Source organism: Candidatus Devosia phytovorans, assembly GCA_029202405.1.
GTDB lineage: Bacteria > Pseudomonadota > Alphaproteobacteria > Rhizobiales > Devosiaceae > Devosia > Devosia phytovorans.
Window position 1 is genome coordinate 117839 of sequence record CP119312.1, and the last position, 56822, is coordinate 174660.

The window sequence follows — 56822 nt, forward strand, 5'->3', positions numbered from 1 at the left end:
GCAGCCATGCCGGCGGGACCGCCGCCGACGATGCCGATCGACTTGCCGGTCTTGTTGGCATTGATCTGCGGCTTGACCCAGCCCGAGCGGATAGCGCGGTCGGCAATGGCCTGTTCTACGGTCTTGATGGCGACCGGGGTGTCCTCGAGGTTGAGCGTGCAGGCTTCCTCGCAGGGCGCGGGGCAGATGCGGCCGGTGAACTCGGGGAAGTTGTTGGTGGAATGAAGGTTCAGCGAGGCCTCTTCCCAGCCGCCGTTGTAGACGAGGTCATTCCAGTCCGGGATCTGGTTGTGCACCGGGCAGCCGGTATCGCCATGGCAGAAGGGAATGCCGCAATCCATGCAGCGCGCTGCCTGATCGACAATGCGGCCTTCGGACATGGGAATGGTGAATTCGCCGAAATGGCGAATGCGGTCGGAAGCCGGCTCGTAGCGGGGCTCTTCGCGTTCGATCTCGAGAAAGCCGGTTACCTTACCCATGTGCTTGCTCCCCAAATTCTGCCGTGAAGGCAGGCAGTCCAAGTTCTTGTTCGCAGGCGGCAATCCAGCGCAGAAGCTGTGGCCGCCCATTGAGATCGAAACCGCCCTGTGGCGCCTGGCGCGTATAGGCCAGAAGGGCGATGTCGGCGATGGTCATGGTCTCGCCGACGAGATATTTCTGGCCCTCAAGGGCCAGTTCCATGCGATCGAGCGCCTTGTTGCCACGGGCAACGAGGCTCGGGTCGAGATCGGCAATGGCGACGCCGTCGTAGGCGACCCTGGCGCGGGCGACGGCGACGGTTGGCTCATGGCTATATTGTTCCCAGAACAGCCATTCGTCGACCTTGGCCGCCTGATAGGCATCGGCCGGAATGAAGCGGCTGCCCAATGCCAGATAGCGCAGGATGGCATTGGACTGGGCGAGCGGGCGACCATCCTCCAGCACCACGACAGGCATCTGCCCGGCGGGGTTGAGCTTCAAAAATTCTGCCGTCTGCGTCGCGCCGGAGCGCGAAGCGATGTCGTGCAGGACGAAGGGCAGGCCGATGGCATCGGCGATATACTTCACCTTGAGGACGTTGCCGGACCCAAGGTTGCCATAGAGCTGGAAGCTCATTCCGCTGCCGCCATGCCCATGGTGCCCTGGGCGCGCTTCTTTTCCATCTCCTTGATGGCGCGGCGATATTCGACCGGCATCACCTTGACGAATTTGGGACGCATCTCGACCCAGTTATCCAGGATCATCCTGGCGCGGGCCGAGCCCGTGTAGTGCAGATGGTTGGAGATGAGCTGATGCAGGCGCTCGTCATCATGCTTGGTCATGTCGCCGGAGATATCGACGCGGCCATGCCACTCGAGATCGCCACCATGGTGGTGGAGCTTCTGCATGAGGGCTTCTTCCTCGGCCACCGGTTCGAGATCGACCATGGCGAGGTTGCAGCGGTCGCGGAAGGTCTCGTCCTCGTCGAGGACATAGGCCACGCCACCCGACATGCCGGCGGCAAAGTTGCGGCCGGTCTGGCCGATGACGACGACGACACCGCCGGTCATGTATTCGCAGCCGTGGTCGCCGGTGCCTTCCACCACGGCGATGGCGCCGGAGTTGCGGACGGCGAAGCGTTCCCCGGCAATGCCGTGGAAGTAGCACTCGCCGGCAATGGCGCCGTAAAGCACGGTGTTGCCGACGATGATCGACTTTGAGGGATCAAAGCTGGCCTTTTCCGACGGGCGCACGACGATACGGCCGCCCGAGAGGCCCTTGCCGACATAGTCATTGGCGTCGCCAACCATGTCGATGGAAATGCCCTTGGCGAGGAAGGCGCCAAAGGCCTGACCAGCCGTGCCGTTGAGACGGATCGAGATGGTGTCCTCGGGCAGGCCTTCGTGGCCATACTTCTTGGCGAGGGCGCCGGACAGCATGGCGCCGGCCGAACGGTCGCGCGAGCGGATCGGCAGTTCGATCTGGACGGCTTCGCCACGGGCAAGGGCCGGCTCTGCCAGTTCGACGAGCTTGCGGTCGAGCACGGCTTCCAGATGATGGTTCTGGAACTCGGAGTGATAGAGCGTGTCGCCGCCGATGGGCTCGGCCTTGTGGATGAGCTTGGTGAAATCGATGCCTTCGCTCTTCCAGTATTCGACCATCTTGCGCTGATCGAGCAGGTCGGACCGGCCGGTGAGTTCCTGCATGGTGCGGGCACCCATGCCGGCCATCAGGCCGCGCAGCTCTTCGGCGATGAAGAAGAAGTAGTTGATGACGTGCTCGGGCGTGCCCTTGAAGCGCTTGCGCAGCACCGGATCCTGGGTGGCGACGCCGACGGGACAGGTGTTGAGATGGCATTTGCGCATCATGATGCAGCCGGCCGCGATCAATGGCGCGGTCGAGAAGCCGAATTCGTCGGCGCCGAGCAGGGCGCCGATCAGCACGTCGCGGCCGGTCTTGAGACCACCATCGACCTGCAGGACGACGCGGCTGCGCAGGCGGTTGAGGACCAGGGTCTGGTGGGTTTCGGCAAGGCCGATTTCCCAGGGACCACCGGCATGCTTGAGCGAGGTCAGGGGCGACGCGCCGGTGCCGCCATCATAGCCGGAGACGGTGATGTGATCGGCGCGCGCCTTGGCGACGCCGGCCGCGACGGTGCCGACGCCGACTTCGGAGACGAGCTTGACCGAGATGTCGGCCGCCTCGTTGACGTTCTTGAGGTCGTAGATCAGCTGGGCCAGATCTTCGATGGAATAGATGTCGTGATGCGGCGGCGGGGATATGAGGCCCACGCCGGGCGTCGAATGACGGGTCTTGGCGACAACCCAGTCGACCTTGTGGCCGGGGAGCTGTCCGCCTTCGCCGGGCTTGGCACCCTGGGCGACCTTGATCTGGAGCTGGTCGGCATTGACCAGATATTCGGTGGTGACGCCGAAACGGCCGGACGCGATCTGCTTGATGGCCGAGCGCAAGGGATTGCGCGAGCCGTCAGCCAGGGGCTTGTAGCGATCGGGCTCTTCGCCGCCTTCGCCGGTGTTGGACTTGCCGCCAATGCGGTTCATCGCCTGGGCAAGCGTGGTATGCGCCTCGCGCGAGATCGAGCCGAAGGACATGGCGCCGGTGACGAAGCGCTTGACGATATCGACGGCCGGTTCGACCTCGTCGAGCGGCACGGCAGCGCCGAGCGGCTTGATATCGAGGAGGTTACGGATGGCAAGATAGCCGTTTTCGCCAGAGTTCACGCGGGCGGCAAAGCTGTCGTAGCGCTGCTGGGCCGATTCGGGGCTTTCGTCATGGGTGCGGACGGCGTGCTGGAGATCGGCAACGACGTCCGGGCTCCAGGCATGCTTTTCGCCGCGGATGCGGTACATATATTCGCCGCCGACATCGAGCGCCTTGCGCAGGACTATATCGTCGCCAAAGGCGTCGCGGTGGCGGCGCACGGTTTCCTCGGAGACTTCGGCCAGGCCGACGCCTTCGATGGTGGTGGCGGTGCCGAAGAAGAAGCGCTTGACGAAATCGGAGTGCAGACCCACGGCGTCGAAGATCTGGGCGCCGCAATAGGACTGGTAGGTGGAAATGCCCATCTTGGACATGACCTTGAGCAGGCCCTTACCGACCGACTTGATGTAGCGGTAGACGACTTCGTTGGCATCGACCTCGGGCGGGAATTCGCCTTCGGCATGGAGCGCGGCCAGTGCCTCGAAGGCGAGATAGGGGTTGATCGCCTCGGCGCCATAGCCGGCCAGCATGGCGAAATGGTGCATTTCGCGGGCTTCGCCGGTTTCGATGACAAGACCCGAGGAGGTGCGCAGGCCCTTGCGGATCAGATGGTGATGTACGGCAGCCGTCGCCAGCAGCGCGGGAATGGCGATGCGGTCGGCCGCGACCAGGCGGTCGGAGAGGATGATGATGTTGTATTCGCCAGCGATGGCGGCCTCTGCCTCGACGCTGATCGCCTTGATGGCTGCTTCCATGCCCGCCGCGCCAGAGTCGGCGGGGTAGGTGATGTCGATGGTGCGGGTCTTGAACTGGTTGTCTTCCATGTCACCGATCGCGCGGATCTTTTCGAGATCCTCGTTGGTGAGAATGGGCTGACGCACTTCGAGACGCTTCTCGCGGCTGACGCCTTCGAGGTCGAAGATGTTGGGGCGCGGGCCGATGAAGCTCACCAGCGACATGACCGATTCCTCGCGGATCGGATCGATCGGCGGATTGGTGACCTGGGCGAAGTTCTGCTTGAAATAGGTGTAAAGCAGCTTGGACTTCTGGCTCAGCGCCGAAATGGGCGTATCGGTGCCCATGGAGCCGACGGCTTCCTGGCCGGTGGTGGCCATGGGCGCCATCAGGATCTTGATGTCTTCCTGGGTGTAGCCGAAGGCCTGCATGCGATCGAGCAGCGACTCGGTGGTGACCGGGGCCTTGGGCTCGGTTTCGGGCAGGTCTTCGAGCACGATCTGCGAACGGGCGAGCCATTCGGCATAGGGGTGCTTGGTGGCGAGGGTGCGCTTGATCTCCTCGTCGGAGATGATGCGGCCTTCTTCCAGATCGAGCAGCAGCATGCGGCCCGGCTGCAGGCGCCAGCGCTCCATGATGTCTTCGTCGGGAATGTTGAGCACCCCGGATTCCGACGCCAGCACGACGTGGCCTTCGCGGGTCACGAGGTAGCGGGCGGGGCGCAGGCCGTTGCGGTCGAGCGTCGCCACGACATAGCGGCCGTCCGACAGCGACATGGCGGCGGGGCCATCCCATGGCTCCATCAGGGCCGCGTGATACTGATAGAAAGCGCGGCGCGTCTCATCCATCAGCGGATTGCCGGCCCAGGCTTCGGGGATCAGCATCATGGCGGCGTGAGGCAGGGAATAGCCGCCGCGCACGAGGAATTCGAGCGCGTTGTCAAAGCAGGCGGTGTCGGACTGGCCTTCGTAGGAGATGGGCCAGATCTTGTTGATCTCTTCGCCAAAGAGGGGCGAGGAGACCGAGGCCTGGCGGGCGGCCATCCAGTTGACGTTGCCACGGATGGTGTTGATTTCACCATTGTGGGTGGTCATGCGGTAGGGATGGGCCAGCTTCCAGGAGGGGAAGGTATTGGTCGAGAAGCGCTGGTGGACCAGGGCAATCGCAGACTCGAATCTCTCGTCGTGCAGGTCGGTGTAGAACTTGCCGAGCTGGTCGGCGAGGAACATGCCCTTGTAGACCACTGTGCGGGCCGACATGGAGACGACGTAGAAGCCGTTGTCGCCATCGCTTTCGGGAATGGCGGCGTAGACCGAGTTGGAAATCACCTTGCGGACGATCAGCAGCTTGCGCTCGAACTCGTCGAGGGAAAGGCCATCGGGGCGGGCGATAACCATCTGCTCGATGATCGGCTGGGTGGCGATGACGCCTTCGGAGAGGGGCGAATTGTCGGTGGGGACCACGCGCTCGCCGAGGAGCGTCAAGCCTTCCTTGGCGAGGACGCCGCGCACGGCTTCGGCGCAGCGGTCACGCAGGTCCACAATGTTGGGATAGAACAGCATGGCCACGGCATAGTGGTGCTTTTCCGGCAGGGCGAAGTCCATGACCTTCTTGAAGAAGGCATGGGGGGTCTGCACGAGAATGCCGGCGCCGTCGCCCATCAGCGGATCGGCACCCACGGCGCCGCGATGCTCGAGGTTCTCGAGGATTTCGAGACCCTTCTGCACCACTTCGTGGCTGGGCTTGTTCTTGATATTGGCGATCATGCCGATGCCGCAGGCATCATGCTCGTTGGCCGGATCATAAAGACCCTGGGCCTCGGGGCGGCCAGAGACGACGCGGCGCGAATTTTCGATCAGAGTGGTTTTGCGAGTGGTGGCAATCGCTGTGACCGGAGGGAGAAATCCGTTCTGCTCGTGTGCCATGATAGTGTCCTCGCTGGTTGATCGCGCCCGTTGCCGGGCTTGGTTCGCTATTGGTCAAGCATCCTGATGTTGCCGGTCGCCGGCCCGCTGGATGCAGTCTTGTCCTCTGGGCGCATCCTTGGAGCGGGTCGTACTTCTATAGTACGGCTCGCATTGTCAAATGCATCCATTTTTGGAGAGTGGCGCTGCATCCAAATGGCCACTCGAATTTTCGGTTGTCTCACAACCCCGCCTATCCGTTTCCACTTACCTGAAGTGGGCCAGCCGGACCAGCGTGCGTGCTGGCGGCGGAGAGCCGGGCGACGCGTCAGATAGGACAGTCGTGCTGCCCTAACATCTGCACATTTGCATAATTCCAAACTGGGAGCAAGCGTGTTTGCCATCAATCTGACACGAAAAATAGGACTTCGCCGATTTTTGTGTAGGAGACTGTAGGGTTCTCTCCCGGATTGGCACAGAAAAACGCCGCGACTTGCCTGTTACAGCAAGTCGCGGCCGGGAATCAGCCTGTGATTTCCTATTCGAGATGGGATTTGATGAACCAGAGGTCCTTGTCGAGCTCGCGGGAAAAGGCGGTGAGGATATCGGCGGCATCGGCATCACCGGCTTCGTCGGTGGCGTCGATATCCTCGCGGACCTGATTGGCCAGAGTGGCGAAGCGATCGGCCAGGGCTGCGAGATGATCGGGGACCTTGCGGATATCGGTCGGGTAGGCGTCCAGCTTCGTCGATTTGGCGACGATCTGGGACGTGCCCAAAGCGATGCCGTCGAGCTGGGCAATGCGCTCGGCGATGATATCGACATGGGTATCGATGGCAGCGCGGATCGGGTCGAGCATTTCATGCACGGCGATGAAATTGGGCCCCTTGAGGTTCCAATGCGCCTGCTTGGTGATCAGCGCCAGATCGATGGCATCGGCAAGACGGGCATTGAGGATTTCGATGACGGTGGATTTGCCGTTGCCTTCGATAGCGATGGATGGGGTTTTCATGTTGGAGGAGTCCTTGGACGCTGGAGGGTTCGGGAGAGTCAACTGGTTGGGGCGGGTGGGGTTCCGGACATCTATCAAAACAAAACACCCCCGGCAGAGCCGAGGGTGCGGTGTAGACCTTGCTTGCGGAAAATCCGGGCCACTCGGGCATAGCCCTCGTGGCCTAGCCGCCTAAAATCGCTCCACTGGAGCGATTTTGCGCAATAGCGCCGGCATCTAGTTTACCGAGTTATCCTCGATGGTCGGAGTGGCGCCGTTGATCTGGATGGTGCGTGGCTTCTTGCTTTCGGGCAGTTCGCGCTTCAGTTCCAGATGCAGCAGGCCGTTCTCGAGCGAAGCACCCTGGACCTCGACATAGTCGGCCAGCTGGAAACGCAGCTCGAAGGCGCGTTCGGCAATGCCGCGATGGAGGAATTCACGGGCCTTGTCGGCAGTATCGGCAGACTTGGCGCCTTTGACGACCAGGTTGTTTTCCTTGGTCTCGATGGCGATGTCGCCATTGGCAAAGCCGGCGACGGCGATCGAGATGCGGTAGGCGTCATCGCCGGTGCGCTCGATATTGTAGGGAGGGTAGGTCTTGGCTTCCTGCCCGACGAGCGTGTCGAGACGATTGAAAACGCGGTCGAAACCGACGGTCGAACGATAGAAGGGGGAAAAATCGATGGTCTGCATTTTCACATTCTTTCTTCAAGCAACGTGGATGTCCCGGGGGTCTCGGACAGCGCTCCCAGCATTAGGCGAGCGATGATTTTCGAGGTCGGGGTTCCCGGCTGATCCGGCGAACGATTGAAATGTAGGTGGGGTTTTGGCGGGTTCAAGGGTGAAGAGTCTCTGCTTGGTACCCTCACCTATCCTCCCCCTGAAAAGGGGGAGGGACCGATTGAGCCTGCGGTAGCCTTTGTTCAATTCTGAACGGAATATGAACGACGGAGTCCGGTTGAGTTCAGGGTCGCTGGACTAGAACACGGTCAATGCGGTTCATCACCCGCCCCCCGCATGGGCCGCATCTACAAGATAAACCGGTGTCTCCTGTCAGAGATGCCGGTTTTTCTTTTTCAATCTCTCTGCTCTAACAGCGATGCGTTGCGGAGAGCCTCAAGATGAACGCTGTTGTCGATGCCCAGGGACCCGAGCTGGCCAATGTTGCGTCCAATCCGGTGCCGGAGGGCGGGCGGGTCGGGTATTTCAAGACAATCGACAATGTGCGGCTGCGCTATGCGATCTGGCCGAAGTCGGAGGGCGCGCATCGGGGGACGATCTGCCTCGTTCAAGGGCGGACCGAATATATCGAGAAATATTTCGAGACGATCGCCGATTTCCGGCGACGCGGCTTTGCCGTCGCGACATTCGACTGGCGCGGGCAGGGCGGGTCGGACCGGCTGATCGGCAATCGCAAGCTCGGCTATGTCGATCGCTTCGAGGACTATTGGACCGACCTGCGCAGTTTCCATCAGGAGATATTGCTGCCTGACTGTCCGCCGCCGTTTTACCTGGTCGGGCATTCGATGGGTGGGCTGGTGTCGCTCTATGCCGGCATTCACGATCGAATGATGTTTGAGCGTATCTTCCTGTCCGCGCCGATGGTGGCGCTGGATCGGCAACCGGTCAGCATGACCAATATGGCGCGACTGACTGAAACGCTGAGCTTTTTCGGGCTGGGGCAGATGCCGGTGGCGCGACGGCAGGACCGGGAAGCCAGCGATGGCGGCTTTGCCAATAATCCGCTGACCGGCGACGTGGTGCGCTATATGCGGGCGGTGGATGTGATCCGGGCGCGGCCGGACCTCGAGATCGCGGCGCCGACGGTGCGCTGGGCCGCTTCGGCCTTCGGGGCGATGGCGGAGGCGACATCGGAGACATTTCCGGCGCGGATCAAGATCCCGCTGCTGATGCTGGCGGCGGCGCGGGACGAGGTGGTTTCCACGCGGGCAATCGAAAACCTGGGCCTGCGCATGCGCAACGGGCGGCATGTGGTGATTGCCGGGGCGCGGCATGAGCTGTTCATGGAAACCGATGCCATCCGCGCGCAGGTGTTTGCGGCGTTTGACGCGTTCATCACTCAGCAGAGCGTCTAGCTACCGGTGCCTGCTAGCTGGCGTTGACCAGGGTCAGGGCTTTTTCCAGCAATTCGGGGGTGGCGGCGGCGACGACATTGCCGCCCGGGGTGGGGTCGGAACCGTCCCAGCAGGCGATGGCGCCGCCGGCTTCGCGAATGATCGGGACGAGCGCGGCGATATCATAGGTGTTGAGGAAGGGTTCCACGACCAGATCGGCGTGGCCGGCGGCGAGCAGGGCATAGCCGTAGCAATCCATGCCGAAGCGCTGAAGGCGGGTAGCGGATTCTATCGCGGTCCACTTGCTCATCAGTTCGGGCGTGCGGAAGAGGGCGGGGGTGGTGGTGAAGACGCGCGACGGGGCGAGTTCGGTCTGGCCGCTGGTGCGGTTTGGCGTGGTCTGGCCGTTGCGCAGATAGGTGGAGCGGCCGGGGACGGCGAGGAAGGTTTCGCCGATGAAGGGCTGGCTCATCAGGCCGGAAATGGCGACGCCCTTGTGGGCAAAGCCGATCAGCGTGCCCCAGACGGGAGCCCCGGAGATGAAGGCACGGGTGCCGTCGACCGGGTCGATGATCCAGGTGTAGTCGCTGTCGCCGGAAGAGCCCCATTCCTCGCCGATGATGGCGTGGTCGGGAAAAGCTTCGGCGATGACGGCGCGGATGACGGTCTCGGCGCCGCGATCGGCCTCGGTGACGGGGTCGAAGCCGGAATCGAGCTTGTTGTCGACGCCGAGGGAGGTGCGGAAGAGGGGGAGAGTGTGGGCGGCGGCGGCTTCGGCGGCGCGGAGGAGGGTGGCTTCGACTTTGGCGAGATCGATGGTCATGGGCGGGTCCTGGGCGGCCGGGAGAGTGCAGTGCTTATAACAGGTGCTTCCACGCGCTCAATGTCATCCCGGCCTTGAGCCGGGATCCTGGTGCCACGCCCTCGTGGTTCGAGGGTCGCTGCGCTCCCACCTCACCATGAGGGCTGTTGATGCATCAAGTTCCCAGTAGCCCTCATGGTGAGGTGCGAGTTCTTCACGAGCCTCGAACCACGAGGGCGTGGCAGGGTCTCATCGTCTTACGCCGAGCCTTGTCATCTTCTCGCTCAATGTTCTGCGTGGAACCTGGAGGGCGTCGACGACGGCGGCGATGGAGTCGTTGTGGCGGGCGAGTTCGGCTTCGATGAGGTGGCGCTCGTAGGCGGCGAGGCGGTCGGCGAGGCTGGCGGTGGAGGGAACCGGCGGCGCCTTGCTGCCGAGGATGGTGTCGAGGGAGCGGCCGGTGGTGTCGAGGCCGAGGGCGAAGCGGTCGGCGGCGGCTTTCAACTCGCGGACATTGCCGGGCCAGGTGTGGGTCAGGATGGCGTTGATGTCGGCGGGGTGGAGCGGGGGCGCGGGCCTGTTGAAGCGCTGGGCGGCCTGGCCGAGGAAGTGGTGAAACAGAAGCACTGCGTCATCGCCGCGATCGCGCAGCAGGGCGAGGTGAATGGTCGCCAAGTTCAGGCGATAGTAGAGATCGGAGCGGAAGCGGCCGGCTTCGCTTTCGGCGCCGAGATCGACCTTGGAAGCGGCGATGATGCGGACGTCGAGCGGGATCTGACGATTGGAGCCGACGCGTTCGACCATGCGCTCCTGAATGACGCGCAGGACTTTTGCCTGGGCCAGGAGGGGCATGGATTCCACCTCGTCGAGCAGCAGCGTGCCGCCATCGGCGAATTCGAACTTGCCGATGCGTTTTTCCCGCGCCGAGGTGAAGGCGCCGGCTTCGTGGCCGAAGAGTTCGCTTTCGATCAGCTCGGCGGGAATGGCAGCGCAATTGACGGCGACGAAGGGACCTTTTGCCCTGGGCGAGAAATCGTGCAGGCAGCGGGCGACGACTTCCTTGCCGGTGCCGGTTTCGCCCAGGATGATGACGTCGGTGGGGATGGGTGCGAGTTCGCGCACGGCGTGGCGCAGGTCCTCCATGACGCGGGAGGCGCCGACGAGGCGGGTGGAAAGCTCCATTTCGCCGCCATCGAGCTTGCGGCGGAGTTCGGCGACTTCGCGCTTGAGGCCGGACTGTTCGGCGGCGCGGCGCAGGGTTTTGACCAATTGGTCGGGCACATAGGGCTTTTGCAGGAAATCGAAGGCGCCGCCGCGCATGGCTTCGACGGCCATGGGCACATCGCCATGGCCGGTGATGAGGATGACTTCGGAGCCGAGGCTCTTTTCCCGGACATGGCGCAACAGGTCGAGGCCGGAGAGGCCGGGCATGCGAACGTCGGTGAGGATGACCTGCGGCCTTGTATCGTCAAGCATGGCGAGGGCGTCACTCGCATTGGTAGCGACGTGGGTGACAAAGCCGGAGAGGCGGAGCCATTGTTCGAGGGCGGTGCGGACCATTTCCTCGTCGTCGACGATGAGGACGGTGGGATTGGTCATGGAGAAGTCTCTCTGGTCATTGCCGGCAGCTGGGCCAGCGGTAGTCTTACGGTAAAGGTCGAGCCCTTGCCGGGCGTACTGGCGACGGTGATGGCACCGCCGATGTCGCGGACAAGGCCATAGGAGATCGAGAGGCCGAGACCGAGGCCGCGGCCGGCGTCCTTGGTGGAATAGAAGGGATCGAACAGGCTGGTCAGTTCGGTGGCGGCGATGCCGGAGCCGGTGTCGGTGACCGAGATCTCGACGGCTCTGGCTGCCTTGCGGACGCCGATGGAGAGGACGCGCAGCGACTGGTGCTCCATGGCGTCGGCGGCGTTGGAGATGAGGTTGATGAGGACCTGTTCGATGTGGACGGGATTCCCGGCGACCAGCAGCAACCCGCGGTGGCGGGTATATTCGACGTCCACGCCGAAGGCTTTCAGCTTGTGATCGACCAGGTCGAGGGCATTGGTGATGACCATGGCGAGGTCGGCCTGCATTTCGACGCGGGTTTCCTTGCGGGCGAAAGTCTTGAGATGCCCGGTCAGGGCCGAGAGGCGGTCGACGACCTTGTCCATGGTGGAGAGGATGGTGCCAATGTCTGCGTCCTGGCGCTGGGTGGCGATGAGCTTGGCGCTGGCGATATGGGTGGTCAGCGCCGCGACGGGCTGGCTGACCTCGTGGGCGACGCCAGCCAGGGCCTGGCCGAGGCTGGCGAGCTTTGCGGCCTGAACGAGGCCATGCTGGGCCTCGCGCTCGGCATTTTCCGCGCGGATGCGGTCGGCGATCTCCTCGCGCAGGGCTTCATTGGTGATGTAGAGATCCTCGGTGCGTTCGGCGACGCGCTGCTCGAGGCTTTCGCGATCGGCCAGGCGCTGGGCGATATTGCGCTGGCGCTGGAAGAGCAGGACGACAATGAGGAGGAGGGCAGCGGCCGCGAGGGCGGCGGCTGCGGCGGCGACCCAGGCGTCGCGGAAGAGCGGGTCGGTGGGGGTGAAGGAGACAATGCGCCACTGATGTGTGGGGAGGCGCATTTCATCCATCAGGAAGACGCCGGCGGTTTCGCTGTCGGAGCCGGCGATATAGGCCATGATGGCGCCGCGAGAGGGCCAGATATCGGCGGCGATGGGCTTGTTTTCAAGGCCGCCGGGGCCATAAAGGCGCTGACCATCAATGCGGGAGATTTCGCCGGGAGCGACCAGAGCCAGCGGACGATAGCGCCAGTCGGGTCGGGTGGAGAGAATGGCGACATTGTTGAGATCGACAATGGTGATGAGTTCGCCCGAACGCCACCAATTGGCTTCGATCTCGCCGAGATTGATCTTGGTGACGGCTACGCCAAGCGGGCCATCGGCGCCGTCGATGCGGCGGGCGAGAAAATAGCCGGCGACGCCGGTGACGGTGCCCAGCGCGTAGAATTTGGCATCGCCATCGGCCATGGCTTCGATGAAATAGGGGCGGAAGCCGAGGTCCTCGCCGACGAAGCTATCATAGGCCCACCAGTTGGAGGCGGCGACGACATTGCCGTCAACGGCCATGATGAAGAGTTCGCTGGCACCGGAGGTGTCGTTGATGCGGGAGAGGAAGCCGTTGGCGGCTTCGCGCAGGTCGGGATTGGCGGGATCGGCAAGGATGGCGCGGGTTTCGGCGGCGAGGGAAATGGAAGAGGGGAGGTAGTGGAAGCGCTCGATCATGGCGACGAGCGTGCGATCGAAAAGAGCCAAGCGGCGGTCGGATTGCTGGCCGGCAGCGGCGATGACGCCGGAGAGGGCGATTTCGAAGGCGGCCCAGCCGGTGGCGAGGACAAGGGCCAGAGCGACGCCAGCCAGTGAGAGCTGGCGGCGATGCAGCATGTCGCGGAAGGCGAAGCGGCTGGCCAATGATCCTCCTGTGGCAATTTCTTGCCAAAACCTGCCATGAGCGTCGGCAAGTTCTTGCCCAATGTGCTAACATAGGTTTCTGGAATTGCATATCTGCCTTGCGTTTTTGAGTTGGCATGGGCTTTGCAATGAGGAGGCCATGGGCGTGGCGGGGAGCCAGTGCCCAATACAATCCGGGAGGACAATAATGAAGAAGACTGTTCTTACACTCGCCACGGGTGCGCTGTTTGCGGGCCTCAGCTTTGCCGGTTCTGCCTTCGCGCAGGACTATCCGACCAAGCCGATCACGGTGGTCGTGCCCTTCTCGGCCGGTGGCCCGACTGACACGGTGGCGCGCCTCGTGGCTGAGGTGATGAGCCAGGACCTGGGCCAGCAAGTGGTGATCCAGAATGTGGGTGGGGCCGGTGGTACGCTGGGTGCGGGCCAGGTCGCGACGGCGCCCAACGACGGCTATACGCTGCTGCTGCACCATATCGGCATGTCGACCGCGCCGACGCTTTATCGCAGCCTGCCCTATGATCCGACCACGGATTTCGCACCGATCGGTTTGATCACCTCGGTGCCGATGACACTGGTGGCGCGCAAGGATCTCGAGCCGACGACGCTGGCGGAGCTGATGGAGTTCATCAAGGCCAATGGCGAGAATGTCACCTATGCCCATGCCGGCATCGGTTCGGCGAGCCAGCTTTGCGGCATGCTGCTGATGGATGCGCTGGATACGCAGATGACCACAGTGCCTTATCAGGGCGCCGGCCCGGCCATGACCGACATCATCGGCGGCCAGATCGACATGATCTGCGACCAGACGACCAATACGACGAGCCAGATCCTGGCCGGTGAAGTGAAGGCCTATGGCGTGACGACGGCCGCGCGGCTTGCTGCGCTTCCGGATGTGCCGACCACGGCTGAAGGCGGGCTCGAGCTCGAAATCGGCGTGTGGCACGGGCTCTATGCGCCGGCCGGCACGGATGCCGCTATCATCGAAAAGCTCGAAGCTTCGCTGCAGGCGGCCCTGGCCAATGAGACGGTGATCAGCCGCTTTGCCGAACTGGGCACGACGCCGGTGACGGCGGAAGAAGCCACGCCCGCCGCGCTGACCGAAACGCTGACCAGCCAGATTGAGCTGTGGCGCGGCGTGATCGAAGCCGCAGGCGTCTATGCGGATTGATGCGTGACACAATGCGAGGTCTCGCCGAGAGGCGGCACCTCGCGGCTGTGGCTTGATCTCGAGATGGGCCCCGGCTCAAGGCCGGGGTGACACCGCGGTTGTGGGCCCATCTTTGCAAACAATAAAATGGGGAGGAGGCGGCTGTGGCAGTCTCGAATTTTGCGACCAAGGACCTCGTGTCGGGCGGCATCTTTGTGCTGGCTGGGGGCTATTTCGCCATTGAATCGCTGAACTACGAAGTGGGAACGGCGTTCCGCATGGGGCCGGGGTTCATGCCCCTGTTTCTCGGGGCCGTGCTGGCGGCGCTGGGCATAGCCGTCGCGGCGGCGGGCTGGAACAAGCCAGATGAGGAGGCGCTGCTGGCGCCAAGCTGGCGCGGCATTGCGCTGATCATCGGCGTGGTGATCTTCTTCGGCGCGACGATCCGGGGACTGGGCTTTGTGCCGGTGGTGCTGATTTCGAGCTTTGCTGCTGCCATGTCGAGCCGGCTGAATTCCCCGGTGTTTTCGATCCTCCTCGCCATCACGCTGACCGTGATGTGTACCCTGATTTTCGTCATTGGCCTGGGCATGAGCGTGCCGCTGTTCGGCCTGTGGCTCGGTCCGCTGGGAGCATAAGACATGGACATCATTGCTTCACTGGGCCTGGGCTTTTCGGTCGCGCTGGACCCGGTCAATATCTTCTATTGTTTCATCGGCGTGCTGCTGGGCACGCTGGTTGGCGTGCTGCCAGGCATCGGGCCGACGGCGACCATTGCCATGCTGCTGCCGATCACCTTTTCGCTGTCGCCGGCGACGGCGCTGATCATGCTGGCGGGCATCTATTACGGCGCGCAATATGGCGGCTCGACCACGGCAATCCTGATCAACCTGCCGGGGGAAAGCTCCTCCGCGGTGACGGCGATCGACGGCTATCAGATGGCCAAGAAGGGTCGGGCCGGGCCCGCACTGGCGACGGCGGCGCTGGGCTCGTTCTTTGCGGGCACCGTTGGTACGCTGCTGCTGGCATTCTTCGCGCCGCCCTTGGCGCGAGCTGCGCTCAATTTCGGGGCGCCGGAATATTTCGCACTGATCGTCCTGGGCCTTCTGGTTTCCATCGCGCTGGCGCATGGGTCAATTCTGAAGGCGTTGGCGATGATCGTGCTGGGGCTGCTGCTGGGCATGGTGGGGCAGGACATCTACACCGGCCAGCCGCGCTTCACCTTCGGCATTCGCGAACTCTATTCGGGGCTGAACTTCGTTTCGGTGGCGGTGGGTATTTTCGGCGTGGCCGAAATCCTGCGCAATCTCGAGAACGAGAAGGGCCGCGACATCATGGTCAAGGCCGTCAAGAACCTGTGGCTGACCAAGGACGACTTCAAGCGGATCGCGGCGCCGGTGGTGCGCGGTACGGCGCTGGGTTCGGTGCTCGGCATTCTGCCGGGTGGCGGGCATATTCTGGCGTCGTTTGCTTCGTATTCGGCGGAGAAACGGCTGAGCAAGACGCCCGAAGAATTCGGGCATGGGGCGATCGAGGGCGTGGCGGGGCCGGAATCGGCGAATAATGCCGCGGCGCAGACCTCGTTCATTCCGCTGATGACGCTGGGCATTCCGGCTCATCCGGTGATGGCGCTGATGGTGGGGGCGTTCATTCTCCAGGGCATTACGCCGGGACCGAATGTGATCAACGACCAGCCGGCGCTGTTCTGGGGCATCATCGCCTCGATGTGGATCGGCAATGTGCTGCTGGTGCTGCTCAACCTGCCGCTGATCGGGCTGTGGGTGAAGATGCTGTCCATTCCTTATCGGGCGCTGTTCCCGGCGATCGTGCTGTTTGCCTGCATCGGCTGCTACTCGATCAATCAGAACATCTATGACGTCTATGCGATCGGCTTCTTCGGCGTGGTCGGCTATGTGCTGATGCGGTTCGGCTGCGAACCGGCGCCGCTGTTGTTGGGGTTCGTTTTGGGACCGCTGCTGGAAGAACATTTGCGGCGGGCGATGATCATTTCCCGCGGGGATCCGATGGTGTTTGTGACGCGGCCGATCTCGGCGACGCTGCTGGCGCTGGCTCTGGCGGCGGTGGTGATTGCGGTGCTGCCGAGCATAAGGAAGAAGCGGAAAGAGGTGTTTGTGGAGGACGATTGAGGGTTCCACAAACTCGGTATCACCCCGGCGTTGAGCCGGGGTCCATCCTGAGATTTTTCCACGGCCGCGAGGTGTTTGTGCTCAGCACGACGACCTTGCGGCCGTTCTTGCATATCGAGATGGGTCCCGGCTCAAGGCCGGGATGACATCGAGGCTGTGGCCCTATTCAGCCGCCCCGCGGACATCGACCAAGGCATCCGGACCATTCGGGTCACCGGGCGCGGTTTCGGCGTTCAGGTCCGGGAAGGCGACGACGCGGTTCTGGCGGAAGTCGAGACGGACCACGAGGAGGCCGCGTTCCTCGAACCAGGTGAGCAGGCGCCGGGCGCGGCTCGATGAATGGGTGCCGTAGAGGCGGGCGAGGGTTGCGTCGGAGGGGCAGGGCGCCGAGGTGAGCGCGGCCTGGGCGAGGACGAGGAAGACGCCCTGGACGTCGTCGGTCAGGGTTTCCGACATGGAAAGCGCCTGCTGCCAGCCGTCGGACTGGGCCATTTCGGGCGCGGGGGCGACGCGGGCGACCGCGAGCTTGCGCTTGAAGGCGGGCAGGGCCGGGGGCTCGCCGGGGACGCGGCGAATGCGGCAGCGGACCAGGAAATCCTGATAGAGCACGGCCACGGTGCGGAAGCCGGCGTCGGGATCGCCGAGAAGTTCGGCCATGATGTCGTCGATCTGGCGGCTGCGTTCGGCCTCGTCGATCTCGGGGAAGAGCGTCTGCGGCGCTTCCTCGGCCTGCGGGCGGGCGCGGGTCAGCTGGGCCAGGAGTTCATTGGTCGAGGGCGGCGGTGGCGGAGCAGGCCGGCGCACGACGGGACGCACCAGCTCGTCGGGATCGGCGGTAAAGATCAGGTCGGCGGCGTCGACGGGCGCCTCGAAAGGCGTGAGCTTGGGGCTGGTCGAGCGGGCCGAGGTTTCGACAGCGCCGATGGTGACCGGCAGCGGCCGACGCGAAATGGCGGGGCCGAGGGCGACGAAATGTCCACGCGCGAGATCGCGGAACTGTTCGGCCTGGCGGCGGTCCATGCCAAGGAGATCGGCGGCGCGGGCCATGTCGATATCGAGGAAGGTACGGCCCATGAGGAAGTTGGAGGCTTCGGCCGCGACGTTCTTCGCCAGCTTGGCGAGGCGCTGGGTGGCAATGACACCGGCAAGGCCGCGTTTGCGGCCGCGGCACATGAGGTTGGTCATGGCGGCAAGTGAGAGCTTTCTCGCGTCATCTGCCACTTCGCCGGCGGCGGCGGGGGCAAAGAGCTGGGCCTCATCGACGACCACGAGGACAGGATACCAATAGTCGCGATCGGCATCGAACATGCCGCCAAGGAAGGCGGCGGCGGCGCGCATCTGCTGGTCGACGTCGAGGCCTTCGAGATTGAGCACGACGGAAACGCGGTGCTGGCGGACGCGGGCGGCGATGCGGGTGAGTTCGGCCTCGGTGCGGGTGGCATCGACAACGGTATGGCCGAACTTGTCCGCCAGGGTGGTGAAATCACCCTCGGGATCGATGATGCATTGCTGTACCCAGGGGGCGGACTGTTCGAGCAGGCGTCGCAGCAGGTGCGACTTGCCCGAGCCGGAATTGCCCTGGACCAGCAGGCGCGTGGCGAGAAGCTCTTCGAGATCGAGCGTCGCGGGCGCGGCGCCCGTCGTGGCGCCCATGTCGATTGCTACCTTCATCAGGTCTCCGATTGGCGGGGAACGTCCCGGCAATCGGGAGTCAACGCGTGCCAGTGTCTGGCAGAGGGGACTTTTAACACCTGCAGGAGCGATTCGGGGAAGCCGGGTGTAAGGAAGTCACAAAGTTGATGGGCGGTCAGGCGGATGCAGGCGCATCTCTGATCGCGGGCGAACGATTTGCGTTGCAAAGTCCAGATGCGCAGAATTACTTACCGATCGGGTCCGCTTTGGGCTGGGGGTAATCATGAAAACGCTTTGGGCAGCACTTGTGCTTGCCATTCTTGCCGTGGGTGTGACGAGCGCCGTGGCGCAGGACCGCCGCGTCCGCATCAACAACACATCGAGCTATGACATCTATGAATTCTACGCGTCCAACACGGGCACGTCGTCGTGGCAGGAGGATATCCTAGGCAGCGACATCCTGCCGTCGGGCAGCAGCGTGGTGATCAACATCGACGATGGTTCTGGCTACTGCAAATATGACTTCCTCGCCGTATTCGAGGATGGCGACCAAGTGACGTCGACGGACAATAATGTCTGCGAGCTGGCCGAGTTCAGCTTCACGGACTGAAGCCATTACAGGGCTGATTTCATAAGGCACCGGTCCTGAGGACCGGTGCTTTTGTTGTCTAGAGGTCGCGCAGGAGGCGCGCCGGGCGGGCCGAGGCGGAGCGCAAGATGGTCATGGCGCCGAGCAGGGCGGTGATGACAATGGCGGCGATCAGCACCATGGCGAGGACGCGGGTGTTGAGTACGAAGTCCACGTTGAGCATGACCATGCTGACGAGGAAGCCAAGGCCGATGCCGATGAGGGCAGCGGGAATGGCGGCAAGGGTCGCCAGGATGAAATATTGCAGGAAGGCGGTGCCGAGGAGGCCGCGGCGGGTGCTGCCGAGGACTTTGGTGATGACCGTATCGGCCTCGCGCTGGCGGCGGCCGGTCGAGAGGCTGCCGATAAGGACGAGCAGGCCATTGCCAACGGCAAGGCCACCGACCAGGGCCGAGGCGAAGGAGAGCTGGGCCAGGGCGTCGGTGATCTGTTTCAGCGTATCGCCGATGGCGATGAAGCGGATATCGGGCAGGTCATTGGCGAGCTGGACCTTGACCGCATCTTCCTGGCCGGGGACGGCAGTGACGGCGGCAAAGAGCGTCGTCGGATAATCCTCGATGACGCCGGGCGAGAAGGTGGCGAGGAAGTCGATGCCGCCCTGCCAGGAATAGTCGCGGAAGCTGGCAACGGTGACGGTGACCGGGTCGCCGAAGATGGTGAAGGTCAGGGTGTCGCCGAGATTGACGCCGAGGCCGGAGCGCAGGCTCTGGTGCAGGGAGACAAGGCCGGGGCCGGAATACTCCTCGGGCCACCATTCACCGGCGGTGACGCGGGACGAGGCGGGGAGTTCCTCACGGAAGGTCAGGGGGACCTCGCCGGCAAGGAGGAAAGTGGCTTCGGGGCCGCGGGTTTGCAGGTCTGCCGCAGGCGTGCCGGCGACATCGGTCAGGAGGCCGCGCAGCATGGGGGTCGAGACGAAGCGCGAAATATTGCCGCCGGGGGCGGACATGGTTTCGAGCAGCTCGACCTCGTCGGGGAAGAGGTCGGAGGCGACGAGCGTGGGGGCATCGAAGGCCGAGGCGCCGAGAAATTCCTGGCGCATATTGGCCTGGAGCACGAGCACGACGATGAGCATGGCCAGCGCCATGCCGGCGGAGACGACCACGGAGGCTGCATTCTGGCCGGAACCGGAAATGGCGCGGAGGGCATGGCGCAGAACCATGATGCGCGGCTCGGGCAGGTGGCGCAGGGCCCATTGGATGAGGCGGATGAAGAGCTGGAACACCAGGGCTGCCGCGATGCTGGCCACGCCGAAGGCGGCGACGAGCTGGATATCCTCGGTCATCAGCCAGGCGAGGATGAAGAAGGCGATAGCGGCCAGGATCAGCGGAATGATGCTGGGGGTCAGCAGCAGAGCGCGCCAGTTGACCGGTGGGGCAGAGAGGCCCTTGGAGCGGAAGAGCAGGACCGGGCGAATGGTCTGGGCCTGCTGCAGCGGCAGATAGGCGAAGGCAAAGGCGGTGACGAAACCGGCCGCGGCTGCAACCAGCAGGGGCTGGAGATGGACGGCGGGTGCCAGGGCGATGCCGACGGCGCTGCCGACATAGGGCAGCAGCAGGAAGGCGCCGCCACCACCGATGATGATGCCGATGCCGACGCCGACGGCGGCAAGGGCTGCGACCTGGGCGAAGAAATGCAGGAAGACGCGGGTGCGGCCGGCGCCCATGGAGCGGAGCACGGCAATGACGCTGGCACGCTCGGCGATATAGGCCTGCATGCCGGTCCAGACGGAAACGCCGCCGATCAGCAGCGAGCCGAGGCCGACGATGACGAGGAAGCGCATGAAGAGGTCGTAGTAGCGCACCATGTCACCGAGGCCGTCGCGGGCGGAGCGGATGGTCCAGCCGCTATTGGCGAAGGCGTCGTCGGCGGCGAGGCGGCCAGCGTCCTGGTCCAGATCGGAGAGCAGGATCTTGTAGCGCGACCAGGTGCCGAGGCCGGGCAGGGGCGAGGAACGATCACCGATGCCGGCAAAGCCTTCGGCCGAGATCAGGGCGGTGAGCCCGAGGCGGAAGCCGCGGACGGCGCCATCGGGCAGGCGGGTCAGGGTGCCGCGGGCCTCGAACTCGGTGCCGCCGAGGAAGAAGGTGTCGCCAACTGCGATCTGCAGCTGATCGAGGAGGAGCGGATCGACAAGGGCACCGGGAATATCGTCGCGGATTTCGAGCAGGTCGGCGAGAGTGGTGCCTCCGGTCAGCTGCGGGCTGACCACTTGGCCGAGCAGGGGATAGTTGTCGCCAACGGCGGCGAGATCGACGAAGGCGTCGGCAGCATCGGATTCGGCGCGCACATTGGTGTCGACGGTGTCGGTGACGGCGCCGAAACTGCGCATGATGTCGAGTTCTTCGGCATTGGCGACGCGGTCGGCGCGGGAGAGTTCGAGATCGCCGCCCATCAGTTCGGCGGCGCCCGATTCAATAGCGCGGGAAATGCTGGCGCCGACGGAATTGACGCCGGCAATCAGCGCAGTGCCCACAGCAAGGCAGACCACGAGGAGCAGGAAGCGGCGCAGGTCGCCACGCATGTCGAGCAGCCCGATGCGGACTGCCGCAAGGAACTGATGCATCAGCGCGCCACCGTGGTTTCGACCAGTTCGCCAGCGGTCATGGTGAAGACGCGATCGGCGCGTTCGGCGAGATGGGGGTCGTGGGTGATGAGCACGACAGCGGTGTTCTGCTTGCGGGCGAGGTCGAACATCAGGTCGACGACGACGGCGCCGGTGGTCTGATCGAGATTGCCGGTGGGCTCGTCGGCGAGCAACAGCGGCGGGTTGGCGACCATGGCGCGGGCGAGGCCGACGCGCTGCTGTTCGCCACCGGACAGGGCGGAGGGTCGGTGGTCGAGGCGGTCGCCGAGGCCAACGGCTTTGAGCGCTTCGGCGGCACGCTCGCGCACTTGTGACATGGACAGAGTTGGCTCGGCGATTTCCAGGGCGAGGCCGACATTGTCATGGGCGGTGAGCGAGGGGATGAGATGGAAACTCTGGAAGACGATGCCCATGGTGTGGCGGCGGAAACGCGCCAGATCGTCTTCGCTGAGCTTTTCGAGGATGGAGCCGTTGACCGTGACAGAGCCGGTGGAGCTGCGTTCGAGGCCAGCGAGGAGCATCAGCATGGACGTCTTGCCGCTGCCCGAGGGGCCGACGATGGCGACGACTTCGGCGGGCGCGACCTTGAGCGAGACGCCCTTGAGAATGGTGAGCGGCTTGCCGGCGATTTCGAGAGTGTAGGTTACATCCCGGGCGTCGATGATCGGAGCGTCAGAGGTGTTCACCAGAACCCTTTCCATCCAAATGCGTTCATAGGGCAATGCCGAAGTGAACCAATCGGTTCACTCCATGCTATCGAGCGCTAGCTAAACCGTAACAACTAAACAAGATGTGACAGATTTTGGCTGGCTTCGGAAACGCCTTGCTGGCAGACATTAAACGAACTGACGTCACCGCGTGACAGGGGAATTGTCTTTTGAGTATGCGATCAAAGTTTTTTGCCGGTTTTTGTACCCTGGTCATGGCCCTGCCCATGATGGTCATCACCCCGGTTACCACCCAGGCCGCGGAAGAAGAACTGGCGCTGCTGGGTTCCTATGTCGGTAGCTGGCGCGGTGAAGGCGCGCTGGTGGGCGGCGACAAGCCCGAGCCGTTTCGCTGCCGGTTGAGCGTGGCCAAGGGCAATCAGGGCAAGATCAACTATTCGGGCCGCTGCACGCTGGTGAGCGCGACGCTCTCGATCAGCGGCACGATCGCCTATAATGATCAGGCACGGCAGTATGAGGCTGCGATGAGCTCCAATGCGGGCTTTACAGGTCTTGCCATCGGCCAGCAGAGCAGTGGTCAGATCAGCTTTGACCTGCGCGAACGTCAGAAGGACCGGACCGGCAGCGATGTGCGCATCGGCTCGAAAATCCTGCTTGAGGGCAATGACAGCATCACGGTGAATTTCGAAGTGGAGTTCAACGACTCCGGCGAAGTGCTGACCGCTTCGGTGCCGTTCAGCCAGTAGGCTTCGGTTTCAGACATGCAAAAGGGCCCGCGGATCGCTCCGCGGGCCTTTGTGTTTCTAGAGCCTGACCAGCCCCTTCACATCGACCGGCAGGCCGGTCTGGAAGCTCTTGTTGGCGGCGATGCCGGTGAGGATGGAGAGGGCGCCGTCGCGGTGGTTGGCGCCGTAGCCGGGGCGTGGGGTGGCGCGCCCAAAGATTTCCTCGAGCATGATCTTGTCACCGCCGCCATGGCCGCCTTCGCCATGGATGACCGGGACGACGCGCGGCTCGCCATGCATGGGGAAGTGGTAGAGCTTGATGCCCTTGGCCGATCCTTCGGTGTCAGAGGTCGAGCCGGCATTGATGTAGGAATTTTCGTGCACGGTCAGCTCGAGGCGGCCACCGGTGCCGTTGATGGCGACGTTGAAGCCTTCCCAGGGGGCATAGGCATAGAGCGAATAGGTCATCACCGCCTTGTTGCGGTAACGGACCATGACATTCATCGTATCCTCGATGGAAATGCCATCGCCGAAGACATTCTGGTCGCGCTGGTAGCCGTCTTCCTTTTCGGCATCCCAATAAAGTCCCTTCTGGACGGGATTGCTGGTGAGGTCGATGGCGAATTTATCTTCGCCGGCTGCGGCGACATTGGTGGTGCGACTATAGGGGGTGAAGACACCCCGTTCCTCGGCATTGGCCCGGCCATAGAAGCGCAGGTCGCCCATGGCGAAGACCGTGTCGGGCTGGCTGCCGAGCCAGAAATTGACCAGGTCGAAATGGTGGGTGGACTTGTGCACCATGAGGCCGCCGGAATTGCGCTTGTCGCGGTGCCAGCGGCGGAAATAATCGGCGCCGTGGCGGGTATCGAGCAGCCATTCGAAATGGACGGAAGTGACGGTGCCGATGGCGCCTTCGGCAATGAGTTCGCGCAGGGCCGAATTGTGCGGCGCATAGCGGTAGTTGAAGGTGACGCGGACATCGCGGCCGGTGCGCTCGACGGCGTCGAGGATGGCCTGGCACTTTTCGGGGTCGGTGGTCATCGGCTTTTCGGTGATGACGTCGCAACCGGCCTCGAGCGCGGCGATGATGTAGAGGTGATGGGTGCGGTCGACGGAGGTGACGATGATGGTATCGGGCTTGCACTCGGCGATCATGGTGGCGAAATCGGCCGCCTTGTAGGTCGGTACGGACTGGCCTGAGAGCTCTTCGGCGATGACCTTGTTGGTGAAATCCATGCGGGTCTGGTTGGTGTCGCAAAGCGCGACGAGCCGGGAGTGCTCGCGGTGCGGACCCAGGATCGCTTCGTAGAACATGCGCGCGCGACCGCCCGTGCCAACTATCGCATAGCTCTTGGCCATTCGTTTTCTCCAATTCGAACAGATGCGTGACCGTGGTTTGGCACGCGTGAAATTGCATCTACCATACAAGATGGCAAGAATGTAGTGTTGTTTTCATCGCGGCCGCAAAAGGCAGTTTTCTGTGGAAGCGGGACAAAAACGAGACAGAGCAGCGGGATAAGGGGATCATGGTCCGAAGTGGAGAATCAGCCAAGGTGACGACCAGCGTGCTCGACATTCCAGAAGAAACCATGGCGCTGCGGGTGGTGGGCGCGCTGCGCGACGATATCGTCACTATGGCGCTCAAGCCAGGCGACGTGATTTCGGAGAGCGATATCGCGGGGCGCTATGGCGTGTCGCGGCAACCGGTGCGCGAGGCCTTTATCCGGTTGGCGCAGCAGGGCCTGCTGCTGATCCGGCCCAAGCGCGCCACAGTGGTCAAGAAAATTTCGCCCGAGGGCGTTCGGCAAAGCCGGTTCATTCGCGAAAGCATCGAGGTCGAGATCGTGCGTCGACTGGCGAGCAATCCGGGTGATGCGGGCGCGGTGCTGAGCGAGCTGATTGCGGACCAGGAAGTGGCCTCCAATGCCAATGATAGCCGGCGCTTCCACACGCTGGACGAGCTGTTTCATCGCAGCCTCGCCCGACTGGCGGGCGTCGAATATGCCTGGCAGCTGATCGATGATCACAAGATGCAGCTCGACCGCGTGCGCTATCTGACGCTGGGCGTATCGCAGTCGCAGACGGCGATCGGCGAGCACAAGGTGATAGTGGCGGCCGTGGCCAAGGGTGATGTGGCGGCTGCGGAAGCGGCGATGCGGGCGCATCTGGGGCGCGCAGAAGTGCTGCTGACGCAAACCATCGCCGAGCATTCGGACTATTTCGAATAGGCCGGCAACCCGTTGCCAGTCTGGCGACTTTCCTCTCAAGCAAGTTTGAGGACGCAGACGCATGAAGACGAGACGGCTGGGCAAGACGGGATATGAGGTCAGCGAGATCGGGCTGGGCTGCTGGCAGCTGGGTGGCGATTTCGGGCCGGTGGGCGATGAGACGGCCAGCGCCATTCTCGATGCCGCCAACGCGGCTGGCATTACATTCTGGGACACGGCCGACGTCTATGGATCGGGCCTCAGCGAAAGCCGGATCGGCGCGCATAACAAGCCGGAAGGTCTTCATGTTGCGACCAAGCTCGGGCGTGGCGGCGGGCTTTATCCGAACAATTATTCAAAGGATGGCGTGCGGGCGAGCCTTGTGGCTTCAGCGGAACGGCTGGGTGTGACGAGCCTCGACCTGGCGCAATTGCACTGCGTGCCGACGGATGTGCTGCGCGACGGGGCGATCTTTTCCTGGATGGATGAGTTCAGGGCCGAGGGGATCGTCAGGCATTGGGGCGCCAGCGTCGAGACCATCGAGGAGGGGCTGATCTGCCTGGAGCAGCCGGGCTGCGCCACGCTGCAGATCATCTTCAACCTGTTTCGCCAGGACGCCGCGAAGGAATTGCTGCCCAAGGCGGCGGAGAAGGATGTCGGCATCATCGTGCGGCTGCCGCTGGCGAGCGGATTGCTGAGCGGCAAGTATGACAAGGCAACGCGCTTCGATCCGAGCGATCACCGGAGCTATAATGCAGAGGGGCAAGCTTTTTCGGTGGGCGAAACCTTTTCGGGCCTGCCCTTCGAGAAGGGTGTGGAGCTGGTGGCCGAGCTGCGGGGTCTGGCGCCCGAGGCGCTGCCAATGAGCCAGTTTGCGCTGCGTTGGATCCTCGATCATCCGCAGGTTTCGACCGTCATCGCCGGCGTCAGCAAGCCGGAACAGATTGCGGACAATGTTGCGGCTAGTGAACAGAAGAGCCTGTTCCCGGCGCTGATGGGCCAATTGGGCGAATGGTATGAGAAATCGGTGAAGCCGGAGATACGCGGCGGGGTTTGAAGGCGGCTCGGTTGGTGGAGTAGCAAGCTCCACCTCACCCAGCGGCGGTCTTCTCAGCGAAGAGGAGAAGACTTCAGCCGGCGCGGCGAGTGTTTTTTTTATCTGCGGTGCCGGCCTGTTGTTCCCCCACGGCTTCGTGCGCCCTTACATAGGCCTTGAGCACATCCTGCATACGGGTGATATGGCCTTTGCCCTGACGTTTGAAGAAGAAGAAAACGTCGGAATCGAGCTTGAGATGAACCGAGGTTTTGCCCTGGGGATCGACCCAGACGGCGTTTTCCCAAAAGCTGTCTGGAAGGTCGGGGCCCTCGGGTGCATCGGGATTGTGATAGACTTCCCCCCTATCTTTCATCGCCCGTATTTCTGCGAGCGTCGCCCGCTTGATATTTTTGTCGGTCACGTTGGCCACCTTTCCAGGCAGAAATTATTCGTATGATCCCATTCCGATTGGTGTGGATGACGACGTAGCACTCCCTATCGACGAAGCTGGTCGACCTGTACCGGGCCTCACCATAATCGAACCGGTCGTCTGGCTCGGTGAGTACCCATTGCTCGAAGATAAGCATGGCGTCGAGGACATCCACGTCGTGCTTCTCGATATTGGTTCGTCGCTTGTTCTCGTCCCACTCGTAGTCCATGTGCCCCCACACACAGCCATGAGAATTTTAGTGTACACCAAAGTGTACACTTCGTCAAACCAACGGCGTGCCCCTAGCTTATCTCGCCGTTGATCCCTACCTTGTTGGACAACAACAAGAACCCACCTGAGTATACCCCATGTCTCATCCTGCTTTCGAACTCATCCGCGACGAACAGATCGCGGAGGTGAACAGTCGGGCGCTGCTGTATCGGCACAGGAAGACGGGGGCGGAGGTCTTGAGCCTCGTCAATGACGACGAGAACAAGGTGTTTGGGATTACCTTCAAGACGCCGCCGGAGGATTCGACGGGCGTGGCGCATATCCTCGAGCATTCCGTGCTGTGCGGGAGCCGGAAATATCCGGTCAAGAAGCCTTTCGTCGAGCTGATCAAAGGAAGCCTCAACACCTTCCTCAACGCGATGACCTTTCCGGACAAGACGGCCTATCCAGTCGCCAGCCAGAATCTCAAGGATTTCTATAATCTGGTCGATGTCTATCTGGACGCAGTGTTCTTCCCGCTGATCAGCGAGGACACATTCCGCCAGGAAGGCTGGCATTACGAGCTGGAAGATAGTGGTTCGCCGTTGGTCTATAAGGGCGTGGTGTTCAACGAGATGAAAGGCGTGTTTTCATCGCCCGACGCGGTGATGCGCGACCTGTCGCAGCGCTCGCTTTATCCCGATGTGACCTATGGCAAGAGTTCGGGCGGTGATCCGAAAGCCATTCCGGAGCTGAGCTACAAGCAGTTCAAGGCGTTTCACGAGACGTTCTATCATCCGTCCAATACGCGGGCCTTCTTTTCGGGCGATGACGATGCCGGGCAGCGGCTGGCCATTCTCGATGAGTACTTTTCGCAGTTCGACAGGATTGCGGTGGATGCAGAGGTCAAGCTGCAGCCGCGGTTCAATGCGCCGCGCAATGTGGTGGCGACCTATGCCGGCACGAAGGACGAGGGCAAGGCGCGCGACGGCATGGTATCGGTCAACTGGATGGTGGATGCGCCGGCTGACCGGGTGGAAGTGCTGTCGCATGGCATGCTGAGCTATTTGCTGGCGGGCAATTCGGCGGCGCCGCTGCGCAAGGCGCTGACCGAAAGCGGGCTGGGCGAGGGCATGACGGGCGGCGGGATCGGCAGCGGGTTGCGCCAGCCGATGGCCAGCTTTGGCATGAAGGGGATCGATGCGGGTGACGCCGGCAAGGTCGAGACGCTGATCCTTTCGACGCTGGAAGAGATTGCCGACAAGGGCTTTGCCGCCGAGCAGATCGAGGCGACGATCAATACGTTTGAGTTCAGCCTGCGCGAGAACAATTCGGGCGGCTATCCGCGCGGCATGGTCTATATGTTTGCGGCGCTGAGTACCTGGTTGCATGAGGGCGACCCGCTGTCGCAGCTCAAGTTCGAGGATGCGCTGGCGGCGCTCAAGGACCTTGCCGGCAAGGGCCATTTCGAGAAGGAAATCCGCCGGCTGTTTCTCGATAACACGCATCGCACAACGGTAACGCTGAGCGCTGACCCGGAACAGGGGGCGCGCGAGGCGGCGACGGAAGCTGAAATCCTTGCCGAGGTGCGAACGGGGCTGGACGACAAGGCGCTGGCCGAAACCGTGGCCGAGACCGAGCGGCTCAAGGCGCTGCAGGAAGAGGTCGACGATCCGGCGCTGCTGGCGAAGATCCCGACGCTGACCCTGGCGGATCTGCCGCGGGAGACGCGGACCACGCCGATCGATATCGGTACGCTGGGCGATGCGCGGCTGTTCTATCACGACCTGCCAACCGTGGGCATCGTCTATCTCGATCTCGGCTTTGACCTGCATGTGCTGGACAAGGACCTGCTGCCCTATCTGCCGCTGTTCGGGCGGGCGCTGCTGCAGACCGGGACGAGCAAGGAAGATTTCGTGTCGCTGACGCAGCGCATTGGCCGCTCGACCGGCGGGATTGCGCAGCATCGCGGGTTGTCGGCGCGGCAGGGCAGCGATGGCAGCGCGGCGTGGTTTTTCCTGTCGGGCAAGGCTGTGCCGGATAGAATCGAGGAAATGCTCGCCATCATGGGCGATGTGCTGCTCGATGCGCGGCTGGATAATCGCGCGCGATTCAAGCAGATGGCGCTCGAGGAGAAGGCAGGTTTCGAGGCGCGGCTGGTGCCGAGCGGCAATGCCATTGTCGATACGCGGCTGAAGTCCGGCCTGACGGAAGCGAGCTGGATTGCCGAGCAGATCGGTGGCATCAGCTATCTGCAGTTCCTGCGCGAGCTGGTGAAGCGGGTGGAGAACGACTGGGACAGTGTTGAGGCGGCGCTGGTGCGCATTCGCGATACGCTGTTCAACCGCGGGCGCATGGTGGTCAATGTGACGGCCGAAGGCGCGTTGTGGGACCACGCGCGCGGGCAGGTCGGGGCATTCCTCGAGCGCTTGCCGAACCAGGATTTTGCTTTTGCCGACTGGTCGATCAACTATCGACCCAAGTCGGAAGGGCTGATCATTCCGGCGCAGGTCAACTATGTGGGCAAGGGCGCCAACCTGCGCGAGCTCGGCTTCGAAATGACGGGCGCGTCGTCGGTGGTGCTCAAATTCCTCAACACGACCTATCTCTGGGACAAGGTGCGCGTGCAGGGTGGTGCCTATGGCGGCTCGAGCCGGTTCGACCTGACCTCTGGCAATTTTTCCTTCCTCAGCTATCGCGACCCGAACCTGCTGAAGACGCTGGATGCCTATGACGGGGCGAGCAAGGCACTCAAGAGCGAGATTGGCGAGAACGACCTGACACGGTCCATCATCGGCGTGATCGGGGATGTGGATGGCTATGAATTCCCCGATGCGAAGGGCTATTCGTCGATGTGGCGGCAATTGACCGGTACGACGGATGCCATCCGCCAGCAGCGGCGCGACGAAATCCTGGGGGCTACGGTGTCCGATTTCCGCCGGATGGCGGAGGCGGTGGACGCGGTGGCGCGACAGGGTCACGTCGTGGTGCTGGGCGGCGAGGCGGCGATCAATCTCGCCAACGAAAAGCGGCCGGGGCTGTTCGAGGTCAGCAAGGTGATGTGAGGCCTGCTGACACGGGCTGACGCGCCATGATGTGAGACCATGCCGTGAACCTGCACCGCATGGCCGCGTTAGGAGTGCCATGGCCAGTCCGATCCTCGACCGCAACCTCCATATCAAGGCGATCGACGCCTATATCGACCCCAATGTCCCGCGCGAGCGGGCCATCATCACGCATGGCCATGCCGATCATGCGCGGAGCGGGCATGGCTCTGTGCTGGCGACACCGGATACGATCGCCATCATGAAGGTGCGCTATGGCGAGGATTGCGCGAGAAAATTCGAGCCGCTGGATTTCGGCGTGCCGCTGCAGGTTGATGATGTCACGATAACGCTTTATCCGGCCGGGCATGTGCTGGGGTCGGCGCAGGTGCTGCTGGAGCATCGGGGCCAGCGGGTGGTGGTGACCGGCGACTACAAGCGCCTGCCGGACCGGACTTCTCAACCCTATGAATTGGTGGAGTGTGATCTGCTGGTGACCGAGGCGACGTTCGGCCTGCCGGTGTTCCAGCATCCGCACCCGAAGCTGGAGATTGCGAGACTGTTGAAATCGGTGGCGGACCAGCCGGAGCGCAGCCATCTGGTCGGGAGCTACGCGCTGGGCAAGGCGCAGCGGGTGATCGGGCTGTTGCGCGATGCGGGTTGGGATGCGCCGATTTATCTGCACGGTGCGATGATCCGGCTATGCGAGCTTTATCAGGAACTGGGTGTCGAGCTCGGGGATTTGCGGCCGGCGACGGGGACGGTGAAGGCCGAGATGGCGGGGCAGATCGTGATTGCGCCGCCTTCGGCCATTCGCGACCGGTGGAGCCGGCGCTTTCCCGATCCGGTGGTGTGCCAGGCTTCAGGCTGGATGAGCGTCAAGCAGCGGGCACGGCAGGCACTGGTGGAATTGCCGCTGGTGATTTCGGACCATTGCGACTGGGGTGAGTTGCAGCAAACGATCACCGAGACCAAGGCGAAGACCGTGTGGGTGACGCATGGGCGCGAGGATGCCTTGGTCTATTGGTGCCGACAGCAGGGGCTCGAGGCCGAGCCGCTCAATATCCAGGGCTTTGAAGATGATGGCGGCGAGGGGGAAGCGGCATGAAGCGCTTTGCCCAATTGCTGGAGCTTTTGGCCCTGACGCCGTCGCGGACGCGCAAGCTCGCCGCGCTGACGCAGTATTTTCGCGAGACGCCGGACCCCGATCGTGGCTTTGCGCTGGCGGTGCTGACCGGGGCGCTGACGTTTCGCAATGTGAAGCCGGCGTTGCTGAAAGAAATCGTGCTGCGCGAGGTCGATCCGACGCTTTTCGCCATGAGCTATGACTATGTGGGGGATCTCGGCGAGACGATTGCGCTGATCTGGCCGCATCATGGCGAGGTGGGCGACCTGCCGTCGCTGACGGACCTGATCGAGTTGTTCAATACAACGAGCAAGTCGGAATTGCCGAAACTGATCGCGAGCCTGCTCACACGGGCCGAGATCAACGAGCGCTGGGCGTTGGTGAAGCTGGCGACGGGGGCCCTGCGCATCGGGGTTTCGGCGCGACTGGCCAAGACGGCGCTGAGCGAAATGAGCGGGGTGGACCTGCAGGCGATCGAGGAAGTGTGGCATGGGCTCGAGGTGCCCTATCCTGATCTGTTTGCCTGGCTGGATGGCAAGGCTGGACGGCCGGACATTGATCAGACGTCGCGGTTTCATCCGCTGATGCTGAGCAATCCGATCGACGAGGAGAAGGATCTCGGCAAGCTCGCCCCGGCGGATTTTTCGGCGGAGTGGAAGTGGGACGGGATCCGGGTTCAGCTGGTGCTGGGCGGGGATACGGTGTCGCTGTTTTCGCGCACGGGCGACGATATCGCCAATGCGTTTCCCGATGTTGTCGAGAATGTCTCGGGCCGCGCAGTGCTGGATGGCGAATTGCTGGTGGGCAAGGATTTCGAGCCCGGGTCATTCAATGAGTTGCAGCAGAGGCTCAACAAGAAGGTGGCGAGTGCCAAGCATCTCAAGGACAGCCCGGCCTTTATCCGCGTTTACGACATGCTGTTTGATGGGCGCGAGGATGTTCGGACGCTGAGCTGGACGGAAAGACGGGCGCGGCTCGAGGCGTGGTTTGCTGCCAATCCGCAGACCCGGCTGGACATTTCCGAAATCCTGCCCTTTGCCGATTGGGACGATCTGGCGCAGCAAAGACGTCAGGGAGCCGACGAGCACGGCCATGAAGGGGTGATGATCAAGCTGCGATCAAGCCCCTATGTGCCGGGGCGGCCCAAGGGATACTGGTTCAAGTGGAAACGCGATCCCAATGTGGTGGACGCGGTGCTGATGTATGCGCAGCGCGGGCATGGCAAGCGCAGTTCGTTCTATTCGGACTATACGTTCGGCGTCTGGAAGGGCAATGAGATCGTGCCGATCGGCAAGGCCTATTTCGGCTTCACTGACGAAGAGCTGAAACTGCTCGACAAGTGGATCCGCGCCAATACGACGGCGGCTTTCGGACCGGTTCGCGAAGTGCGCAAGGAACTGGTGTTCGAGGTGGCCTTTGACTCGGCGCAGGAAAGTACGCGGCACAAGTCCGGCGTGGCCCTGCGGTTTCCACGGATCAGCCGGATCCGCTGGGACAAGCCGGCGACGGAGGCGGCAACGTTAGAGGATATGGCCGTGTTTATCGGGGCGACGTAGGAGGGCAGGGTGTCATCGCGATCAATCAACGAGAAGCTTGTGGCGCTGGGCAAGGAAATGGCCGAAGCCGCGGAGGCTATGGATTTCGAAAAGGCGACGGCCCTGCGCAACGAGATGGCGCGGATCAGGGGCGAGGGACCGATCGGTCCTGGCGACGCGGATACGGTAACCGTGGGCCAGCCGCCGCCGGGGGCGATGGGGCTCGGCACGCAAGTTCCGGTACGGCAACCGCCCAAAGGGTGGGTCAAGCCGAAGAAGCCGGATCTGATGACGAATGTGAAGGGGCGGAAGTAGTCAGTAATGACTGCGACATTGCGCGATTTCGAGGCGATCTTCGACAATTCGATAGACCAGCCGGTGCTCCTCATCTATCCGCCGCGACCACCAACCCGCCAGCTGATGCTTTAACGCTTCGGGTTTACCCGAACCTGAAAAAGGGCTCCGCTGGCATTCCTTGATCAGCGTGTTGATCTTCTTCAGCAGGCGCTTATCGTTTGCCAACCAATGCTGATAATCCTCCCAACCGTCTGGCAGGAAGAGGAGGTTCATTCCTCAATCAACTGGCGTTCAACGGCTTTACCTTCATTGGCTTGTCGGATTGATCGCAGGAGCCGCTCAGCGTTGGCAGGATTGCTCATCAAGTAGGTGGTTTCATCCCATTCCATGGGAATGACAAGAACTGGCTTTTTTCCACCAGTGCGGGTCACAATCAGCGGTATACCGGTCTGCGACACAGCCTCGATGTCGGACGCAATATCCTTGCGAAAGGCAGAAATGGACTTAGCAGGCATAGTATCTCTCCATGAAATTTACGTACAATATTCTGTACATAAATTCAAGAGCTCTCAGCGTGCCGGCTCTACCCGTTCGTCGGCTAGCTTCTTGATCTCGCGAAGTTCGGCAATTGTTGTCTGGAGGTCTTGAAGTTGCGCTTCCAGCGAGGCCAGGCGTTCGTCGACTTTGGCAGTGAGCAGGTGGACCTGCTGGCTGCGGTCGGCGTCGTAGAGGCTGAGGTAGTCGGAGATGTCGCGCAGCGAGAAGCCCAGGCGCTTGCCGCGGAGGATGAGGATCAGTCGCGCGCGGTCGCGGCGGCGGAAGATGCGGGTGGCGCCGACGCGTTCGGGAGCGAGCAGGCCCTTGGCTTCGTAGAAGCGGATGGCGCGGGTGGAAATGCCGAACTCCCTGGAGAGGTCGGCTATAGCGAAGAGATCGCGGTTTTCCGGGACAGTGCGGTTCACTTTCTGGCTCGCGCCTGCGCGTATTCCTCGCGCAGTTCCTTCTTGGACAGCTTGCCGATCAAAGTCTTGGGCAGTGTGTCCTTGAAGATGATTTCCTTGGGCATTTCGATCTTGTTGAGGCGCTCGGTGAGGAATTTCTTGAGGTCTTCCTCGGTGACAGTCCGACCGTCGCGCAGCTTGACGAAGGCGATGGGCGCCTCGCCACGATACTCGTCCTGAACGCCGATGACATTGGTTTCCTCGACCGCATCATGGGCCATCAGCGCTTCCTCGATGGTGCGCGGATAGACATTGAAGCCAGAGCAGATGATCAGGTCCTTGATGCGGTCGACGAGGAAGACATAGCCGTCTTCGTCCATGTGGCCGACGTCGCCGGTGCGCAGCCAGCCGTGCGAGAAGGCCTCGGCAGTGGCGGCGTCATCGTTGAAATAGCCGGGCATGACCTGAGGGCCCTTGACCTGCAATTCGCCGTCTTCGCCGGTGCCAACCACCTTGCCGCTGTCGACGCCAACAAAGCGGATATCGGTGGCGGGGAGGGGCAGGCCGATGGACTTGGGTTTGCTTGGCTTGCGCAGGGCAGCGCAGCAGACCACGGGAGAGGCCTCGGTCAGGCCATAGCCTTCGGCCAAGAGAGCCTTGGATTTCTTGCTGAAGGCATGGCGCACTTCGTCGGGCAGCGCAGCGCCGCCAGATATGCAAACTTCGAGACTCGAAAGCTGGTCGGCGGTCACGGTGTCGGACCGGGCAATGGCATTGAGCAGGGTGGGAACGGCGGGCAGGACATTGGCGCGGGTGCGGGTCAACAGGTCGAGCAGGGCCTTGAGCTCGAAGCGGGGCAGCATGACGACCTGGGCGCCGCTCGAGAGCGGGGTGTTCATGCAGACGGTCATGGCGAAGATGTGGAAGAAGGGCAGCACGGCCACGATCTTGGAGGGCGGCAGGAAGAGGCCATCCCCCCAGAGGTTGATCTGGCTCATATTGGCCGAGATATTGGCGTGGGTCAGCAGGGCGCCCTTGGGGATGCCGGTGGTGCCGCCGGTATATTGTTGGACGGCGATATCCTTGTCCGGGTCGATGACGACGGCGCTCGGCGTGTCGCCGCGCGCGATCATGTCGTCGAAATGGGTGACGTTGCTGCGGATGGCGGACCTGCCGAGCCTGGCCAGATCCTTGCGCTTGACCACGGAGAAGAGGATTTTCTTGACCAGGGGAAGGGCGTTGGGGAAGTGGCAGACAATCAGCGACTTCACATGGCCCGCCTCGACCAGCTTTTCGGCCTTGTCGTAGATCTGGGCCAGATCGAGGGTGATCATGACATCCGCGCCGGCATTGGCAGCGATGTGGCTGAGCTCGTGGACGGTGTAGAGCGGATTGCAATTGACCACGGTGCCGCCGGCGCGGAGCACGCCGTAGTAGACGATGGGATAGAAGGGCGTATTGGGCAGCATGATCGCGACGCGGCTGCCCTTCTTGATGCCGAATTGACTTTGCAGGGCGCCGGCGAAGGCAGTGATCTTCCTGGCCAGCTCGCCAAAGCTGGTGGTGCCGCCGAGGAAATCCAGCGCCGTGGCGGAGGGATCCTTGGCGCAGGCTGCGAGTACCTGTTCATGGACGGGACGGGTATCGACCCTGGCATCCCATTTGATGCCTTCCGGGTAGCTGGCAATCCAGGGGCGCGATCGGGCGGCGGTCTCTAGCGTCGTCATGTGGTCCTCCTCCGGGTGCCGGATTTCCGGCTGGCGACATCGCCATTCAGCTGATGCAAGTCTGCAAATGCCAGTCTTCTGCGCTTCCGGTGCTCACGTATCCAAACATACGCTTCGCTCCGGTTCTCAAAGACCGCCACTTTCGACTCTGACTGAGCTGAATGGCGATGTCGCCAGGGCTTAACGCCCTTTCGGGCGCAAATATTCCACGGCTTTACGTTAGCGTCAAATGGCTGCCCGAACCTTTGAACGCGTTCTGCGTTGACGGACCGGGGCGGCGCGCATTTCGGGCCGTAAACGACGTTAACGACGCTTGGTTGACGTAAACGTAAAGCTTGCTAGACTGACCCAACAAGCCCGCATGTGCTCTGATCCTGGCGCAAAGAACTGAAAACAGCCGATTAACCGGCGATCGGGCGGACAAGAGGATCGAAAACCCGCGCATGGCAGCGCGGGCCAAGGGAGGCACATTGTGACATTACTTCTGATCATCCTCAGCCTTGTCGTCTTTGCCGCTCTGGCAATGCGGGAAAGCCCGCTGTGGCAGTGGGGAGTGGCGACTGTGGCCATCGCACTGGTGTCCGGGCTGTATTTTCCCGAGAGCGGGATTGGCTATGGTCTGGGTGCGGGTAGCTGGCTGCTGCTGGTGATCGGCCTAGTGATGCTGGTGCTGAGCATTGCGGCGATCCGCAAGGCTGTGTTGATGGTGCCGATCTATGGCGCGGTCAAATCCATTCTGCCCAGGGTTAGCCGCACCGAGCAGGAAGCGCTCGATGCCGGCACCGTTGGATGGGACGCGGAGCTGTTTTCGGGTCGACCGGACTGGAGCAAGCTCAATGATATCCGTCCGCTGACGCTGACGCCGGAGGAGCAGGCGTTCCTGGACAACCAGACCAATGTCGCCTGTTCGATGATCGACGACTGGGACATTCGCAACAATCGCGCGGATCTCTCGCCCGAGCTCTGGCAATATTTCAAGGACGAAGGGTTCCTGGGCATGCTGATTGCCAAGGAGCATGGGGGCCTGGGCTTTTCGGCGCAGGCGCAGTCGATGATCGTCTCCAAGATCGCCAGCCGTTCGGTGGCGGCGGGGATTACGGTCATGGTGCCCAATTCGCTCGGGCCGGGCGAGCTTTTGGAAAAATACGGCACGCCGGAGCAGAAGCAGAAATATCTGCATCGTCTGGCGCGAGGGCAGGAGGTGCCGTGCTTTGCGCTGACCGGCGTGCATTCGGGTTCCGATGCCGGCGGCATGCGCGATATCGGCGTGGTGACCAAGGGTCAGTGGAATGGCGAAGAGGTGCTGGGCGTCAAGCTGAGCTTTGACAAGCGTTATATCACCCTAGCACCGATCGCGACGCTGGTGGGGCTGGCCTTCATTCTCAAGGATCCGGATAATTTGCTGGGCCGTGGCAATGATATCGGCATCACGCTGGCGCTGGTGCCGCATGACCATAAGGGCATGGAGATCGGGCGACGGCATTTCCCGGCGCGGCAGGCCTTCATGAATGGGCCCGTGCGGGGCAAGGACGTGTTCATTCCGATGGATTTCCTGATCGGCGGCACGAGCTATGCCGGACAGGGCTGGCGGATGCTGATGGAATGTCTCTCGACCGGGCGCGCGATTTCGTTGCCGGCGATCGGCACGACTTCGATCAAGCAGACGCTGCGGGCGACGTCGGCCTATGCGCGCGTGCGGCGGCAATTCGGCATTCCGGTCGGCATTATGGAAGGCGTAGCCGAACCGCTGGGCGAGATGATCAAGCGGGCCTATACGTTCGAGGCGGCGCGGCGGCTGACAGCATCGATGGTAGACGAAGGACAGCGGCCGGCGGTGATCGCGGGCCTGCTCAAATATATTGCCACCGAGGCCATGCGCGACAGCATGGACGATGCCTTCGACATTCACGGTGGCCGCGCCATCCAGGACGGGCCGGGCAATTACCTGTTTGGCGCCTATCAGGCGCTGCCGGTGGCGATCACGGTGGAAGGCGCCAATATCCTGACGCGCACGCTGATGACCTTTGCGCAGGGCGTGCTGCGGGCGCATCCCTTCCTGCTCAAGGAAGTGCAGGCGGCGCAGAACAAAGACCGCAAGGAAGGGCTCGATCAGTTCGACCTGGCTTTTGGCGGGCATGCGAAGTTCATGCTGCGCAATATTGCGGCGAGCTTCCTGCATGGCGTGTCGAACGGCGCTTTTGCCTCGACGCCAAACCAGGGGCCGATGGCGCAATGGTATCGCAAGCTGCATCGCTACTCGCAGGCCTTTGCGCTGACAGCAGACTGGACCACGGTGTTCCTGGGCGGAGCGCTCAAGCGCAAGCAGAAGATCTCGGGCCGCATGGCCGATATCCTGGGCGATCTCTACATGATGTCGGCAACGCTGCGGCGTTTCGAGGACGAGGGGCGGCTGGCCGAGGATCGCGAGCTGGTCGATGCCATCATGGCGGACCGGATCGCCATTATGGAGCGGACCTTTGGCGAGGTGTTCGCCAATTTCCCCAATCCCTTGTTTGCCTGGGCGATGCGCGTGTTGTGCTTCCCGCTGGGGCGGCATGCGAAGCCGGCCAGCGACCGGGTGAACTATCGTTTCGTGCGCTCGGTTCTGCGGCCCGGGGCTTTCCGCGACCGGCTGACGACGGGGACCTATGTGTCATTCGATCCCAACGACATCACCGGCGTGCTGGAAGATGCCTTCATCAAGGTGACGGAGGCGGAGGAAATCGAGGCGCGCTTCGTCAAGGCGGCGCGCAAGGGCGTGATCGAGCGGCGGCTGGACCGCGATCCGTTTGCCGATGCGGTGGCGGCGGGCGTGCTCAACGACAATGAAGCGGGCATCATGCGGGCGGCGGACGAGGCAACCGAGCGCGTGGTGAAGGTGGATGACTTCGCCAGCGACGAGCTGACGGCGCCCGCGAAACATCGCATCGCGGCGGAGTGAGGAGCGAGATGATGATCCAGCCAAGCATGCCGGAGACCAAGAACTGGCGCTTTCACCGCGACGTCGAGAACCTGGGCTGGCTGACGATCAATACGCCGGGTCCGGTCAATACGCTGAGCCGGGAGGCGATTGCGGAGCTAGAGGTGCTGGTCGCACGATTCGAGGAATTGGGGCAAAGCGGCGAGCTGGTCGGGGTGATCCTGCTGTCGGGCAAGGACAGCGGGTTTATCGCCGGCGCCGATATTTCCGAATTCGACGCGATGAGTGATTTTTCGGTGCTGCCGGATGCGCTCAAGCGGACACATGCGCTGCTCGCCCGGATCGAAGGCCTGAAGATTCCCTTCGTCGCGGGCATCCATGGCTTCTGCCTTGGCGGTGGGCTGGAACTGGCGCTGGCCTGTCACTACCGCGTGGCGGTGAACGACGACAAGACGCGGATCGGCTTTCCAGAAGTTGGGTTGGGGATTTTCCCGGGCTTTGGTGGAACGGGGCGGTCGATCCGCCAGGCCGGGCCCGTGGATGCCATGCAGATCATGCTGACGGGCAAGATGCTGCGGGCTGGGGCCGCGCGGGGATTGAACCTCGTCGACAAGCTGGTGCGCCATCGCGACATGCTGCGATGGGAAGCGCGCAAGGCGGTGTTGCAGAAGCGGAAGTCCGGCGAGGCCGGGTTTGCCAAGAAGGTGATGGCGCTGGGGCCTATCCGCGCCTATGTCGCCAAGAAAATGCGGGAGGGGGCGGGCAAGAAGGCGCGGCCAGAGCATTATCCGGCGCCTTACGCGCTGATCGACCTGTTCGAAAAGCATGGCGACGACTGGAAGGCGATGATCGCCGGTGAGGTGGACGCGTTCGTCCCGCTGATGGGGAGCGACACGGCGACCAATCTGCGGCGGGTGTTCTTTGCCTCGGAGGGCCTCAAGAAGCAGGGCGCCAAGGGCGTCAAATTTGCCCGGGTGCATGTGATCGGCGCAGGTGTAATGGGCGGTGATATTGCCGCCTGGTGCGCGCTGCGCGGCATGAGCGTGACCCTGCAGGATCTCGACATGGCGCGGATCCAGCCAGCGCTCGATCGCGGCAAGAAGCTATTCAAGAAACGGCTCAAGAAAAAGCGCGAGGTGGATGCAGCGGTGATGCGGCTGGAAGCCGATCCCGAGGGCAAGGGTGTTTCGCGGGCCGATGTGATCATCGAGGCCGTGGTGGAAAAGCTCGAGGTCAAGCAGAGCATTTTTGGCGGGCTGGAAGACAGGCTCAAGCCGGGTGCGATCCTTGCGACCAATACCTCGTCGATCGAGTTGGAGCGCATTGCCGAAAAGCTGAAGGCGCCCGAGCGGTTGATCGGGCTGCATTTCTTCAATCCGGTGGCGCAGCTGCCGCTGGTGGAGGTGATCCGCTCGACGTTCAATACTGATGCCGAAATCGGCAAGGGTGCGGCTTTTGCGCTGGCAATCGGCAAGAGCCCGGTTGTGGTCAAGTCGGCGCCTGGGTTCCTCGTGAACCGTGTGCTGATGCCCTATATGCTGGGTGCGGTGGAGCGGGTGGAGCGCGGTGAGAGCCGCGAGTTGCTCGACGCAGCGGCGGTGGCTTTTGGCATGCCGATGGGGCCGATCGAGCTGATGGATACGGTGGGGCTCGATGTCGGCAAGTCGGTCGCGACCGAACTTGGGCATGCTGTGCCCGAGGGTAGTCAATTCGACCAGCTGGTGAAGGCAGGAAAGCTTGGCCGCAAGACGGGCGAAGGCTTCTACAAATGGGTAGACGGCAAGGCGCAAAAGGGCGAGACCCCCGCGCATGCCGATCTGGCCGGGCTGGGTCGTGAGCTGGTCAAGCCGCTGGTCGACATGACCGAAGTGGTCGTGGCCGAAGGCGTGGTCGCCAATGCGGGCCTTGCCGATATCGGCGTGATCATGGGAACGGGCTTCGCGCCGTTCCTGGGTGGACCGCTCAAGGCACGCATGGATGGGAGAGCATAATGGCCGAACTTCGCAAGGTCGCCATCGTGGGTTCGGCGCGCATTCCCTTTGCGCGCGGCAATACGGCTTATGCCGACGAGACCAATCTTTCCATGCTGGGCACGGTGCTGACCGGGCTGGCGGACAAGTTTGGGCTCAAGGGCCAGAAGGTGGATGAGGTCATTGCCGGGGCGGTGATCGGGCATTCGCGCGATTTCAACCTGGCGCGTGAGGCAACCCTTGATGCGGGGCTGTCGCCGCGCACGCCGGGCACGACGATGCAGATCGCTTGTGGCACAAGCCTGCAGGCGGCGCTGGTGCTGGCCGGCAAGATTGCCTCGGGCGAGATCGATAGCGGCATTGCCGCCGGGTCGGACACGGTCAGTGACAGTCCGATCGTTTTCGGCAACAAGTTCCAGCACCGGCTGCTGGACGTGAACAAGGCGCGCTCGACCGGCGAGAAGTTCAAGGCGTTCAAGGGCTTTTCCTTCGGCGAGCTGACGCCGGTGGCGCCTTCAGTCAACGAACCACGCACAGGGCTTTCAATGGGCCAGCATTGCGAGCTGATGGCGCGCGAATGGGGCATTACCCGCCAGGCGCAGGATGAGCTGGCGGTGGCCAGTCATCGCAATGCGGCCAAGGCCTATGACGAAGGGTTTCACGACGATCTGCTGGTGTCATGCGCCGGGCTGGTGCGGGACAATAATGTCAGGGCGGACGCCAATCTGGACAAGATGAGCACGCTCAAGCCTGCTTTCGACAAGTCGAGCGGGCAGGGAACGCTGACGGCGGGTAATTCCACGCCACTGACCGATGGCGCCTCGGCCGTGCTGCTGGCGAGCGAAGAGTGGGCCAAAGAACGTGGACTGCCGGTGCTCGCCTATCTGACGGCAGGGCGCGTGGCCGGCAATGACTTCGCCCATGGCGAGGGCCTGCTGATGGCACCGACCATTGCGGTCAGCGAGATGCTGGCGCGCAAGGGGCTGAGCTTTGACGACATCGACTATTTCGAGCTGCACGAGGCGTTTGCGGCGCAGGTGCTGTGCACGCTGAAGGCCTGGAACGATGCGGACTATTGCCGGGATGTGCTTGGGCGAGAGACGGTGATGGGCGCGGTCGATCCGCAGAGGATCAATGTTAAGGGATCGAGCCTGGCCTATGGGCACCCCTTTGCTGCGACCGGTGCGCGCATCCTGGGCCTCACCGCCAAACTACTGTCGACTAGCCCCGGCAGCAGGGCTTTGCTAAGCGTGTGCACGGCGGGCGGCATGGGTGTCGCGGCCCTGGTTGAAAGCGCGCAATGAACGAAAATGTCCTCAAATTCCGCCGGCCCGAGAAGAAGCCCGAGCCGCCGGTGAAAAAGCCGCGCGGACCGATGCCCGGCTGGGTGCCGTGGGTGATTTTGGTGGCGGTTGCAGTAGCGATCTACGCGGCACAACAGGCCGGCATGCTGGGGCGTTGACAGCGTCCACGGTTGTGCCAAGCTGAGGTTAGCAGGAGGTCAGCATGACCAAAAAGCTCGACCCGATCATCTCCGAATTCGCGACGCAGGAAGAGGCGGATAGTTACGACCGCTGGTTCCACCAGAAAGTGCAGCAGGCACTGGACGATCCGCGACCGGGTATTCCGCATGATGAAGTGATGGCACAGGTCAGGGCGGTGATCGACGCCGCCGTCGAGCGCAAGAAGGTGTCAGGGCTGGAGGAGCCCAGTGCAGCCTTTGACCAGTTGGATCCCCTCGTTTCGGAGTTCGAGACGCAAGAGCAGGCGGATAGCTATGATCGCTGGCTGATGGCCAAGGTTGAAAGATCCCTGTCTGACCCGAGGCCGAGCATTCCGCATGATGAGGCTATGCGACGCGTCAAAGAAGCTATCAAAGCTGCAGCGAGACGGTCTGAATAGAAATGCTGCTTGTCCGCTGGCGATCCGAAGCGCTGGATGACCTGCTTGGTATCACGACCTATATAGCGCAATTTGACGAGATGGCCGCGCTGAAGGTGCAGGCCCGGATTGAGGCTTCTGTGATGTCGCTCGTCGAGCACCCATTTCTGGGCCGGCCTGGCCGGCGCGCGGGGACACGTGAACTATTGGCGCACCCCAATTATCTGGTGATCTACGCCGTCGGTCCTGACACCATTGAGGTCACTTCGGTGGTGCATACGCGCCGCGAATACCCCTGAGGCCGCCTGGTTGGACAGGCGGCGCGGGCGTATACGGCATGTTAATAATTCGAGACGGCTTGACGCATAGGTCAATGTTTTGCTTGTCAGTGGACGGAATGGCGTAATACCGTCCAGCCATCTTGACCGGGTGGTTAAAGCCCTGGCCACAAGACATTGCAATCCGCGGCGCCATGATCGCGGGACAAAGACGATTTAGAAAAATACCCACAAGGAGACGGGACGAGAATGAAACTCACGCAAACCTTGACCGCGGTCGCGACCGCCGGCGCAATGGCGCTGATGATGAGCACAGCGGCTTCTGCCGTGACGCTGCAGCTGCACAATGGCGGTGATCCCGGTACGCTCGATCCGCACAAGGCTTCCGGCGACTGGGAAAACCGTGTCATCGGCGACTATATCGAAGGTCTGGTGACTGAAGACGCTGCCGCCCAGCCGATCGCTGGTCAGGCCGAGAGCTGGGAAATCTCCGAAGACGGCAAGGTCTATACCTTCCATCTGCGTGACGGCATCCAGTGGACCGATGGCGAGCCGGTTACGGCCGAAGATTTCGTCTACGCCTTCCAGCGCCTGTTCAACCCGGCGACCGCTGCCGACTATGCCTATCTGCAGTTCCCGATCCTGAATGCTGAAGCCATCAACTCGGGCGAAATCACCGATTTCGACGAACTCGGCGTCAAGGCGATCGACGACAAGACGCTCGAAATCACGCTCAGTGCCTCGACCCCCTATTTCCTCGATGCGCTGACCCATTACACGGCCTATCCCGTGCCAAAGCACCTGGTCGAAGAGATCGGTGACGACTGGACCAAGGTCGAGAACATCGTTGCCAACGGCCCCTACAAGATCGTGGAATGGCTGCCGGGCTCCTATGTCCGTTCGGAAAAGAACGAAGACTATTACGATGCTGCCAATGTGCAGATCGATGAAGTCTACTACCATGTGCTGGAAGACCAGGCGGCAGCGCTGAACCGCTACCGTGCGGGCGAGTTCGATATCCTGACCGACTTCCCGGCCGATCAGTATCAGTGGCTGCAGGACAATCTGCCGGGCGAAGCCCATGTGGTGCCGTTCCTGGGTGTCTATTACTACGTGATGAACCAGGAAGAGGGCGAAGTGCTCTCGGACGTCCGCATTCGCGAAGCGCTGTCGATCACCGTGCTGCGTGACGTGATCGGGCCCGATATCCTGGGCACCGGCGAACTGCCGGCCTATGGCTGGGTCCCGCCGGGCACCAACAACTATGTCGAAGACGCCTATGCGCCGGAATGGGCCAGCGAGCCCTATGAAGAGCGCGTCGCCCGCGCCGTCGAGCTGATGACGGAAGCCGGTTACGGCCCGGACAAGCCGCTGACGCTGCAGCTGCGCTACAACACCAATGACAACCACCAGCGTATCGCAGTGGCGCTTGCCGCCATGTGGGAGCCGCTGGGCGTCAAGATCGAGCTGTTCAACGCCGAAACCGCGGTTCACTACGACGCCCTGCGTTCGGGTGATTTCCAGGTCGGCCGCGCCGGCTGGCTGCTGGACTATAACGATCCGTCCAACACGCTCGACCTGCTCAAGACTGGTACCAACCAGGCTGGCACCATGAACTGGGGCAATAACTACGGCCGCTATTCGAACGAAGAGTTCGACGGTCTGCTGGAGCAGGCTGCCAACGAGCTCGACCTGACCGCTCGCGGCCAGCTGCTCGCCGATGCCGAAAAGATCGCCATGGACGAATTCGCTGCCATCCCGATCTACTGGTATGTGTCCAAGGACGTCGTGTCGCCCAAGATCTCGGGCTTCCAGGAAAACGCCAAGAACATCTTCCGCACCCGCTGGCTCTCGAAGTCGGAATAAGCGGCAGACACACCTGACCGTGGGGGCCAAGCGCCCCCACGGTTCTTTTGTCCGGCAGGCGCAACTATCGTGTTCCAGCGCACCGGCAAGGAGAATTAAACCAACATGCTGGCCTATGCCTTTAGGCGCGTGCTTTCGGCCATTCCGATTGCATTGATCGCCGTTACCATCTGCTTTTTCATCCTGCGCCTGGCGCCCGGTGGCCCCTTCGATGGCGAGCGTGCGCTCCCCCCGACCGTGCTGGCGAACCTGCGTGCGCATTACAATCTCGATCAGCCGCTGGTCGTGCAGTATTTCATCTATGTCTGGCGGCTCATCCAGGGCGACCTCGGTCCCTCGATGGTGATCGACGGGTTCCGCGTCAGCGACCTGATCCGCATCGGCTTCCCCTTCACCCTCACCATGGCGCTGTCGGCTTTCGTCATCGCGACGCTGGTGGGTATCGTGGCCGGCATGGTCGCGGCGGTGAACCAGAACAAATGGCCTGACTATGTGCTTGTGCTGATCGTGATGATCGGTGTCGTGGTGCCCAACTTCCTCAATGCGGCGCTGCTGCAATTGTGGTTCGGCGTGCATCTGGGATGGCTGCCTGCGGGTGGCTGGGTCAGTGGCTCGATCGCCCATCTGGTATTGCCGGTGACCGTGCTGGCTTGGCCACACGCGGCGCGTATCAGCCGGCTGATGCGTGGCTCGATGATCGAAGTGCTGGGCACCAACTACGTGCGCACGGCGCGCGCCAAGGGCCTGCGCGAGCGGCTGGTGCTGGTGCGCCATGCGATCAAGCCGGCGCTGCTGCCGGTGGTCTCCTATCTCGGGCCAGGCCTCTCCTATCTGCTGACCGGCTCGCTGGCCGTTGAACAGATTTTCGGCCTGCCGGGGATCGGCAAGTATTTCGTCACCGCGGCGCTCAACCGCGACTATGGCATCGTGCTGGGCACGACCATTCTCTACATGTTCATCATCCTGGCACTGAATCTCATCGTTGACCTCGTCTATGCCTGGCTCGACCCGAAGGTGAGGTACCACTGATGGCTGGAATTACCGGCAAGGACGAAGTCCTCACCCAATATGCGCGCAAGCTGGAAACGCTTGATGCGCCCAAGGGCCGCTCGCTGACCGAAGACGCAATGCGGCGCTTGGTGCGCAACAAGGCGGCTGTGGTTTCCATCGCCATTGTCGTGCTGATTATCCTGGCGGCGTTCATTGGACCCTATTTCGTCACCTGGGGCTATTCGCAGGTGGACTGGGCCTCGATCCGCAAGCCGCCCAATTTCGATACCGGGCACTATCTCGGTACCGACCAGAACGGCCGCGACATGCTGGCCCGCGTGCTGCAGGGCACGCAGATGAGCCTGATCGTTGCCTTTGTGGCGACGGTGGTGTCGGTTTCGATCGGCGTGGTCTATGGCGCAGTGGCCGGCTATTTCGGTGGCCGGGTCGATGCGATCATGATGCGTATCGTCGACGTGATGTATGCGCTGCCCTATATCCTCTTCGTCATCATCCTGATGGTGATGTTCGGGCGCAATCCGGTGCTGCTGTTTGTTGGTATCGGCGCGATCGAATGGCTGACCATGGCGCGCATCGTGCGCGGGCAGACGCTGTCGCTGAAGGAAAAGGAATTCGTCGAGGCTGCACGGGCTTCGGGTGCGAAACCCTTCGCCATCATTATGCGGCATATCGTGCCCAACCTGACGGGGCCGGTGGTGATCTATGCAACGCTCACCATTCCCGAAATCATCATCGCGGAGAGCTTCCTCTCCTATCTCGGCCTGGGCGTGCAGGAGCCGCAGACATCGCTGGGTACGCTGATCTCCGCCGGTGCGCCGGTTGCGGAAGTGTTGCCCTGGATGCTGCTGGCACCCGCCGCCGTGCTGGTCACGCTGCTGCTCTGCCTCACCTATATCGGTGACGGGTTGCGCGACGCGCTCGACCCCAAGGACCGGTGAGGACAATCGACATGACATTGCTTGAAGTCAAAAACCTCAAGGTCGAATTCCAGACCCAGGATGGGGTGGTGAGCGCCGTTCGCGACCTCAACTACACGCTGGAAAAGGGCAAGACGCTGGCCATCGTCGGCGAGAGCGGATCGGGCAAGACGCAGGGCGCCTTTGCGATTCTGGGGCTCTTGCCCAAGAACGGCAAGGCTTCGGGTTCGGTGCTGTTCAACGGCACGGAAATCCTCAACCTGTCGCCGCGCAAGATCAATGAATATCGCGCTGCCAAGATCGGGATCATCTTCCAGGACCCGATGACATCGCTCAATCCCTATTTGCGCATTTCGCGGCAGCTGACGGAAGTGCTGGAACGGCACAAGGGCATGAGCCGCAGTCAGGCCCTGGCAGAGAGTATCCGTATGCTCGATGCGGTGCGCATTCCCGACGCCAAAAACCGCATCCACATGTATCCGCACGAGTTCTCGGGCGGCATGCGGCAGCGCGTGATGATCGCCATGTCGCTGCTATGCGGACCGGAGCTGCTGATCGCTGACGAGCCGACCACGGCGCTGGACGTGACTGTGCAGGCCGGGATCATCGACCTGTTGGTCGACCTGCAGGAGGATTTCGGCACGTCGATCATCCTGATCACCCATGACCTGGGCATTGTCGCGGGCAGCTGCGAGGATACGCTGGTCATGTTTGACGGTCGCGTGATGGAATATCGCAAGACAGAAGAGCTCTTCGCCAACCCCCAGCATGCCTATACCAAGGGCCTGCTGGCCGCCGTGCCGCGGCTCGACAAGAAGGTCGAGCGGCTGTCGACGGTTTCCTATGATTTCCTGGCGCAAGGACGCGAATTGTGATGACGGACAAGAAACCGATCCTGCAGGTCCGCAACCTCTCCGTGGACTTCCAGATTCCGACCGGCGGCATGTTCGGCGGCAAGAAGATTCTCAAGGCGGTCAAGGAAGTGTCCTTCGACCTGCACCAGGGCGAAACGCTCGGCATCGTGGGCGAAAGCGGCTGTGGCAAGTCGACATTGTCGCGTGCCGCGATCCGGCTGATCGAGCCGACCTCGGGCGAGTCGTTGTGGATGGGCAAGGACATCATCAAGATGAGCCCACGCGAGATCATCGCGCTGCGCAAGGACATCCAGATGATCTTCCAGGATCCGCTGGCCTCGCTCGATCCGCGCATGACGGCTGGCGCCATCATCGCCGAGCCGCTGCTGATCCACTATCCGGAAGTCAGCAAGAAGGAACGCGCCGCCCGCGTCATCGCCATGATGGCCAAGGTGGGGCTCGCGCCCGAGCTGGTGAACCGCTATCCGCACGAATTCTCGGGCGGGCAGTGCCAGCGCATCGGCATCGCACGGGCGCTGATAACCAACCCCAAGCTGGTGGTCTGCGACGAAGCCGTGTCGGCGCTCGACGTGTCGGTCCAGGCGCAGGTGATCAACCTCTTGATGGACCTGCAGAAGGAACTGGGGATTTCGCTGCTGTTCATCGCGCATGACATCGCCGTGGTCCGCCACATCGCGCAGCGCGTCATGGTGCTGTATTTCGGCGAGGTGGTGGAGATCGGCGAGTCCGAGCAGGTGGTGACCGATCCGCAGCACGACTATACCAAGAAACTCATCGCTTCGGTGCCGGTGCCCGATCCAAAGGCGGAGATGGCGCGGCGCGAATTGCGCCGCAAGCTGCGCCGCGAGGCTGCCGAGGAGGCAAAGGCTACGGCCTGACCTTCTGCGTCAGAAACGAAAAGGCCCGCTCCGGCGGGCCTTTTGCCGAGTGGGTGATGCCTTGCTGCTCAGCCAGCCTTGGCGGTCGGTCCGCGGCGATCTTCGGAGACGTCGACGGTCTTGCGGCGACGGTCGGGGCCCTTGTATTCGCCGCCCTCGATGAAGCCGCGCGGGTTGATGACGAGGCTGCTGAGGCGGGTCTGCAGGTGATTGGCGGCAAAGGGCTTGCGTAGGAATTCGGTGGCGCCGGCGTCGCGGGCCTCGGCGATGCGTTTGGCGTCGGGCGCCGAGCTCATCATGATGATGGGGACCGAACGGTTCTGGCATTCCGTGCTGGCGCGCAGCTTGCGGGTCAGTGCCACGCCGTCGAAGCCCTGGCCGTCGTCGATAATGACGACGTTGAAGTTCCGACGCTGCAGCTCGGCCATGGCCTTTTCGGCATCATAGGCCTCGCGGATGTCCTTGCGTCCCAGGCTGCGCAGCATGATGCTGACCAGACCTGCCATATGGGTGGATGGATCGACGACGAGAACGCCGTGCTTGGTAATTTCCTCGTTTGCCATGCCAGTTTGCCGTTAGTGACTGCCGGGACTGTAGAATAACCCCGGTTTGCCAAGAGGCCGTTAATCGGCATATTGCAATCTTGTCACAAGAAACGCCCGGGGCAGTGAAAAACGGGTCCGTCACGCGTTGACAGGCCTAGCCCTTTTCCCTATGTATGCCGCCAGTTTCCGGGCGGCGCTTAGAGAAATCTGGAGCGCCCCTTTTGTTTGACCAAGGATTGACCGATGAAAGTCCGTAACTCGCTGAAGGCGCTGATGACTCGCCACCGCGCGAACAAGCTCGTCCGCCGTCGCGGCCGGGTCTATATCATCAACAAGGTGGATAAGCGCTTCAAGGCCCGTCAGGGTTGAGCGTCACGCCAGTCTGATTTCAAAGCCCGCGAAAGCGGGCTTTGTTGTTTTTGTGCCTGTTGCGATCAATTGGAGGACAGTATGCGGCGCTCCCATACGATCACCATCTCGATCGACCGCCCCTTTGACGAAGTTTATGCCTACCTCTCCAAACCCAGCAATTACCAGGACTGGGCTACAGTTGAGCAGGGCAGTTTCAAGCCGCTGGAGAATGGCGATTGGGTCGGCATGACGCCTGCCGGATTGCGCCATCATCGTTTTACCGCGCCCAACAATTTCGGCGTGCTGGACCATGCCATCTTCGTGCCAGGCAAGGAGATGCTGTATAATCCGATGCGGGTGACGCCCAACCAGGACGGCACCGAGCTGACCTTTACCTACTATGTCCGCGAGGGCATGAGCGACGAGCGCTTCGAATCCAGCATCGAATGGATCCGGACCGACTTTCTGGCGCTCAAGAGCTATCTCGAGGCTGGCAATCGCCGGCGCGTTTGACCGGGCGGCTGGCGCATAACTGTCTAGACACAGACCTGCCTACGTATATGTACCTATCCTATTGATGTATCTGAATTAATTCTCAGACATCAGCGTATTGTTAACCATAGTGGGTCACACTTCCTTCACCACGTTTCTGGAGGTTGTTGTGAAGCGTCTTTGTGCTGGCCTGGCTGTGCTGGGTTGTTTTATTGCGCCAGTCAGCGCTGCCGATCTGATGCTCGGCGAGACCATTGTGTCGATGGACCGCAGCGAACTGCCTGCCAGCGGTTTTGACTGGAGCGGTTTCTATGCGGGTCTTAATGGCGGCTATCTGACGGGCGATGTCGATTCCACCAGCGTTGCCACCGGTGTCACAACGGAAGTGCCGCTCGATGGTGCCATGCTGGGCGTTACCCTGGGCGGCAATGCGCAGTTCGGCATGTTCGTGCTGGGCGCGGAAGGCGACCTCGCCTGGTCGGGTGCTGATGGCAGCGCCACCTGCGAGCTGTTGCCGGGTTCCGATTGCAATGCCGAGATCGACTGGCTGGGTACCGTCACTGCGCGCGGTGGCGTGGCCTTCGACAGTATCCTGGTCTTTGCCAAGGGCGGCGTGGCCGTCGCCCGAGGGCGCGGCACGGTAACGCCAGCCTTTGCGGGCATCAGCAATGAGTTCGAAGATACATTCGTCGGCTGGACGGCGGGCGCGGGCGTCGAGCTGGCCGTAACCGATGCCATCTCGGTCAAGGCGGAATACAATTATATCGACCTGGGCAGTCAGGACGCGCCGGCCGGTACGATCGGCACCGGTGTGCAGGAGGTTTCGCCCGTCGCGCATGCGGTGAAGCTGGGCTTCAACTACCACTTCTAGGCGTCACAGACGCCAAAGGGAAAGGGCCCGGCAGGTGACTGCCGGGCCCTTTGTTCATTCAGCCGTGTGGCGTGGCTCAGCTGCTGCCGGCGCCGTCCTGGCGGACGAAGGCGATGCGCAGCATATTGGTGGCGCCGGGCGTGCCCAGCGGAATGCCGGCAGTGATGGCGATGCGGTCACCAGGGCGGGCAAAGCCTTCCTGGTAGGCGATGACGCAGGCGCGGTCGACCATGTCCTCGAGGCTGACGGCGTCTTCGGTCTGCACGCAATGGACGCCCCAGACAACCGACATGCGGCGGATGGTGCGCATGTTGGGGGAGAGCACGATGATGGGCTTGGAAGGCCGCTCGCGGGCGGCACGGATGCCGGTGGAGCCGGAAGCCGTGTAGGTGACGATGGCAGCCAGATCGAGCGTTTCGGCAACCTGGCGCGTCGCCGCCGAGATGGCGTCGGCTGCGGTGGCTTCCGGTTCGGTCTGGGCGGCGCGAATGATGTTGCGATAGTTGGCGTCGGTTTCAACGGCCACGGCCACCTTGTTCATGGTGGCGACGGCTTCGACCGGGTACTGGCCGGAGGCCGATTCGGCCGAGAGCATGACGGCGTCGGCGCCTTCGAAGACCGCGATGGAAACGTCGGACACTTCGGCGCGGGTCGGGACCGGCGAGGTGATCATTGATTCCAGCATCTGGGTGGCAACGACGACCGGCTTGCCATAGCGACGGCACATGCGGATCATGCGCTTCTGCAGGCCAGGAACGGTTTCAAGCGGCAGCTCGACGCCAAGATCGCCGCGCGCCACCATGATAGCGTCGCAGAGCTTGACGATTTCCTCGAGGCGGTCGATGGCCTGGGGCTTTTCGATCTTGGCCATGACGCCGGCGCGACCCTGGACAATCTTGCGGACATCGATGATGTCCTCCGGACGCTGCACGAAGGAAAGCGCGATCCAGTCGGCGTCGGCCTTGAGGCCCTCGAGCAGATCGGCGTGGTCCTTTTCGGTCAGGGCGCCGGTGGGCAGCAGCGTGTCGGGCAGCGAAACGCCCTTCTTGTCGGAAAGTTTGCCGCCGTAGATGACTTCGGTCTCGATGGCACCATTACCGACTTTAGTAGCCTTGAGGGCCAGCTTGCCATCGTCTAGCAAGAGCCGGTCACCGACGGAGACGCTCTCGATGATTTCGGGATGGGGCAGGTAGACACGGTCGATATTGCCGTTGTCGTTCTTGTCGCTGTCGAGCGTGAACTTCTGGCCGGCGACGAGGTTGATCGAGCCTTCGGCGAATTTCCAGACGCGGAGCTTGGGACCCTGAAGGTCAACCAGGATGCCGAGCGGATGGTTGAGGCGCTTCTCGACCGCGCGGATGCGCGCCACGGTCTGGTGCAGCACTTCGTGGCTGGCATGGCTCATGTTGATGCGGAACACGTCCGCGCCGGCCTTGGCCAGTTCCTCGATCATCTTTTCGTCGTGGCTGGCTGGCCCGAGGGTGGCGAGGATCTTGGCGCGTCTCATGCGTCTCATTGCGTGTCCGTTCCTGGCGTTTCTGTGCCGGTCTCCGGAGCGTCGATAGTGACGTCATCGGGATCGACGAGGAATGTAGGGTCTTCTAGGTCTTCGCTGCCGTCAGGACCCACGATGGCAGGCCCTCCGGCACCGTCGGTCAACTGGAGGGTCCAGTCCGTGCGGCTCTGGGTATCGATTTCAAAGAAACCGGTGCGCTCATAGCCCCGGGCGAGGCAATCCTCAACCCCGAATATTGTGAAGGTTTCGTCACGCGTGCACATGAAGACCGACCCGTCCCATGCGCCGCCGCCGATATCGTCCACGGCAAACAGGTAATAGAACCGGCGTTCGAGTGTGCCCTGATAGAGCACGCGGCAATCGCCGGGCGGGGCCTGCCACCAGCCTTCGCTCATCCAGCCGCGCTCGGCGCGATAGCCCAGGGCCACCGAAACCAGATTGCCGGTTTCATTGCAGACGCGCAGATCGGCGTGGGCCGGGGTGATGAAAAAGGCAAGATTGGCGGCCAATGCGCCGATCAGGGGCAGGGCTAGACGCTTGTTGCCGAGATGTTTTTTGCCGAGACGGGAAGTGAGCAATCTGGTGCCAGCAATCATCGGGAAAAGGTGCCTTCTTTGAGCCCATGGTAGGCGATAGGTCAATGGCTAAAGCCGCGATTTGACCGAATTGCGGGCAAGTGATCGGCTGGTCATGTGGATTGGTTTCAAAAGGACTTGAACCCTAACGCCCAGTACGATTGAACACCGGCAGCGAATGAAAAGGAATGTGCCAATGGCCGTCGAAGACAGCGTTGCCCAGGATCAGTTGCGGGCGTTCATCGAACGCATCGAGCGCATGGAAGAAGAAAAGGCCGCTATCGCTGCCGATATCAAGGAAATCTATGCTGAAGCCAAGGGCAATGGCTTCGATACCAAGATCCTGCGCAAGATCGTGAGCATCCGTAAGCAGGATGCCAATGAGCGCGCCGAGCAGGAAGCGATCCTGGAATTGTACATGGCCGCTCTCGGCATGGTGGAAGCACCACCCGAAGATTGATCGGCTTTGGCCTGACCGCGAAAATATGAAAATGCCGGCTGCGAGGCCGGCATTTTTGTTGTTGTATGGTCGCGCTATCGAACCGCAAAAGTGGTGGCCACTTTTGCTGAAAGCGCTCTAAGCCAGAATGTCGATGGTGGACCTGGCCATCTCGTCGGCCATTTTCATGATCTTGGCCGAGGCCTTGAAGTCGATTTCGGCGGACATCATGTCGACCACGTCGGTGGCGAGGTCGGAGGTTTCCTGGCCGGTGCCGGTGCGGGCGATGCGGGTGGCGCTGGCTTCGAAACGATCGCTGGCGCGTAACATGCCGGCCGCGCCAATGCTGGAAATGTTCATGCGTTACACCTGTTGGGAGTTACCCAAACCCTAACGGGAACTGCTTGAGATTGTCTTAGCGGGGACCCGCCAAACTTGTGTCAAATCGCGGCGGGCGACAGGGACGCGGCGCTGAGCTTGATGGCGCGCCAATGGGTATTGGACGTGCGGCCATTAGGATTGATCGCGTCAGGATAGTCGAAGATGATTTCGAGAAAGCCCAGATCGTCGATGGCGCTGGCCGGGATGGGCAGCATGAAGCGATCGACCTGGTCGGGGAGGACGGTCAGGGTCTGCAGTTCAGTGCCGCCGGCGGAAACCACAACGCGCTGTTCTGGCGGGCCGGGCATGGTCACAGCGCTCAGGTCCAGCGTCAGGGTCAGGTCTTGTGGTTCGGCAATGGCAAATTTCAGGCGGGACGAGGTGCCGATGGAATGGGCGCCGTCGCCGGCCGGACCATCCCAGCCGCAGGGGCGCAGTTCGCGTGTGTCGTCGCCGCCGGCCGTGAAGTCGAGTTCGGTGCCGAGGGTATAGACGCCGGTGACCGGCTGCGTCAGGCAGGTGGTCGACTTGTCGAGGTAATAGGCGTGGTAGTTTTCGGGCACATTGGGATGCAGCGCCTGCCAGAAGACGGCGAGTTCAAAGAGGGCAAGGATGGCGGCAAGGGCATAAAGGCCGAGCGCGGCCGGGGAGCGTTCAGACAAGCGCAACATTGCCTCCCAGCCAAGCGAGGGTGGTGAACCAGGCGCCTATAAGGATGGTGAGCAGGCTCACGACGAAGAGCCAGCGCCAACGACCGAGCAGGGTCATCAGCGTGATCGTCAGTGGCGCCATGGCGGTCATGAAACGCAGCATGGAGGCGAGGCCTGCGGCCAGCGGAATGATGATGGCGAGGAGGGCGAAGAGTACTGCGGGCCATTGGCGGCGCCAGGCGAGGACGCCGGTGAGGATGAGACCAGCGACAGCGGCGAGGGCCAGCACCTGCGAAGGCGTCAACCATTGACCTTGGGTGACGGACCAGTTGGTCAGGCCGCGCCAGAGATAAAAGACCGGATTGCCGACGACGCGGGCCCAGGCACGCTGCACATGACTGAAGGCCAGGCCATCGCCGATCCAGTAATTGAGGAAGGCCATGTAGACGAAGAGGCCGAGCGGCGAGATGAAGATTGCCAGCACCAGCTTGGGCTGGGCGAGCAGGCCAGGCAGCCAGCCTTTCCACGAGCCGGTATTGCGCCGCCAGTCGAGCAGGGCCTGCAGGCCGATCGACAGCGAAATGAAGACACCCACGATGCGGGTGGAAGAAAGCAGGGCGGTAAAGCCTGCGGCGCCGAGGTAGTTGCTGCGGCTGAGAGACCGGAAGGCGAGCGTCGTCAGCAGCAGAAACATGACCTCGGTCATGAAGGTGGTGAAATAGATGGAGACCGGGCCGCTGAGCACGAAGGCGGCGTAAAGCGTATAGGCGCGCAGGTTGCGGCCCAGCAGAGGCCAGGCGACCACGACAGCGGCATAGGCGGTAACGATCGAGGCAATGCTTGCCAGGAAGATCATCGGCAGCGGGATCAGCTTGCCGATCAGGCCGACCAGCATGGGATAGAAGGGGAAGAAGGCCCAGTTGCCGGCGTTGATGCGGGAAGGGACGGGGAAGGGGTCATAGCCTGTCTGGGCCATTTTGACGTACCAGCCACAATCCCAGCGGCAAAGCGCCCGGAAATAGCGGGTCCAGTCGACATCGGGCTGGGCGTAGCGGAAGGCGATGAAGCGGATAGCGGTGCCGGTCAGCACGAAAAGCAGGGGTAGAAACAGGACCAGCCGTGTCGGACGATCCTGCGCCGGGTCGTTGCTGGCCTGAAACACGGCGCCTCCGCAAATAGTGCCAAGATGCTCTGGCACAAATCAGAATCTTCCACACCTGCGCGCTTTGCAAGGCAGACATCCAAACTTGTCGCGCAACCTTTTGACGCGGACGTGGTTTCTATCGGCTGGTTCAGCAAGAGTTAACCACAGATGTCGATCGACCAAAGCTCCAGTCTTCTCGTCGAGCAGACCAGCAGTTTCCACCCCCCGCAGCTTGCAGTGATTGTGCCCAGCTATAACGAGCGGGACAATATCGAGCTGCTGTATGAAAAGGTGGCTATCGCGCTGGGCAGCACGCCCTGGGAGATGATCGTCGTTGACGACGACAGCCCGGATGGCACGGCAGACCTGGTCAATGAATTGAGCCGCGTCTACGCCAATATCCGCTGCCTGCGCCGATTTGGCCGGCGCGGGCTTGCCTCGGCCTGTGTCGAGGGCATGGCGGTGACAGGTGCGCCCTATGTGGCGGTGATCGACGGTGACCTGCAGCATGACGAAGCCATTCTGCCCACCATGCTGGCCAAGGCACAGGCCGGGGCGGATCTGGTTGTCGGTTCGCGCTTTGCCGAGGGCGGTTCGGCCGGCGACGGGCTCAGCGCGACGCGCCTGTCAGGCAGTAATTTTGCCAATCGACTGGCAGGGATGATTGCGGGCCAGGCGGTGAGCGACCCCATGAGCGGGTTTTTCCTGATGCGCCGCGAGGCAGCGCTCAAGGCAGCACCGAAGCTTTCGAGCGACGGCTTCAAGATCCTGATCGACATGATCGTCACCTCGGCCAAGATCGGCATGCCGCTCAAGATCGCGGAAGTGGGCTACACGTTCCGCCAGCGCCATGCCGGCGAGAGCAAGATGAGCCCGCTGGTGGTGATCCAGTATCTGGGCCTGTGGCTGTCGAAGATGACCGGTGGTGCGCTGCCGCCGAGTTTTCTGATGTTCGGTCTCGTTGGCGGCACGGGCGTCGTGGTGCATCTGGCCATGCTGGCGCTGATGACTTCAGTTCTGGCACAGGGCTTCGTGGTCAGCCAGATCGTGGCGACGCTGACGGCCATGGCGTGGAATTTCGTCCTCAACAACAACCTGACCTATGCCGATCGCAAGCTGCGCGGCCCCAAGCTGATCACGGGCTTCATCAGCTTCTGTGCCATCTGCGCCTTGGGCGGCATTGCCAATATTTCTGTGGCCAATGCGATCTACCAGTTCGATCACCAGACCTTCGTGGCAGGCCTCTCGGGCGCGATCATGAGCTCGGTGTTCAACTATGCGGTAACGCGGGCGTTTACGTGGAAATAGGCGTCCATTGACGCAAAAAAACGGTCCGCAGCGATGCGGGCCGTTTTGTTTGTAACTGGCGAAGTCGCTAGCTGATCTTGCCGAGCGCAGCGGCCATGGCCGCTTCGTCATAGCCCAAGGTCGTCAGCGCGGTGGCGACAATCCCGGCGCGGTCGAGGCCGGCGGCGGCATACATGTCGGACTGGCTGGCGTGTTCGTCGAAGCGATCAGGGATCATCAGCGGACGGAAGCGCAGCTTGCCGTCAAGCAGGCCATTGGAGGCGAGGAAGGTCGCCACATGGCTGCCGAAGCCGCCGATAGAGCCTTCTTCCACGGTTAGCAGCACATCATGGGTGGACGCCAGCTTTGCCGTCAGCTCTTCGTCGAGGGGCTTCAAAAAGCGGGCGTCGGCGACGGTCGGATTGAGGCCCAGTGCAGCCAGTCGGTCGGCGGCAGCGAGGACTTCGCCGAGGCGCGTTCCATAGCTCAGGATGGCGATGGTGGCGCCCTGGCGGACGATGCGGCCCTTGCCGATGACAAGCTTTTCGCCGCGTGCCGGCAGGTCGACGCCCAGACCCTCGCCGCGCGGGTAGCGGAAGGCGATGGGGCCGTTGTCATAGGCTGCGGCGGTTGCCACCATGTGGCGGAGCTCGGCCTCGTCGGCGGCCGCCATCTGCACGATGCCCGGAATGGCGCCAAGATAGGCGGCGTCGTAATTGCCG

At 62.3% G+C, this 56822-nt stretch carries 53 protein-coding genes (2 of these 53 running past the window's edge); 28 read left to right on the plus strand and 25 right to left on the minus strand.

Annotation, left to right across the window (positions count from 1 at the left end):
* From P0Y65_00590 to P0Y65_00610, 5 genes are all read right to left on the minus strand, one after another.
* Positions 1 to 479: the beginning of a glutamate synthase subunit beta gene (locus P0Y65_00590; GenBank protein ID WEK04786.1), read on the minus strand. The gene continues 949 nt to the left of window position 1, outside the view; 479 of the gene's 1428 nt are visible here — the first part of the coding sequence; the start codon lies at positions 477 to 479; its stop codon lies beyond the left edge, outside the window.
* Complete coding sequence (locus tag P0Y65_00595; protein ID WEK04787.1) at positions 472 to 1095, minus strand: glutathione S-transferase family protein; 624 nt, start codon at positions 1093 to 1095, stop codon at positions 472 to 474. The genes P0Y65_00590 and P0Y65_00595 overlap by 8 nt, the downstream gene beginning before the upstream one ends.
* A complete protein-coding gene (gene gltB, locus P0Y65_00600) occupies positions 1092 to 5840 on the minus strand; it encodes a glutamate synthase large subunit (protein WEK04788.1) in 4749 nt (1582 codons plus the stop codon). The genes P0Y65_00595 and gltB overlap by 4 nt, the downstream gene beginning before the upstream one ends.
* Positions 5841 to 6357: 517 nt before the next feature.
* Entirely contained in the window at positions 6358 to 6831 is a 474-nt protein-coding gene (gene dps / locus P0Y65_00605) for a DNA starvation/stationary phase protection protein Dps (protein ID WEK04789.1), read from the minus strand.
* Between the two features lie 216 nt (positions 6832 to 7047).
* On the minus strand, positions 7048 to 7503 hold the full coding sequence (locus P0Y65_00610) for an Hsp20 family protein (protein ID WEK04790.1): 456 nt from the start codon (positions 7501 to 7503) through the stop codon (positions 7048 to 7050).
* 428 nt (positions 7504 to 7931) lie between these two features.
* Here P0Y65_00610 and P0Y65_00615 point away from each other — a divergent pair, with 428 nt between their 5' ends.
* Positions 7932 to 8906, plus strand: coding sequence for an alpha/beta hydrolase (locus P0Y65_00615; GenBank protein WEK04791.1), 975 nt, complete (start codon positions 7932 to 7934; stop codon positions 8904 to 8906).
* A 13-nt stretch (positions 8907 to 8919) separates the two neighbouring features.
* Here the strand turns inward: P0Y65_00615 and hisN are convergent, their stop codons facing one another.
* From hisN to P0Y65_00630, 3 genes are all read right to left on the minus strand, one after another.
* Positions 8920 to 9708, minus strand: coding sequence for a histidinol-phosphatase (gene hisN / locus P0Y65_00620; protein WEK04792.1), 789 nt, complete (start codon positions 9706 to 9708; stop codon positions 8920 to 8922).
* Between the two features lie 228 nt (positions 9709 to 9936).
* Positions 9937 to 11286, minus strand: coding sequence for a sigma-54 dependent transcriptional regulator (locus tag P0Y65_00625; protein WEK04793.1), 1350 nt, complete (start codon positions 11284 to 11286; stop codon positions 9937 to 9939).
* Complete coding sequence (locus P0Y65_00630; protein ID WEK04794.1) at positions 11283 to 13145, minus strand: ATP-binding protein; 1863 nt, start codon at positions 13143 to 13145, stop codon at positions 11283 to 11285. Before P0Y65_00630 ends, P0Y65_00625 begins: the two co-directional genes overlap by 4 nt.
* 187 nt (positions 13146 to 13332) lie before the next feature.
* Here P0Y65_00630 and P0Y65_00635 point away from each other — a divergent pair, with 187 nt between their 5' ends.
* The 3 genes from P0Y65_00635 (at position 13333) to P0Y65_00645 (ending at position 16439) form a co-directional block, all read left to right on the plus strand.
* Positions 13333 to 14313 (plus strand): tripartite tricarboxylate transporter substrate-binding protein, encoded by a 981-nt coding sequence (locus P0Y65_00635; protein WEK04795.1) that lies wholly within the window; start codon positions 13333 to 13335, stop codon positions 14311 to 14313.
* Positions 14314 to 14456: 143 nt separating this feature from the next.
* Positions 14457 to 14930, plus strand: a complete 474-nt coding sequence (locus P0Y65_00640) for a tripartite tricarboxylate transporter TctB family protein (protein ID WEK04796.1) — start codon at positions 14457 to 14459, stop codon at positions 14928 to 14930.
* A gap of 3 nt (positions 14931 to 14933) precedes the next feature.
* A complete protein-coding gene (locus tag P0Y65_00645) occupies positions 14934 to 16439 on the plus strand; it encodes a tripartite tricarboxylate transporter permease (protein ID WEK04797.1) in 1506 nt (501 codons plus the stop codon).
* A gap of 162 nt (positions 16440 to 16601) precedes the next feature.
* Here the strand turns inward: P0Y65_00645 and P0Y65_00650 are convergent, their stop codons facing one another.
* Positions 16602 to 18110 (minus strand): ATP-binding protein, encoded by a 1509-nt coding sequence (locus P0Y65_00650; GenBank protein WEK04798.1) that lies wholly within the window; start codon positions 18108 to 18110, stop codon positions 16602 to 16604.
* A gap of 244 nt (positions 18111 to 18354) precedes the next feature.
* Here P0Y65_00650 and P0Y65_00655 point away from each other — a divergent pair, with 244 nt between their 5' ends.
* Positions 18355 to 18681, plus strand: coding sequence for a hypothetical protein (locus P0Y65_00655; GenBank protein WEK04799.1), 327 nt, complete (start codon positions 18355 to 18357; stop codon positions 18679 to 18681).
* Positions 18682 to 18739: 58 nt separating this feature from the next.
* Here the strand turns inward: P0Y65_00655 and P0Y65_00660 are convergent, their stop codons facing one another.
* On the minus strand, positions 18740 to 21286 hold the full coding sequence (locus tag P0Y65_00660) for a hypothetical protein (GenBank protein WEK04800.1): 2547 nt from the start codon (positions 21284 to 21286) through the stop codon (positions 18740 to 18742).
* Entirely contained in the window at positions 21286 to 21993 is a 708-nt protein-coding gene (locus P0Y65_00665) for an ABC transporter ATP-binding protein (GenBank protein ID WEK04801.1), read from the minus strand. Before P0Y65_00665 ends, P0Y65_00660 begins: the two co-directional genes overlap by 1 nt.
* A gap of 197 nt (positions 21994 to 22190) precedes the next feature.
* Between P0Y65_00665 and P0Y65_00670 the strand changes: the two genes are divergently transcribed.
* Positions 22191 to 22721 (plus strand): heme-binding beta-barrel domain-containing protein, encoded by a 531-nt coding sequence (locus P0Y65_00670; GenBank protein ID WEK04802.1) that lies wholly within the window; start codon positions 22191 to 22193, stop codon positions 22719 to 22721.
* 57 nt (positions 22722 to 22778) lie between these two features.
* Here P0Y65_00670 and P0Y65_00675 read toward each other — a convergent pair whose 3' ends face one another.
* Complete coding sequence (locus P0Y65_00675; protein WEK04803.1) at positions 22779 to 24059, minus strand: Gfo/Idh/MocA family oxidoreductase; 1281 nt, start codon at positions 24057 to 24059, stop codon at positions 22779 to 22781.
* A gap of 194 nt (positions 24060 to 24253) precedes the next feature.
* Between P0Y65_00675 and P0Y65_00680 the strand changes: the two genes are divergently transcribed.
* Positions 24254 to 24928 carry a GntR family transcriptional regulator gene (locus P0Y65_00680; GenBank protein ID WEK04804.1) on the plus strand — a complete coding sequence of 225 codons (675 nt, stop codon included), beginning with the start codon at positions 24254 to 24256 and terminating at the stop codon, positions 24926 to 24928.
* Positions 24929 to 24989: 61 nt separating this feature from the next.
* Positions 24990 to 25964: an aldo/keto reductase gene (locus P0Y65_00685; protein WEK04805.1), complete on the plus strand. Its 975-nt coding sequence runs from the start codon at positions 24990 to 24992 to the stop codon at positions 25962 to 25964.
* Between the two features lie 73 nt (positions 25965 to 26037).
* Here P0Y65_00685 and P0Y65_00690 read toward each other — a convergent pair whose 3' ends face one another.
* On the minus strand, positions 26038 to 26364 hold the full coding sequence (locus P0Y65_00690) for a BrnA antitoxin family protein (protein ID WEK04806.1): 327 nt from the start codon (positions 26362 to 26364) through the stop codon (positions 26038 to 26040).
* Complete coding sequence (locus tag P0Y65_00695) at positions 26306 to 26602, minus strand: BrnT family toxin (protein WEK04807.1); 297 nt, start codon at positions 26600 to 26602, stop codon at positions 26306 to 26308. The genes P0Y65_00690 and P0Y65_00695 overlap by 59 nt, the downstream gene beginning before the upstream one ends.
* A 139-nt stretch (positions 26603 to 26741) precedes the next feature.
* On the opposite strand from P0Y65_00695, the gene P0Y65_00700 reads away from it, so the two are divergent.
* The 4 genes from P0Y65_00700 (at position 26742) to P0Y65_00715 (ending at position 32603) form a co-directional block, all read left to right on the plus strand.
* Positions 26742 to 29648 carry an insulinase family protein gene (locus P0Y65_00700; GenBank protein WEK04808.1) on the plus strand — a complete coding sequence of 969 codons (2907 nt, stop codon included), beginning with the start codon at positions 26742 to 26744 and terminating at the stop codon, positions 29646 to 29648.
* A 79-nt stretch (positions 29649 to 29727) separates the two neighbouring features.
* Positions 29728 to 30735, plus strand: coding sequence for a ligase-associated DNA damage response exonuclease (locus P0Y65_00705; GenBank protein WEK04809.1), 1008 nt, complete (start codon positions 29728 to 29730; stop codon positions 30733 to 30735).
* Complete coding sequence (locus tag P0Y65_00710; GenBank protein ID WEK04810.1) at positions 30732 to 32309, plus strand: cisplatin damage response ATP-dependent DNA ligase; 1578 nt, start codon at positions 30732 to 30734, stop codon at positions 32307 to 32309. The genes P0Y65_00705 and P0Y65_00710 overlap by 4 nt, the downstream gene beginning before the upstream one ends.
* A 9-nt stretch (positions 32310 to 32318) precedes the next feature.
* On the plus strand, positions 32319 to 32603 hold the full coding sequence (locus P0Y65_00715) for a UvrB/UvrC motif-containing protein (protein ID WEK04811.1): 285 nt from the start codon (positions 32319 to 32321) through the stop codon (positions 32601 to 32603).
* Here P0Y65_00715 and P0Y65_00720 read toward each other — a convergent pair whose 3' ends face one another.
* The 4 genes from P0Y65_00720 to P0Y65_00735 are packed head-to-tail and all read right to left on the minus strand — an operon-like array spanning position 32604 to position 35253.
* Complete coding sequence (locus tag P0Y65_00720; GenBank protein WEK04812.1) at positions 32604 to 32858, minus strand: Txe/YoeB family addiction module toxin; 255 nt, start codon at positions 32856 to 32858, stop codon at positions 32604 to 32606.
* A complete protein-coding gene (locus P0Y65_00725; GenBank protein WEK04813.1) occupies positions 32855 to 33100 on the minus strand; it encodes a type II toxin-antitoxin system Phd/YefM family antitoxin in 246 nt (81 codons plus the stop codon). The genes P0Y65_00720 and P0Y65_00725 overlap by 4 nt, the downstream gene beginning before the upstream one ends.
* Positions 33101 to 33154: 54 nt before the next feature.
* Positions 33155 to 33547, minus strand: coding sequence for a MerR family DNA-binding protein (locus P0Y65_00730; protein WEK04814.1), 393 nt, complete (start codon positions 33545 to 33547; stop codon positions 33155 to 33157).
* Positions 33544 to 35253 (minus strand): long-chain fatty acid--CoA ligase, encoded by a 1710-nt coding sequence (locus P0Y65_00735; protein WEK04815.1) that lies wholly within the window; start codon positions 35251 to 35253, stop codon positions 33544 to 33546. Before P0Y65_00735 ends, P0Y65_00730 begins: the two co-directional genes overlap by 4 nt.
* Positions 35254 to 35725: 472 nt before the next feature.
* Between P0Y65_00735 and P0Y65_00740 the strand changes: the two genes are divergently transcribed.
* The 11 genes from P0Y65_00740 to P0Y65_00790 all read left to right on the plus strand — a co-directional run bounded on the left by P0Y65_00740 (position 35726) and on the right by P0Y65_00790 (position 47849).
* Positions 35726 to 38194 (plus strand): acyl-CoA dehydrogenase, encoded by a 2469-nt coding sequence (locus P0Y65_00740; GenBank protein WEK04816.1) that lies wholly within the window; start codon positions 35726 to 35728, stop codon positions 38192 to 38194.
* Between the two features lie 11 nt (positions 38195 to 38205).
* Positions 38206 to 40164 carry a 3-hydroxyacyl-CoA dehydrogenase NAD-binding domain-containing protein gene (locus tag P0Y65_00745; protein ID WEK04817.1) on the plus strand — a complete coding sequence of 653 codons (1959 nt, stop codon included), beginning with the start codon at positions 38206 to 38208 and terminating at the stop codon, positions 40162 to 40164.
* Positions 40164 to 41447, plus strand: a complete 1284-nt coding sequence (locus P0Y65_00750; GenBank protein ID WEK04818.1) for an acetyl-CoA C-acetyltransferase — start codon at positions 40164 to 40166, stop codon at positions 41445 to 41447. The genes P0Y65_00745 and P0Y65_00750 overlap by 1 nt, the downstream gene beginning before the upstream one ends.
* Positions 41444 to 41605 (plus strand): hypothetical protein, encoded by a 162-nt coding sequence (locus P0Y65_00755; protein WEK04819.1) that lies wholly within the window; start codon positions 41444 to 41446, stop codon positions 41603 to 41605. Before P0Y65_00750 ends, P0Y65_00755 begins: the two co-directional genes overlap by 4 nt.
* A 44-nt stretch (positions 41606 to 41649) precedes the next feature.
* The gene (locus P0Y65_00760) at positions 41650 to 42045 is read left to right on the plus strand and encodes a hypothetical protein (protein ID WEK04820.1); all 396 of its coding nucleotides are present in this window, start codon (positions 41650 to 41652) and stop codon (positions 42043 to 42045) included.
* Between the two features lie 2 nt (positions 42046 to 42047).
* On the plus strand, positions 42048 to 42323 hold the full coding sequence (locus P0Y65_00765; protein WEK04821.1) for a type II toxin-antitoxin system RelE/ParE family toxin: 276 nt from the start codon (positions 42048 to 42050) through the stop codon (positions 42321 to 42323).
* A 228-nt stretch (positions 42324 to 42551) separates the two neighbouring features.
* A complete protein-coding gene (locus tag P0Y65_00770) occupies positions 42552 to 44168 on the plus strand; it encodes a peptide ABC transporter substrate-binding protein (protein ID WEK04822.1) in 1617 nt (538 codons plus the stop codon).
* A gap of 105 nt (positions 44169 to 44273) precedes the next feature.
* A complete protein-coding gene (locus P0Y65_00775; GenBank protein WEK04823.1) occupies positions 44274 to 45197 on the plus strand; it encodes an ABC transporter permease subunit in 924 nt (307 codons plus the stop codon).
* Positions 45197 to 46117: an ABC transporter permease subunit gene (locus tag P0Y65_00780; GenBank protein WEK04824.1), complete on the plus strand. Its 921-nt coding sequence runs from the start codon at positions 45197 to 45199 to the stop codon at positions 46115 to 46117. The genes P0Y65_00775 and P0Y65_00780 overlap by 1 nt, the downstream gene beginning before the upstream one ends.
* An 11-nt stretch (positions 46118 to 46128) precedes the next feature.
* Positions 46129 to 46971 (plus strand): ATP-binding cassette domain-containing protein, encoded by an 843-nt coding sequence (locus tag P0Y65_00785; protein ID WEK04825.1) that lies wholly within the window; start codon positions 46129 to 46131, stop codon positions 46969 to 46971.
* The gene (locus P0Y65_00790; GenBank protein ID WEK04826.1) at positions 46971 to 47849 is read left to right on the plus strand and encodes an ATP-binding cassette domain-containing protein; all 879 of its coding nucleotides are present in this window, start codon (positions 46971 to 46973) and stop codon (positions 47847 to 47849) included. Before P0Y65_00785 ends, P0Y65_00790 begins: the two co-directional genes overlap by 1 nt.
* Positions 47850 to 47917: 68 nt before the next feature.
* Here the strand turns inward: P0Y65_00790 and P0Y65_00795 are convergent, their stop codons facing one another.
* Positions 47918 to 48412, minus strand: a complete 495-nt coding sequence (locus P0Y65_00795) for a response regulator (protein ID WEK04827.1) — start codon at positions 48410 to 48412, stop codon at positions 47918 to 47920.
* A 225-nt stretch (positions 48413 to 48637) separates the two neighbouring features.
* On the opposite strand from P0Y65_00795, the gene ykgO reads away from it, so the two are divergent.
* The 3 genes from ykgO to P0Y65_00810 all read left to right on the plus strand — a co-directional run bounded on the left by ykgO (position 48638) and on the right by P0Y65_00810 (position 50108).
* Positions 48638 to 48763, plus strand: coding sequence for a type B 50S ribosomal protein L36 (gene ykgO, locus P0Y65_00800; protein ID WEK04828.1), 126 nt, complete (start codon positions 48638 to 48640; stop codon positions 48761 to 48763).
* Between the two features lie 81 nt (positions 48764 to 48844).
* On the plus strand, positions 48845 to 49258 hold the full coding sequence (locus tag P0Y65_00805; protein WEK04829.1) for a hypothetical protein: 414 nt from the start codon (positions 48845 to 48847) through the stop codon (positions 49256 to 49258).
* Between the two features lie 148 nt (positions 49259 to 49406).
* A complete protein-coding gene (locus P0Y65_00810) occupies positions 49407 to 50108 on the plus strand; it encodes a porin family protein (GenBank protein ID WEK04830.1) in 702 nt (233 codons plus the stop codon).
* Positions 50109 to 50184: 76 nt separating this feature from the next.
* Here the strand turns inward: P0Y65_00810 and pyk are convergent, their stop codons facing one another.
* Together pyk and P0Y65_00820 are read right to left on the minus strand one after the other, a co-directional pair.
* Positions 50185 to 51624 (minus strand): pyruvate kinase, encoded by a 1440-nt coding sequence (gene pyk, locus P0Y65_00815; protein WEK04831.1) that lies wholly within the window; start codon positions 51622 to 51624, stop codon positions 50185 to 50187.
* Positions 51621 to 52202, minus strand: coding sequence for a DUF1036 domain-containing protein (locus tag P0Y65_00820; GenBank protein ID WEK04832.1), 582 nt, complete (start codon positions 52200 to 52202; stop codon positions 51621 to 51623). Before P0Y65_00820 ends, pyk begins: the two co-directional genes overlap by 4 nt.
* Before the next feature lie 193 nt (positions 52203 to 52395).
* Between P0Y65_00820 and P0Y65_00825 the strand changes: the two genes are divergently transcribed.
* Positions 52396 to 52659 carry a DUF2312 domain-containing protein gene (locus tag P0Y65_00825; GenBank protein WEK04833.1) on the plus strand — a complete coding sequence of 88 codons (264 nt, stop codon included), beginning with the start codon at positions 52396 to 52398 and terminating at the stop codon, positions 52657 to 52659.
* A 117-nt stretch (positions 52660 to 52776) separates the two neighbouring features.
* On the opposite strand, the gene P0Y65_00830 is transcribed toward P0Y65_00825, so the two are convergent.
* From P0Y65_00830 to P0Y65_00840, 3 genes are all read right to left on the minus strand, one after another.
* The gene (locus P0Y65_00830; protein ID WEK04834.1) at positions 52777 to 52998 is read right to left on the minus strand and encodes a flagellar basal body rod C-terminal domain-containing protein; all 222 of its coding nucleotides are present in this window, start codon (positions 52996 to 52998) and stop codon (positions 52777 to 52779) included.
* Positions 52999 to 53078: 80 nt separating this feature from the next.
* Complete coding sequence (locus P0Y65_00835) at positions 53079 to 53681, minus strand: hypothetical protein (GenBank protein WEK04835.1); 603 nt, start codon at positions 53679 to 53681, stop codon at positions 53079 to 53081.
* Complete coding sequence (locus tag P0Y65_00840; GenBank protein ID WEK04836.1) at positions 53674 to 54831, minus strand: hypothetical protein; 1158 nt, start codon at positions 54829 to 54831, stop codon at positions 53674 to 53676. Before P0Y65_00840 ends, P0Y65_00835 begins: the two co-directional genes overlap by 8 nt.
* Positions 54832 to 54981: 150 nt before the next feature.
* Here P0Y65_00840 and P0Y65_00845 point away from each other — a divergent pair, with 150 nt between their 5' ends.
* Positions 54982 to 56121 carry a glycosyltransferase family 2 protein gene (locus P0Y65_00845; GenBank protein WEK04837.1) on the plus strand — a complete coding sequence of 380 codons (1140 nt, stop codon included), beginning with the start codon at positions 54982 to 54984 and terminating at the stop codon, positions 56119 to 56121.
* 67 nt (positions 56122 to 56188) lie between these two features.
* Here P0Y65_00845 and dxs read toward each other — a convergent pair whose 3' ends face one another.
* Positions 56189 to 56822 carry the 3' end of a 1-deoxy-D-xylulose-5-phosphate synthase gene (gene dxs, locus P0Y65_00850; protein ID WEK04838.1) on the minus strand. The gene runs 1298 nt beyond the window's last position, so only the last 634 of its 1932 coding nucleotides appear in the window; its start codon lies beyond the right edge, outside the window — the gene reads right to left on this strand; the stop codon is at positions 56189 to 56191.

What these genes read in the sequence shown, in the direction of transcription:
- P0Y65_00595 (WEK04787.1), bottom strand. Translation starts at nt 1,095, where the DNA reads ATGAGCTTCCAGCTCTATGGCAACCTTGGGTCCGGCAACGTCCTCAAG.
- gltB (WEK04788.1), bottom strand. Translation starts at nt 5,840, where the DNA reads ATGGCACACGAGCAGAACGGATTTCTCCCTCCGGTCACAGCGATTGCC.
- dps (WEK04789.1), bottom strand. Translation starts at nt 6,831, where the DNA reads ATGAAAACCCCATCCATCGCTATCGAAGGCAACGGCAAATCCACCGTC.
- P0Y65_00610 (WEK04790.1), bottom strand. Translation starts at nt 7,503, where the DNA reads ATGCAGACCATCGATTTTTCCCCCTTCTATCGTTCGACCGTCGGTTTC.
- P0Y65_00615 (WEK04791.1), top strand. Translation starts at nt 7,932, where the DNA reads ATGAACGCTGTTGTCGATGCCCAGGGACCCGAGCTGGCCAATGTTGCG.
- hisN (WEK04792.1), bottom strand. Translation starts at nt 9,708, where the DNA reads ATGACCATCGATCTCGCCAAAGTCGAAGCCACCCTCCTCCGCGCCGCC.
- P0Y65_00625 (WEK04793.1), bottom strand. Translation starts at nt 11,286, where the DNA reads ATGACCAATCCCACCGTCCTCATCGTCGACGACGAGGAAATGGTCCGC.
- P0Y65_00635 (WEK04795.1), top strand. Translation starts at nt 13,333, where the DNA reads ATGAAGAAGACTGTTCTTACACTCGCCACGGGTGCGCTGTTTGCGGGC.
- P0Y65_00645 (WEK04797.1), top strand. Translation starts at nt 14,934, where the DNA reads ATGGACATCATTGCTTCACTGGGCCTGGGCTTTTCGGTCGCGCTGGAC.
- P0Y65_00650 (WEK04798.1), bottom strand. Translation starts at nt 18,110, where the DNA reads ATGAAGGTAGCAATCGACATGGGCGCCACGACGGGCGCCGCGCCCGCG.
- P0Y65_00655 (WEK04799.1), top strand. Translation starts at nt 18,355, where the DNA reads ATGAAAACGCTTTGGGCAGCACTTGTGCTTGCCATTCTTGCCGTGGGT.
- P0Y65_00660 (WEK04800.1), bottom strand. Translation starts at nt 21,286, where the DNA reads ATGCATCAGTTCCTTGCGGCAGTCCGCATCGGGCTGCTCGACATGCGT.
- P0Y65_00670 (WEK04802.1), top strand. Translation starts at nt 22,191, where the DNA reads ATGCGATCAAAGTTTTTTGCCGGTTTTTGTACCCTGGTCATGGCCCTG.
- P0Y65_00675 (WEK04803.1), bottom strand. Translation starts at nt 24,059, where the DNA reads ATGGCCAAGAGCTATGCGATAGTTGGCACGGGCGGTCGCGCGCGCATG.
- P0Y65_00685 (WEK04805.1), top strand. Translation starts at nt 24,990, where the DNA reads ATGAAGACGAGACGGCTGGGCAAGACGGGATATGAGGTCAGCGAGATC.
- P0Y65_00695 (WEK04807.1), bottom strand. Translation starts at nt 26,602, where the DNA reads ATGGACTACGAGTGGGACGAGAACAAGCGACGAACCAATATCGAGAAG.
- P0Y65_00700 (WEK04808.1), top strand. Translation starts at nt 26,742, where the DNA reads ATGTCTCATCCTGCTTTCGAACTCATCCGCGACGAACAGATCGCGGAG.
- P0Y65_00705 (WEK04809.1), top strand. Translation starts at nt 29,728, where the DNA reads ATGGCCAGTCCGATCCTCGACCGCAACCTCCATATCAAGGCGATCGAC.
- P0Y65_00710 (WEK04810.1), top strand. Translation starts at nt 30,732, where the DNA reads ATGAAGCGCTTTGCCCAATTGCTGGAGCTTTTGGCCCTGACGCCGTCG.
- P0Y65_00720 (WEK04812.1), bottom strand. Translation starts at nt 32,858, where the DNA reads ATGAACCTCCTCTTCCTGCCAGACGGTTGGGAGGATTATCAGCATTGG.
- P0Y65_00725 (WEK04813.1), bottom strand. Translation starts at nt 33,100, where the DNA reads ATGCCTGCTAAGTCCATTTCTGCCTTTCGCAAGGATATTGCGTCCGAC.
- P0Y65_00735 (WEK04815.1), bottom strand. Translation starts at nt 35,253, where the DNA reads ATGACGACGCTAGAGACCGCCGCCCGATCGCGCCCCTGGATTGCCAGC.
- P0Y65_00745 (WEK04817.1), top strand. Translation starts at nt 38,206, where the DNA reads ATGATCCAGCCAAGCATGCCGGAGACCAAGAACTGGCGCTTTCACCGC.
- P0Y65_00750 (WEK04818.1), top strand. Translation starts at nt 40,164, where the DNA reads ATGGCCGAACTTCGCAAGGTCGCCATCGTGGGTTCGGCGCGCATTCCC.
- P0Y65_00755 (WEK04819.1), top strand. Translation starts at nt 41,444, where the DNA reads ATGAACGAAAATGTCCTCAAATTCCGCCGGCCCGAGAAGAAGCCCGAG.
- P0Y65_00760 (WEK04820.1), top strand. Translation starts at nt 41,650, where the DNA reads ATGACCAAAAAGCTCGACCCGATCATCTCCGAATTCGCGACGCAGGAA.
- P0Y65_00765 (WEK04821.1), top strand. Translation starts at nt 42,048, where the DNA reads ATGCTGCTTGTCCGCTGGCGATCCGAAGCGCTGGATGACCTGCTTGGT.
- P0Y65_00770 (WEK04822.1), top strand. Translation starts at nt 42,552, where the DNA reads ATGAAACTCACGCAAACCTTGACCGCGGTCGCGACCGCCGGCGCAATG.
- P0Y65_00775 (WEK04823.1), top strand. Translation starts at nt 44,274, where the DNA reads ATGCTGGCCTATGCCTTTAGGCGCGTGCTTTCGGCCATTCCGATTGCA.
- P0Y65_00780 (WEK04824.1), top strand. Translation starts at nt 45,197, where the DNA reads ATGGCTGGAATTACCGGCAAGGACGAAGTCCTCACCCAATATGCGCGC.
- P0Y65_00785 (WEK04825.1), top strand. Translation starts at nt 46,129, where the DNA reads ATGACATTGCTTGAAGTCAAAAACCTCAAGGTCGAATTCCAGACCCAG.
- P0Y65_00790 (WEK04826.1), top strand. Translation starts at nt 46,971, where the DNA reads ATGACGGACAAGAAACCGATCCTGCAGGTCCGCAACCTCTCCGTGGAC.
- P0Y65_00795 (WEK04827.1), bottom strand. Translation starts at nt 48,412, where the DNA reads ATGGCAAACGAGGAAATTACCAAGCACGGCGTTCTCGTCGTCGATCCA.
- ykgO (WEK04828.1), top strand. Translation starts at nt 48,638, where the DNA reads ATGAAAGTCCGTAACTCGCTGAAGGCGCTGATGACTCGCCACCGCGCG.
- P0Y65_00805 (WEK04829.1), top strand. Translation starts at nt 48,845, where the DNA reads ATGCGGCGCTCCCATACGATCACCATCTCGATCGACCGCCCCTTTGAC.
- pyk (WEK04831.1), bottom strand. Translation starts at nt 51,624, where the DNA reads ATGAGACGCATGAGACGCGCCAAGATCCTCGCCACCCTCGGGCCAGCC.
- P0Y65_00825 (WEK04833.1), top strand. Translation starts at nt 52,396, where the DNA reads ATGGCCGTCGAAGACAGCGTTGCCCAGGATCAGTTGCGGGCGTTCATC.
- P0Y65_00830 (WEK04834.1), bottom strand. Translation starts at nt 52,998, where the DNA reads ATGAACATTTCCAGCATTGGCGCGGCCGGCATGTTACGCGCCAGCGAT.
- P0Y65_00845 (WEK04837.1), top strand. Translation starts at nt 54,982, where the DNA reads ATGTCGATCGACCAAAGCTCCAGTCTTCTCGTCGAGCAGACCAGCAGT.